Genomic DNA, 54766 nt, shown 5'->3' with positions numbered 1-54766 from the left:
GCTGTTGCGGGTGACTTCGGTGTTTGTCACGCCGATTGTCACGAGGGGGGATGCCGCAAAGCCTTGTACGAGTTGGGCTGCAGCAGCGGTAGGAGCGCCCGTCTCTTTCCGGGAGAAAGAGACGGGCGCAGGTTGGCGCACGGGAATGGCCAAGCGGATAGGTTGCTGCAGGGCAGCTATGAAAGAGGATGAGTTGCCGCAGTGGGCACACTGGTAAAAGTAGGCATCCATCACATCGCTGTGACCGTGCGAGCCGCCGGACGCTAATCGCACTTTGGGAGAACCACCACCGTATGGCGTAGCCTTAAAGGTTCTGGCTACCTGGGTTGCTGTCGGCGACAGCGCTTTGCCCGATCTTTTCTACGCCTGTGGATAATTCGGGTCAAGGCTCGAATTTTCGGGAGTTCTGCGGCTGTGGATGAAATTATCCACCGGTGGAAATCAGTGGTTTTCCACAGACAGTTGTGTGGGCTTTAGATTTTTTAAGTGAGGTCCATCCAAGCAGGGCGGCTTTGCAGCCCTGTTTGGATGGACCCGCGTGGACAAGCGGATCACTGAGATATAAAGACCGAGCGCTTACTCAGTTGCGCCACGTTTTGCTTTTAAGCGAGTGACGTTCGGTCCGGTCTGGTTCGCGAATTCGTGTGGAGTGACATGCTCCTGCCGGTTGGCCTCCAGGTACCGGCTCCACCAGTTCATGATCAGCCTGCGCTCCTCGATGAACTCGGCCTTGTGGATGTAAGCGGCGCGGACGTTGTTGCGCTCCTTGTGGCTCATCTGCCGTTCAATGGCTGTCTCCGACCACAATCCTGACTCGATCAGTGCGCTGCAGGCCATCGAACGAAATCCATGCCCGCAGATATCGGTTTTGGTGTCGTATCCCATCGTCCGAAGCGCGTTGTTTACGGTATTTTCGGACATGGGCTTCCAGGGTTTGGCATCCCCTGCGAAGACCAATGCGAATTTGCCTGTGAGTGCATGGATTTTTTCGAGTAGCGCCACTGCTTGCGGCGATAAGGGTACTAAATGGATATCCCCTGCCATCTTCGTACCCCTTGTGGAAAAGGGTACTCCCTCCAGCGCGGGTCGAGTGTCCGGTATCTCCCAGGTGCCGCGTTTGAGGTCGAACTCGCTCCAGCGTGCGAAACGCAGCTCGCTGGATCGTACAAACACATGCAGCGACAGTATCACCGTCAGACGGGTAAGTGCCCGGCCTTTATAGGTGTCGATCCGCTCCTGCAGTTCCGGCAGTCGCGATAAGGGTAGAGCGGGGCGATGTACCGCCCGCGGGGCTTTGATCGAGCCTTCGAGATCGTAAGCAGGGTTTATGGTGATAAGCCGGAGGCGCTTTGCCTCGCGCATGATGCTCTGCAGGTAGTTTTGTACCCTTAAAGCAACGTCGATCGTTCCGCGCTTCTTGATCGCTTCCAAGGGCTGCATAAGGTCATGGGTGTCGAGATCAACAATGGCGCGTGCGCCGATCAGCGGGAATACGTGGGTTTTGAGGCGGCTCATCACTGTCTTGGAATGGCCTGGTGCCCACTTGGCCGACATTTCCGTATGCCAGTCGAGCGCAACGCTTTCAAAGGTTCTGCCTTTGATTACGGCTTCCGCCTTGGCTTGGTGCTTGGTTTCTATAGGATCAAAGCCATCCGCCAGCATTCGCTTGACCTCCAAGCGCTTGCGGCGCGCATCGGCGAGACCAATGACGGGGTAGTTGCCGAACGAAGTCAGTCCTTCCCGTCCGTCAGGTTTGACGTAACGGAGCCGCCAGCCTTTGCGGCCATTGGGTTGGACTAGGAGATAGAGGCCATCACCGTCGAAAAGCTTGTAGGCGCGGTCTGTAGGTTTTGCCAAGCGGCAAGCTGCGTCGGAGAGCGGAGCTGTGGTGCGCGACATAAGGGTACTCCCTTTTATCGAAGTGACCTGTATCCCAAACTCTACCCTTAAAACGGTTGGAATCCACCAGTTTCTGACGGAAACCGATGGAACCCCAAAACGAAAAAACCCGCCAGAAGGCGGGTTTTTCGGGGGTTCCAGAGATTTTGAAAGCCTTCTCTGGAACCTTGTATGGTGCCGGCACCAGGAGTCGAACCCGGGACCTACTGATTACAAGTCAGTTGCTCTACCAACTGAGCTATACCGGCGTGTTGGGCGACGATTATAGCGATTGGCGAGGTTCTGTAAACCCCTGATTACTGACTATTTTTCAGCAGGCCTTTGGCAAGGCTCTCGCCTTGTGTGTGCTTGAGCGCTTCAGGGCTTGTCTTGATCAGTCTACGGTTGTCGCGCGGTCTAAACGTGTCGCCCGCAGGGATGCTTTTGTTGACGAATGACAGGGTTCCAATAAGACGTTTTCACGGTAGGCCCGCCGATGGTTCGGCGGGCCTGGTCTTGCGTATGAGGTCAGTCGGTTACACGCCGTTTTTAACCGCGTTGATCAAGGCCTGGCTCAGGACTTGGGCGGGAGCCACCTGCACGCTTTGGGTATAGAACGGCGGCAGGTTCTGGGCCAGTTGCGACAGCTCCTGGGCCGTGGTGTTGCCTGGCAGCAACACGTATTGCAGGTTCGACGGGTAGCTTTGCGGCACCGGGCCTTCCATGGTCGAGCCATACGCGCCGAAGGTCATCACCGCTTGAGGGGTGGCCGGGTCCGGCGCGTAGAGGAACACGAAGGTGCCGTATTTCGGGTGCGTCAGGTACTGCTCGGCCTGGGCGCGTACCGCCGGGTCCGGGTCGTTCATCAGGGTCCAGCGCATGACCGCATAGCTGCGGGTGGTTTCCATGAATGCCGTGCGAATCGGCGACTGGTTTTCCACGCCGCCCAGGCACACCAGCAGGTTGCCGAAGGGGTCCAGCAAGGCCACAGAGTTGAACACACTGGCTTGCTGGGCGGTTTTCAGCAGCGGCGGCGCCAGTTCCGCACCGGGGTCGCGCGGGTTGCTGGAGGTGACCGTCAAGGCGTACGGACTCACTTTGGTCAATGCCTGGCGTACCGGACTGTTCGCCGGCAGCGTGGCCGGGTTTTTCAGTTTCGAAGGCTCAAGACCGCTGTTGTTGCTCGCCTCGCGCACGGTGTTGACGCTGGCAGAGAAGATCGAGCTGGTGAGGTAGTACGCCGCCGAGTCGATGGTCTGGCCGCCAAACACCGGGCTCATTGAGCCTTGATAAGCGCGGCTGACAGGCGCGGCGACCGCGTAATAGCCCCAGGTTTTTTGCGCCTGCTGACGAATGTGCGGTGGCAATGACGGGAAGTTGAACTGGCTGTTGTAGTTAACCCCCGCGTAGTCATCGATCGCACTCACAGCGACGTTGAATCCAGCCGTGAGCAAAGCGCCGGCACACATGGCACAAGGGTCCAGCGTGGTCACGATAGTCAGTTTGTTGGGCGGCGGAAGCTTCAGCGATTCCGCATTTGTGTAGTACCAGTCCACCAGTTGTCGCTCGCCATGGGCGGTCGGGTCATGGGGGAGGAAGTAGGTGGTGCCTTTCCCCGGAAAAGGCATTAACACGTTGTTGTGAAGTGCTGCGATGACTTCGCCGGTGGCATTGTTGATGATCGCCCCGCCAACGGCGAAGGTTTGTTGAATGGCCGCGAGAATGGCCTGGTTGGCGACGGTATCGACGGCTTCCTGTGCACTTTTCAGTGTGGTCATTGTGTCCCAGCTCCTTGCTGTCCTGAGTGCCAGAGAGTTCTGGCGCCTGGCAACGATAGTTCAGATAGCGGAGGTTGGTTATGACCTTTCGGATTAATGCTTATGCACAGCGGGGGATGGATTCGCTGTGTTTACGGCGTATTTTGTGGAGTAGTTCTCAATAAATCGCAACTGGCTGTTTTTTCGCCTGTTTTTTAATGTGAACAAAAAATGACCAAGCGTTTTTTTGGCCTATAAGCCATGGATCCAAAGGCTTTTGTCAAGTTTCATCAACAGACTTATCCACAGGCTGTTGATCGAAATGAAGGGGTTGCCGACGCTCGGCGAGCAGCATCAGATTGCGCGGTGTCAGTGGGGTTTCGCAGAACAATCCCAGGTGCACCGAGTAACCCTGTTCCTCGAGAAACAGTGCTCGGTCGAGTACCAGCCACAGCTCCAGCGGGCGCCGGAACAGGCCGCGTAGCAGCTCAAGATTGCGCACCTGGGCCAGGCGTTCCCAACCAGCGGCTTCCAGCGCCGACCAATCCTGCGCCGGGACTGTGGATAAGTCTTTCAGCGCCGCCAGGTCGCGGCAGTAATCGGCGAAGGGTTTATCCAGCCAGGCGCTGGGTAGTGACGGTGTGGGCAGGTAGTCGTCACAACCGCGTAGTTGCCGTTGCAGCAGGTCGAAGGCCAAGCGGCGGGCCATGGACGTGTCGCGTTGACGTCGGACGCGGGCACCGGCGGTAACGGTTTCGCTCAGTGGTAGCGCCAGATCGTCGAGGGAAAGCTGTAGGCCGGAACCTTTAGCTGCGTCGGACAGCGGCTGATACTGGTGAGCGCTGATGCGGTTGTAACAGCAGGGCGCAATGGCCAGTTGTTTGCAGCCGGCCGCGCTGGCCAGTTGCATCAGCCGTACATGCAGATCGCCGCAGGCGTGCAGGGCGACCGGCGTGTGTTCGGCGCTCAGGCGCGCGGCCGCATCGGCGGCCATCACGTCTTGTTGAAGATGATTGACCGCAAGGTGATGGTGTTGGCTCAGCGCCTGACCGCTGGCGATCAGCGTCGGGTCATATTCCAGGCAGGTCAGTTGTTGGTCGGCTTGCAGCAGCCGTCGTCCCAAATGACCTTTGCCCGAGCACCAGTCCAGCCAGTGTCGAGGTTTTGCGGCAAATTGCAGGCAACCGGCGAAGGCTTCGATCTGCTGCCATTTGCGCCCGGGCACGTCGACGTTCAGTCGTCGGGTCGCAGGCTCGGTCGAATGAACGGGAAGGTTGCCTACAGCGCTGAGGGCAATGGCCTGCGCGGCAAGTCCTGGAAAAGGCGCGGGCGCCTGAAGGTCTTCAGGATGGTTATGACTGGTTTCCGCGTCTTCCAGCGAACGCTGGCGTAGCCAATCCGCCAACTCGGGATAGTCCGCTTCCCACGGCAGTTGTCGATGGGTAAACGGCCTCGGTCGCCAGAGCGCCTGGTGTTTGGTCAGGAATTCGTCCAGTGCCTTGAAGCGGGCGAGCAACTGCTCGCCCGCAAGCACTGGCCGATCAGCGTCCCTGGCAGGCATCGACGCGCAACCAGCGCTCCAGCAGCTTGAAGCCACGCACCAGGATGTAGGCCATCAACAGGTAGAACATGCCGGCCGCGAAGAAGATCTCCACGGGCAGGTAGGTCCGGGCAATGATGGTGCGGGCCATGCCGGTCAGTTCCAGCAAGGTCACGGTGCTGGCCAAAGCGCTGGCCTTGAGCATCAGGATCACTTCATTGCTGTAGGCCGGCAGGCCGATGCGCGCGGCACGCGGGAGCATGATGTAGAACAGCGCTTTGGGTCGCGACATGCCCAACGCCCGGGCGGCTTCGATCTCGCCTTTCGGGATGGCCTGGATCGCCCCGCGCAGGATCTCGGCGATGTAGGCCGCGGTATGCAGGGTCATGGTGGCGGTGGCGCACCAGAACGGATCGCGCAGGTACGGCCACATCGCGCTCGCGCGCACGGCATCGAACTGCGCCAGGCCGTAATAGACCAGGAACAGCTGCACCAGCAACGGCGTGCCACGGAAGAAGAAAATGTACGCGTAAGGCAGTGCGCGCACGTACCACAGGCGCGACGAGCGGGCGATGCCCAGCGGAATCGCCAGCAGCAAACCGAGGACGACGGCGATGGCCACCAATTCCAGGGTCAGGGTCGCGCCCTGTGCCAGTTTCGGCAGCCACTTGATGATGACTTCCCAGTTCATTGCGTGCTCCTTGCGAAGCCGCGAGCGGCGCGTTTTTCCAGCAGGTGCATGCCGGTCATGGCCAGAATCGTCAGGCCCAGGTACATGAAGGCCGCGACCATGTAGAAGGTGAACGGTTGTTTGGTCATGGTCACGCCGTTTTGCGCATGACGCATGATTTCTTCCAGGCCGATCACCGACACCAGCGCGGTGTCCTTCATCAGGATCATGAACAGGTTGCCCAGACCCGGCAGGGCGATGCGCCACATCTGCGGCATGATCAGCCTGGTAAAGATCCGGAATTTCGAAAGACCCAGCGCAACACCGGCTTCACGGTGACCCTTGGGGATCGCCAGAATCGCCCCGCGAAAGACTTCGGTGGCATAGGCGCCGAAGCACAGGCCGAGGGCGATCACGCCAGCGGCGAAGGCATTGAGCGCGAGATCGGGGTTGCCGAAAAACTCGCCCAAGGCACGCATCAGGTTGACCGTGCCAAAGTAGATCAACAGCACCCAGAGCAATTCCGGGATACCGCGAACCAGGGTCGAGTAAGTGCCGCCAAGCCATTGCAACGGCTTGTACGGGGAAGTCTTGGCCAAGGCACCGAGCAGGCCGAGCACCAGTCCCAGGCACAATGCCGAGAGGGCCAGTTTGACGGTCATCAGCGCGCCAGCGGCGAGCGCCGGGCCGAATCCGTAGAGGTCGATAGTCATGGATTTCTATTCAAGTTGCCGCAGGCATTGCCAAGGACCGGCCCCGTCAGAGTACGGCGCCGGTCAGGCCAGTCAGAATCAATAGATGCTGAACGGGAAGTACTTGTCGTTGATCTTTTTGTAGGTGCCGTCAGAGACGATTTCTTTCAATGCGGCATTCAGCTTGTTACGCAGCTCGTCCTGACCCTTGCGCACGGCAATGCCGATTTTGTCGCTGGATACAACCGGCTCGCCTTTGAACTCGTAGTCTTTGCCGGCGTCGCTTTTCAGCCAGTCGTAGTTGGCGTATTTGTCGGCGAGGATCGCATCGACGCGACCGGAGGTCAGGTCCAGGTAGGCGTTTTCCTGAGTGTCATACAGCTTGATGGTGACGTCGTTGCCGTAGTTGTCCTCAAGCCAGGTGCCGGCCAGGGTGGCGCGCTGGGTGCCGATGATCTTGCCTTTGAGCGAGTCCTTGTCGGTTTTGAGGTCGACGTTTTTTGGTGCGATGAACTGCAGTTTGTTCGAGTAGTACGGGTCGGTGAAATCAACGGCTTGCTTGCGATCGTCCGTGATCGACAGCGAGGAAATCAGGAAATCGAACTTCTTGGCGTTCAGTGCCGGAATGATGCCGTCCCAGTCAGAGGTAACGACTTCGCATTCGACCCGCATCTTGGCGCACAGGGCGTCGCCGATGTCTTTGTCGAAACCGACCACCTGGCCGCTGGCATCTTTATTGTTGAACGGTGGGTAAGCCGCTTCGATGCCCATTTTCAGTTTTTCGGCGGCCATTGCATTGGCCGAAAACACCAGTGTTGCGGCCGCGGCCAGGAGGAGTTTTTTGTAAGTCTGCATGTAGGTAGCTCCGTTAGCGGTTGCTGGACATGAATTGTTTGCAGCGCGCCGAAAGCGGGTTTTCGAACACCTGCTGGGGCGATCCTTGCTCTTCTATGAGCCCCTGGTGAAGGAACACCACTTCACTGGACACCTGACGGGCGAAGCCCATTTCGTGGGTGACCAACAACATGGTGCGACCTTCTTCGGCCAGGGCGCGGATCACATTTAGTACTTCCTGAACCATTTCCGGGTCAAGCGCGGAAGTCGGCTCATCAAACAGAATGACTTTGGGTTGCATCGCCAAGGTACGGGCGATGGCGGCACGTTGCTGCTGGCCACCGGAAAGTTCTGCAGGGTAGGCGTGACGTTTGTCGGCGATGCCGACCTTGGCCAGCAAGGCTTCCGCCACTTCGATGGCTTCGGCCTTGCTTTGCCCGAGGACGCGGCGCGGCGCTTCGATGATGTTGTCGAGCACGCTCATGTGCGGCCACAGGTTAAAGTTTTGAAATACAAAACCGATTTCGCTGCGCAGGCGATTGATCTGCTTGCCGTCGGCGGCGACCAGTTCGCCGTTTTTCGAAGGCTTGAGCTTGAGCTCTTCGCCGGCCACCAGAATCTGGCCCTGGTGCGGGTTTTCGAGCAGGTTGATGCAGCGCAGGAACGTGGACTTGCCGGAACCGGAGGAGCCCAGGATCGAGATCACATCGCCGTCGCGTGCGGTCAGCGAGACGCCCTTGAGCACCTCAAGCGTCCCGTAGCGTTTGTGCAAGTTGCGGATTTCAAGCGCGGGCGTGGCCTCAGCCATGTGCGGTCCTCATTGTGTCTGTTGTGCTCCTGCTGTTGGCCGGGCATTCCTGGCGAGGCGCCAAGCTAGCATGGCGGTCGAATGGCGGCCAACAGCCCCACGGGGCGTAGACGGGCAGTGCGTGACGGGTTGTCGCATCAGCGCAGCAGACTGTCGCGCCATCAACAACCGATGCCCCGTTTGAAGCCATGTCTGTGTGGGTGTCGCGTAAAAAAAGGCGCGATGGTGCCAGCTTTGGCCGGGTGTTGGAAGCGCTAACCGGACAAACGTTCCCGATCTGCACTTTTATTGTGCGTGAGCCGTTTTTCTGGTGTGTTTCTGGTGCGTGAATTCGTTTGTGAAGTGGGTGGCAGGGTAACGCTCTGGCTAAGTGCCATTAATTTCAATGGCTTGCGATGACTGCTCAGTCGCCGTACAGCCCGCGTAAACCGGCGGAGTGAAACATTTTGGCGCAATTATTGCGTGCAGAATAAGGAACGCCCCGTTGGATTCTTTTTACGAGAAGGACGCCAAGCGGGATGGAGGCAATCGCTTTTCCTTACAAAGGTAGTTTCAATGAGCAGCACCCAAAGCTCTAATGGCCTCGAACAGGGGCTCAAACCGCGCCATGTGACCATGCTGTCGATTGCCGGTGTTATCGGCGCCGGCCTGTTCGTTGGCTCGGGTCACGCCATCGCTGCCGCCGGCCCTGCCGTGCTGCTGGCCTACGCTGCTGCCGGTATGCTGGTCGTGCTGGTCATGCGCATGCTTGGCGAAATGGCCGTTGCTTCTCCGGACACGGGCTCTTTCTCGACCTACGCCGATCGCGCCATCGGTCACTGGGCCGGTTTCACCATCGGCTGGCTCTACTGGTGGTTCTGGGTTCTGGTAATCCCGCTGGAGGCCAACGCCGCCGCGACTATCCTGCATGCCTGGTTCCCTAACGTGGCCATCTGGGCATTTACCCTGATCATCACGTTGCTGCTGACAGTGACCAACCTGTTCAGCGTGAAGAACTACGGTGAGTTCGAATTCTGGTTCGCTCTGATCAAAGTCCTGGCGATCATCGGTTTCATTGTCCTCGGTGTCATGGCGATCTTCGGCTTCCTGCCAGGCAGCCAGGTCAGCGGCGTTTCGCACTTGTTCGACACCCAGGGCTTCTTGCCAAACGGCATGGGCGCGGTACTGGGCGCCATCCTGACCACCATGTTTTCCTTCATGGGCACCGAGATCGTGACCATCGCGGCCGCGGAGTCGAAGAACCCTGGCCAGCAAATCTCCAAGGCCACCAATTCGGTGATCTGGCGGATTGGCTTGTTCTACCTCGTATCGATCTTCATCGTTGTGGCGCTGGTGCCATGGAACGACCCGGTTCTGGCCAGCGTCGGTTCCTACCAGACCGTGCTTGAGCGCATGGGCATCCCGAATGCCAAGCTGATCGTCGACCTCGTGGTGCTGGTTGCTGTGACCAGTTGCCTGAACTCGGCGCTGTACACCGCATCCCGCATGATGTTCTCCCTGGGCAAGCGTGGTGATGCACCGGCCGTTTCCCAGCGCACCAACAAGAGCGGCACGCCGTACTGGGCCGTCATGTTGTCGACCTGCGCGGCGTTCCTCGCGGTGTTCGCCAACTACGTGGCCCCGGCTGCGGTGTTCGAATTCCTGCTGGCCAGCTCCGGCGCTATTGCGCTGTTGGTGTACCTGGTGATCGCGATTTCGCAACTGCGCATGCGCAAACAGCGCATGGCCCGCGGCGAAAAAATCGCCTTCAGCATGTGGCTGTTTCCGGGCCTGACCTACGCGGTGATCGTATTCATCGTGGCGGCCCTGACCATCATGCTGTTTCAGGATGCCCATCGCGTGGAAATCCTTGCCACGGGGCTGTTGAGCCTTTTGGTGGTGGCGGCCGGTTTGTTTGTGGCTCGCCGTCGCAAACTGGAACAGCGTGGCGCGGTCGTGTTGAGCTGATTCACGCTTCGTAATGAAAACGGCCGCTGTCAGGAATGACAGCGGCCGTTTTTGTTTCTGATGCCGAGTTCAATCGAGGTGTATCCAATCCTCTACGCGCAATCCGGGAACACGCTCAAATTCCCGAAGATTATTCGTCACCACAATGAACCCTTGTGAGCGCGCGTGACCCGCAATCATATGATCGTAAGGGCCTATCGGCGTCCCGGCTTTTGCAAGTTCCGAGCGAATCATTCCGGTGTGGGCAGCGGCTTCGTAGTCGAAGGGCAGGACTTCAAGACGAGCTGCAAAACCTTCGATGACGGCGAGGTTCTTTTCCGGCGCCGCCGATTTTTCAGCGCCGTAAATCAATTCCATCAACGTGACTGCGCTTATACACAGCTGGCCGTGATGGCGATTGAACGCTTCGCGTACGACCTGTGGTTTGTTCTTGATGGTAAAAATGCAGATGTTGGTATCGAGCATGTATTTGATCATCAGAACGACTCGCGCTCCTGATCGGCCGGCTGCTCGCGGTCGGCCATAAAATCGGCAGTGACGTTATCGCCATCGAACCAGCTATCCCAGGCTTCATCGGCCGGCGTGATGATGCGAGCGCGGCCAATGGCTACAACATTGACGCGCTTGACGTCTTCAGGCATTGCCACGGCTTTGGGCAAGCGGACGGCCTGGCTTCGATTGCTCATGAAAAGGGTGGTCTGTTCCATTGGGGTGTCCTCCGCTTTTGGTGCGCTTAGAGCCCAAGAATAGGTTGTGGCGGGGATATGTCAACGGGATATACGCTGGGGCTGATGAAGGGTAGCGCCAGCTCTTCGATAGGGTGATGAACGTTAAAAAGAAACGGCCGCTGTCAGGAATGACAGCGGCCGTTTTTGTTTTCGCAAGTTTCTTCAGGGGGGGTTATTCGGCTTTTGCCTCTGGCTCTTCCAGCGACTCGCGGTAGGTGTCCAGCGCATTGCCGAAGTCGGTGATGAACTGCGGGTCTGTCAGCCAGGCCTGGGCGGCTTCACGGTCCATGCCATCGGTCCACATGCGGTAGTCGATCAGCATGTCGGCGGCCAGGTGAGTGGCGGCCATGGCTTCGTTCTCGGCGTTTTCCATATCCAGCAATTCTGGATGGTCGTTGATGATTTCGCTGAGGTTTGACAGGAGGGTCAGCAGCATATCGTTGCGGCCAATGGCCTCGGCCTCACGCATTTTGCTGAACATCGCCAGGGTGTACTCAGGTATCTGCTCGGCTGGCGCGTTCGGGTCGTCATGCATGGCGATGGGCTTTCTGCCGCTGATGCGAATCTGCTTGGCTTTGATCTTGGCGCGTTTGGCGCGTTTCTGTTGCTTGTTCGTGGCGGCCATCTACTTCGTTCCGTATTCGTGTGGGAGAGCGCAGTCAGGTGGGTACGCTGCGTGGTACCAACCGTCCTGGCGTGTCGGGATGCAATTCGCCGTTCTGTAGCCAGGACAATGCAATGGGCCATAGTGTGGCTTGGTACGGGCTGCGAAAAAAGGCGAAATGTCCGACCTCCACTTCGCCGATGTCTTCTGGGGCGATTCGCAGGTGCGTGTTGCAACTGGCCTTGAAGTAGCCGAGCAAGCGCTCGATGGCAGAAATCGTCCCGTACGGATCGTCGCTAAGGCTGATAGCCAGGGTTTGTGCGGTGACGGCGGCGAAGGGCAGGGCTTGGGCTTTTGCGGCGATTACACGGCCACTGGGCCGCTCTTCGTAGCGAGCGGCCGGCGTGCTCCAGTCGTGAACGACGCCGGCGGGCGTATCTTCGAGCCAGCCGAGACGTTTGCCGGGAAAGTAACCGTAGAGCTTCGTCATCAGCGGCATGAACAGATGCCATTTGATGAACATCCGCCAGCGGCTGGCCGAGGCGTAGTCGCGCCAATAAGCGAACTGCGCGCCCACGGTGACCAGGCGCCGGATCACCTCTGCGGAAGCGGCCAACCCTGCCGCGCAGCCACCGAAGCTATGAGCGACTACGTCAATCGGTTGGCCTGGAAATTCCCGCGTCGCCCGTTGCAGCATGGCTTCGAAATCCAGCGCGCCCCAGTCCGACCAGGACGCCTTGAATCCGCGCAGCGAGTCAGGCCGGGATTCACCGATGCCGCGGTAATCGTAAACCATGACATCGAAACCGTTGGTAAACAGGTAATCGGCGAAACGAAAGTAATGCCGGCAGCGCACCGAAGTTGCCGCGTTGATGATCACCACCGGGCGATTGGGATTTTGAAGGGAATGGCGCCAGGCAAAACCGCCGAGGACAAAACCATCGGCGGCTGGCTCTTTGAATGATTCACTGGGGCCGGTGGTTGGCAGCGGCAATTCAATCCGGGCTGGCGACAACGGTGCCAGTGAGGGCGTGTTCGACAGAGTCATTGGATGCAGGCCTGGGCGCGGTTTGCTGCCAACGATAGACGTCATATTGCGGGGGAACAATCTGTTGGTATTTTTCGGTGATGGCGCGCCATAACAAAAAAACGGCCGCTGTCATCGCCGACAGCAGCCGTTCTTTCGGTTCGCAGAAATTACCGTGGCGACTTCACCAGCGCCTCGGAGGCGGCCACATAGTCCGCCTGGAACTGCGGGCTTTCGATCCATGCCAGGGCTTGGGCTTCGTCCGCTTCGGTCGACCACTGGCGATACTCGATCAGTGCCGCGAGGATGAAATCGGTGGCGCCTTCTTCGCCTTCCTGTTCAAACACGATTTCGAGCAGCGGGTCTTCCAGAAAAGCCGTGCACAGCGCTTGTTGGCTGGTCTTTTCGGCATCGCGCATTTTTATGAACAGCTCGGTCAGGTCTACTGACTCAAAGTCGATACGCTCATCGTTCGGGTCCAGTTCGACCGGAGCACTCGCGCGCTGCACGCGATTTTGTTTGGCCTTGGCTTTCGCGCGTTGGGTTCTTTTGTGCTGCTTGTTCGCCGATGCCATGGGCTTCGATCCTTAGTTCAGGAGCAAGGGGGAGGGTGCTATTGAAGCGCAGGTCGGTGAATTTCCCAAGGAGCGATTGCTCGGTGGTTCGCGATAGCGGCTTGGTGGGTGAATTGGCTGACAACTGGTAGTCGTATCGGCGCCGGCTTTCACAACCAATTGATCTAAACGAAGGATCCGAGCGGGAAGTCATAAAAGTGTAAGCAGTATTCTTACCGGTTTTCGGTTTGAGCTGTGATGTTGGGGATAGCACTGGGTGTCACCGTTTTATGGCATCGGCTTCATGGGTGGCATCGCATTCGTTGGACCCGTTACGGGTCCGGGAGTCGTCATCATGAGATCCTTGCGTTTACTCGCGCTATCAGGCGTTGCCCTGCTTGGGCTCGCTGGCTTGCCTATTTCCAGTGTTCAGGCGGAGGTCTGTCGTGACCCGATTGACCCGCAGGGCGTGCAGCTGGAACAGCAACAACAGAACGGCGTTAACTTCATGTCCGGTGGTATCGGTCAGGATGAGTCGTGCGCAATCCAGCGGATGGGTGGCTATAACTTGCACATGACTTTTTCCACTGGGCCGTCCAATGAGTACGTGCCTGACGTCAAGGTAGCCATTCAGGGGCCGAAAGGTCATGAAGTACTGTCGCTGGACCAGGCGGGCCCGATTGTTTTGACTCAGTTGCCCGCAGGTAAGTACGTCGTTGTGACGGAGCGTAATGGCCGCGAATTACGTTACGCGGTTGACCTCAGCGGTGGTGGAGTTCGTACGCYGAACATCCATTGGGCTGATGCAAGCTGACCCCAGGGATTGCAGGTCAATCAAAAAAACGCAGACAACAAAAAACCCGCACGAGGCGGGTTTTTTGTTGGGCTTTCACGTGATGCTGACACCACATGAAAGCTGAATGTGGTGCCAGAGACGGAATCGAACAGAAGGCTGTAGGTGGTGTTTTTAAAGGGTTTCATTGGTTCAGTCTCTTGGATCTACTCACAAATCTACTCTCTTTTTCAAATGAGGCTCCATTTCTGAGCTCACCCCACCGTGCCGATTTGGCCGGCCTCTCTGCGAATTTCTTCCGACGAAAGGTTCCTTAGTAATCTTCCGACATCTCAAAGCATGAGCACTGGATAAAAAAGAATTGGTATGGGCTTAAATCTATATTTTTGAAAGCGTTTCGGTGCCTAGCAGCCACTACCCCGTTTCAGTGCAGTGGGAGAAATAAAAAATTTCTTCATTGTTGTACTTGTAAACAACGGGAAATGGCACGAGGTGCCACCTCTTGAAGTGAGGTGTTTTCAACTTTGATTTGATATTTAGGCCGGGGTGATGGCGCTGTATGCTCAATATTTATCATAATCGCATAAGGGTGGAGTGGCAAATTCCATTGATGCAAGCTGCGACAATTTTTGTTTTGGAAAATTTTTGAGATGAGACGTTATGAGAATGGATGCAATTATATTCCGGTAGCCATCATCGAATTAGAGTGGTGATCTATAAGTGAGTATCGGACGTACTGTTTGAGATCCAGGAGGCTGACCTCTCCGATAGTCATTGCTTGGACGCCTTGCTTAATTATTCGTATATCAAAGCTGGCAGCAAGCTCAGCTCTTGTTGTCTCAATAGGCTTCCCGTTGTCGTCTTTTTTCCCACTGGCGATTTTGTCGTTGAATAGCTGCTTTTTAAAGCTGGATAATATCGAATCTAAGTCTGCCTCCATATAAGTGATCAGCAAAATGCTCAGCTGATAAGGTGGTGGCATGAGGCCGAGAATTCCGTTCCATGGTCCTTCAGAGTCAGGCAATAATGAAATATATATACCGTACAGATCATTTGCATGCTTGGTGAGTTTTTTCTCTATTACTTCCTTTACTCTGCAGTCATTCAGGGAAGTGTTGAAATCATCGGGTAGAGCTACTCTCGTATAGCTTCTACCTATCCAACCCGAGAAAAGATCCAGCCATTGCTTTTTTATCCAGTTGGGATCGTGCTCTGCAAATGCGTCACAAATCAAGTAATCAGGAGCCGTTAAATCTGCCATGGCTTCACGAGGCAGCCATGCCCGTGTCTGTATATCAATTTCAAGGTAAACAGTAGATTCCTCGCAAATCGCCTCTAAATGCAAAATTCTTGGGTTGTCGCCCTTAATAAACTGCGGGTTACACTCGCCAATGTTTTTCGCTGCGAGAACTTCGAAACTAGGTATTTTCTCAAAATTCTGATTGTACAAATTGCACGTCTGGGACGCGACGACCCAAAAATCCACCCCCTCTATTTTGTGGAGATGCTCGACTCGTGATGCGGCGATAACGGCGCCCTGCCACCAGGCGCCGTCTTTTATTGCTTGCACTACATCCGATTTAGACTGCATTTGTATCTCTATCTACATCAGAAGTGTGTGCATCGCCCAGATAAATAGCCGTTCCATTGGCAGCCGTAGGTGCCAGGCGTGGCCCAAGTTCGGCGAGTTTTTTTGAAGCTTCTTCCCGCAACTCGACTGGGTTTAAGTTTTCATCCTGTATTACGGAAAGAAACGACTTTCCAGAGATCGGCACATTCCACACTGTTTTCAGTCTGCCAATATCAAAATTCTTAGGTTTGGAATTTGTTATCTCTGACAAAATTTCCAGACGATTGGACGCAGCGCTACGAGGTGTGGTCTTTCCCTCGTACCAATCATAGACAGTCTTTCTTGTTACACCAAATAGCTCTGCTACTTGAGTTATAGAAAGTTTCATCTTCTCTTGCACAGCTTCGAGCTGGTCAGCAAAGAGAATTACATTGGTGTTATCTTTGTTCTTTTCCTTTTTTAAAGAGGTGGTCGTTGTGAGCGAAATCCTTATGTCGGCAGTTTCTTTGTTAACAAAAACTATCGAATTTTTTCTTGTTGGCTGCAACCCAGTCCAATTGCTTTCGTATTCGTTTTTAACTAGTATCGCACCAATCTGCTCAGATATCGGTGCAGACGCTTCTGATGTCCACAGCTGAACAGGTCGCCCATATAATGGGGATGAAGTATAGTCGACTGGTTGAGTTGCATATGCGTCAACGAACATTATAGATCTCCTTTCCATATGTCGAATGCATAGTCAGTAAAAACGTCAGGCTGTCTAAAGAAATTATTTGCGGTTGTGTGCAAATTGTCCAGTTCTTCTAGTATAGGCTCTGCCAACATCTTCGTCGGTTTTTCAAAAACCTTGATGGCGTCCATATCAAATACAAGTTCTTTGTCTGTCAGCGGCGTAAGTTGAATTGGCTTAGGATCGATCATCATCAGTATGCCAAGAATGTCTTGGGGTACAGGGATCAAGCCAGGCATGCTTACCGAACTTACGCGAAGTTTTGAGTTGTCTACGCTATATTCGCTTACTATGTTCGCGCCAACGCTTTTATGGCCTGCTGCTATAGGCGGCAGGAAACTACTTGAAATATAGTCTGAAAGATTTTCTTCGGACGATAGTTTTATATAGTCAATGTATCTAGCGCCCATGTTTATAACGTCAACATATCTCATATGCTTTATGAGTATATCTAACGCTTGCCTATAAATTTTAATGAAGTCGGCAAAGCGCGTATAACTTGTTGTAAATAGCAAAAGCTGGTCAGGCGACATCTGAATGCCAAAACTTTTGTCGGCACCCATAAACATCCAGGCTTCACGAGTCGTGCCGGATCTTTGTATCGTTTGGCCATTTGGTGATAGCTGCTCGATCTCGATGGTATGCATCAGGGGAGCGATATCACGAATGGCGTCTTGGATTTCAGCGATCTTGCTGCCCAGAAGGGGCCATGGGGCGAACCTTACGGACGCGACGACGTACTTTAGCGGCGAGCGCTTCAGAAGCCCTGTACGAATGGTCATTTTAAGCCTGTTCCGCATTGGAATAAGGGAAGGTCATGCGAAAACTATACACCAAACTAAACATTTTGCTTAGCGTTCAGTTGCGTTTTCGGTAGACGATTCAGCAGGCCTCACGCGAAAACATTGACTCAGTTTTGTATGGCGACCGACCTGCTCCATAGCCAAAATGCACGTGCGTTTACTGGGGGAGAATTTATGAGCAGCGCGTTCATATGCTTGTTTACAGACTTAAATTTTTGTTTTTAAAGCAATTTAATGCTGAGGGCTCGATGAGCCGTGACGCTGACAGTTTCCTACACAATAGAAGGTACCTTGACGGCCCATAAGTGTTTTGATCGGGTTGGTAGCCGCTGGCGTCGGTCGTCGCGCTCAAAGCTGGCGGCAATGCCTGCGCTCCCATTTCGGTAGGGCAGGTTAGGGCGCAGCATTTTCCTGGGCATGCCTCACATGCGGCCAACTGGCCTCGCGCTTAAGTTTCATGTATTCCCTAGTCACTACCGGGTGGAGGGCTTCAGTCAGAAGCTCCGCAAACCTTAACGCGACATCCTTCTCTAGCCCTTTGATCGTTCCAGTTCTAGGGGTTGCGCAACTGATGCATTTTTCAGCGATACGGAGAGCGGCGATCACGCCCCAGATGTACCCATTCAGGAGCTGGTTCTCAAGCAAGACACTACTCTCAGGAGCTTCCTGATAATCCCAGTCCACTCGGAAGTACTTCCCTTCCGCGAACACTTCGATTTTTGGCAATGCGGCCTCTGAACGAGGGCTTGGCTCTTGACTCATCTGACTGATCTCTCTGGGGGTACGGACCGCTCATTGTAAGGCACCATCCTGAAGGTAGGCTGTTTCCCTGCGGTGCCATAGTTGCCGTGGAAAAACCTCATGCGAGAGCAGTTCGTGCGTTACTGAGTCGATCGCCTGTTTCAACCTGCTGTCAGGTCTGCGGACGCCTGAATAAATCTTTGACGAGCATCATACCCCAGCACGCCGCCTTTCAAGCTGGAGACGTTATAGGACGTGGGCTGCGGCGGAATTGTATGGCGCCTTCTGACGAAAATCCGTCAAGGGTCTGTCTAGTATTGCTTGGCGCGCTAAGGATTTAGTCGACCCTGTATTTCACCACCCCATCCCGCTGGTGTGGACCTGGCGATTGATCAAGCAGTTACCTTGACGGCCAAGTCTGGAATTTTTGACGAGGCTGGTGCTGGCCAAACTGCGTGAATGCTCGCAAAGCGCTGCCCTGCGTGGCTTTCAGTGCGCCAACCAGTGGTGGCGCCGGAGCAAACCGTCTAAACCTGTCAAAAATTTCGTCAAGGCTCCGTCAAGGAGTTCGGGTTCGCTTTCCTTGATGTCTCCGTGGCTCACCATCCTCACAAATCACCGTCGTGGACCTTTCCCGTTTCTGGACGTTGGGGCTATCCGGCCTGCTGCCCGATCTGCCTCCGCCCAGGCTGGTTGCGGCTCTCTGGCGGAGTCGACCGACCTTGCCGCTGCGTAGACCGTCCAGAGCCTGTCCAGAATCCGTCTGGGGTCTGTCAGGGGTATGAGACGACCAAGCCTGCTTGTTTGACGGCCGCCGCATGGAGAAAAGCCTCAGACGTCGACCAGGCGCGGGATTCGTCTCATACCTGTCTCACATTCCGTCAAAGCGTGGTCAAAGTAATTGCCAGCGCCGGCGTGTTGGGATCTACACGGTGTGTAGAATTCAACACTCGTTGCTGGCGCAGTCTGAGCCTGTTGCATGAGGGGTTTCGCAAATGGGGCGGCAAGCCCGTCGCGCCGTGGCATTGATTCTTCCGCAACTGGGCAGGTTGCCAGTGGAAACCACTGCAATACCGTGGAAACCACAGTGGAAACCAGCGACTGGCAACCGCTGCATTGGTAACTTTCCATGGTATCCAGCGTGGTAACCACTGGCCGGGTTCGCACCAGCTTTGCGTAAGAGGGTGCGAACCAGAAGTGCGAACCTCGGTGCGAACTTCGCCGGCACGCACCCGCCAATGCGTACCAATCGTGCGTACCTGGCTGCTTACTGCGGTCATGAGCCTATGCTGACGCTCACCAATCGGTCAGGTGCCTGTCAGGTATTCACGCAGCTCTCAGTGCGTGAAATCACTGCGTGAAGGGCTGCGTGAGACTTTGACGGGGCAGAGCTTCGCGCAAGGACCAATGCGCGACGGACGTGCGCGAAATACAGCGCGAAAACACGCCGATACGCGCTTGACGCGGGTCTTCCGTGGGGTTGTTTTCGCAAAGGGGCATTTGATGCGTCCGTGACCAGGAGGAAGTGGCCACCGCACCTGGTCACCAGCTACCACAGGGAATGCCATATTTCTCGATGTAGCGCTTTGTTTTTTCGCCGATCTTATAAGCGTATTGACCTTCGGTTTTACCCTGGCTAGGCCCTAGAGGCTCAATCTCTGCTTGAGCGTGAGCAACCTTGATGGGATGGTGGCATGAGTCTCTGACCCATACTTGCACGATGCCTGAGTGGATACTGGTGGCTTTCGACCCAGGCTGTGTGAAAACGCATGCACCGTTTTGTAGTCTGCGTTTCTACGTAAAATCTGTCGGCTGTTGGTTAGTCAGCAGACCGAAAATTTACGTAGGAACGCGACTTTCGTTCCGATTCTGAATGTCAGACGCGCTCTAAAACGTTTTCACACAGCCTCGACCCATAGCGGACGATTATCCAGTATCAGCCTTGGAATCACTGTCAGTCTCGCGAATAACTTCAGCTAACATAACCCACCTTCTGGATTTGCGTTGTATACCCATAGATACAGGATAAGGACATTGCATGACTGATGAGTTGATGACGACAGCAGTATGCTGGGAGATGGATGCAAACGCGTCGGTGAGTTTTGCGTACACCGCTAGAGACCTTTTCTATTTCTGCCCCAATCCTCGATGCCTTGTCGAAGTGGTGCCAGCAAAAATCAACAACGTATTTTTTAGAGCTCCGGAATCCCATGTATCTGGTTGCATAAACGAAAAGAAAAAAACAACGGCGTCCTCAATCCCCGTCGTGCCTATGCAAAGACACTCGCCTCCGCCGCCGCAGATCATCCCAAGCCATCTGGGCGCAATTGCGAAAGGACACAAGGCTACCAAACCAACCCTGGCTCAAATGCGTTCGCTTGCTATGCAGATCCAGGCCGCCCCGGCGCTGCATCCTGGTACCTTGCGTGAGGTCGTTGATGCTTGGTGGTTAATGAGTAAGATCGATCGCCGGCAATGCCCGCTTCACATCGCGGCCCGGGCGCTGACTTACTTCGACGCCTTTGGTCAGTTTGGCGTCGCAAGCAGGGACATTGCATCGTTGGAGTGTGAACGCATCATCGCTTTCGGCCAGGCTTCGGTAACACTTTTCAAAAACACCTTTTCTGTCACGACATGGCGCAAGTTCAATGCTGGCGGCAAGTCCCTGCCGATCAAGGTCAGAGTAAGGTCTGGCGATCCTGATTTTGCGTATCTGGCGCCTGGTCAACACGTGACGCTGTTTCTGCACGGCGTCACCCCCGCCCCCGACAGCCAGCAAAAATATTTCGAAATGCAGACCTCCAACGCTTACAACGGGTTTGTTATTAAGCCCATGCTCACGTGACAGAACACGTGCCCCTCGTGATTCAGGCTGTCGGGTGCCGACAAGAGCGGTCTTGCATACCGATGTTCACCAGCGCAAACATCTTCCACGACGCAGGCGCCAACCTTTGGTGGCCTGCTACAAGTCATCAGCAAACTCAGGTCTGCACGCTCAGAAGCGTTCGCTTATTTCTGTTTTCTGCCGCTCACTTTTTCAACGTGTATTTCTCAAAGTGGGATGGTCGGTCACCAGGCAGGGTGGTTACAGGTCGATCTGGTCAGCGCCACCGGCTTAGCAAAACTTAACATCCGGTTGATGCGAAAACCTGACAAAACCTGACATTGGAAATGCGGTATTGGGGCTTGGCCCACCCGTCAGCCATCTAACTATTGTCAGGTTGGAGGGCTCTGGGCGATGCTATTTGGCGAGCAGGTTGCCGTGGAGTGTCAGCGGTAAATGACGTTAGATCGTTGGTCATATGGAATAGGCTTCACCAACGCCGGCCCGTTTTGGACCGAAGCGAACTATCATCAGTGCCGCATCGTTGCCCTTTCAGTCAGGATTGAGCGAGTTGGTTATGTTCTCAGTGTTCAAACGCGGACTGGGTTCGTCCGTTGTGCTTTTCAGCGTGCTGATATTTACGAGTCACACCTATGCTTCTGCGGATCTCAACACAATCGAGCGCGCTGCTTTGCTCGGTAATGCTGATGCGCAGTCTCGCTTGGGCGTGCGCTATGAAAAAGGTGATGGGGTTGCCCAAGACATGGCGCAAGCCGTGGCCTGGTATCGCAAGGGAGCGGAGCAAGGTAATGCTTATGCCCAGTCCAACCTGGGGCGGTTGTATCTGCAGGGTATAGGTCTGGAAAGAGACGCAACGCTAGCAGCCCTCTGGTCTCGTAAAGCCGCCGAGCAGAACGAGCCTGTAGCACAGTCCAATCTAGGGTTTCTATACGACCACGGCGAGGGGGTAGAGAAGAACATCCCGCAAGCAATAGCGTGGTATACAAAGGCTGCCGAGCAGGGGAATGCGGTTGCACAGTTCAACCTTGCCGTACATTACGATCAAGGCGATGGCGTGACGCAGGACCTGCAAAAGGCGTTCACCTATTACCGTAAGGCGGCTGAACAAGGCGCTGCCAATGCCCAGTGCCAACTGGGTGCGATTTATCAGTACGGTCGTGGCGTGCCGAAAAACATCAATGAGGCTGCCCATTGGTATGCGCTGTCAGCTGATCAGGATTACCCGGCGGCCCAATACAGACTCGGCATTCTGTACGGAATGGGTGAGGGCGTCCCTCAGAGCCATGTTGAGGCCGCTTCGTGGTACTTGAAAGCCGCCAAACAGGGAGACGCATCGGCGCAATTCAACCTGGCTGTACAGTACGCCAACGGTGAGGGTGTTACCCAGGATCAGGATAAGGCCGTGTATTGGTATCGGCAGGCCGCCGACAATGGAGTGGCCTTTGCCCAGCACAATATGGGCGTTTTCTATGAGCGCGGTACCGGCGTGGGGCGCGACTTAGTTGAAGCCGCCTCGTGGTATCGCAAGGCTGCTGAGCAAGGTAATGCAAGGTCCCAGTTCAACCTGGGGCTGCTGTATGTGAAAGGTGAAGGTGTCGCAAAGGATTATTCCGCCGCTGCTAAATGGTTTCGTCTGTCTGCCGAGCAGGGCGAGGATGGAGGACAGGCAAGTTTGGGAAATCTTTACTTCATGGGTGAGGGGGTACGTAAAGATCGAGCCCAAGCTCATTTCTGGTGGAAAAAGGCAGCGGATCAGGGGAACAAGGAGGCTCAGGCTGTTCTTGAAAGGTTTTGATGGGTAGGTTGATGCGCCAGGCGACTCCTTGACGCATATCCCTGTGATAAATGGTAACCGTGCTAGATGGTTACTTTTAGTGGTTACCCCGGTGGTTACCGCATCAGTCGGACGAGTGGCAAGCGGTGGATACCAGAGTGGATACCGCCCGATCTGGGCAGCGCCAGCAACCTAACAAAACCTAATATTCGGCTGACACGAAAACCTGACATTGGAAACGCGGTATTGGGGCTTGGCCCACCCGTCAACCTGTTAACTATTGTCAAGGTGGGGCCGCTGGATGACTCCGTAACGGAGATCCCTTTGATGGATGGTAACCAGGCGGGGTGGTTACTTTTGGTGGTTACCTGAGTGGTTACCACACTGGCTAGAGAGCTCCGTAGTTAGCGAGATAGGCGCATGGTCTAAGGGGCTGTCTACGGGTATGAAACGGCCGCCCGGAGAGCGGCCATAGTCAATCGCTCTACATCTGGTCCTCAGCATAAATCGCCGCGCTGATAATTGCCCCGCCCACCCGACGTTTGCCGAAGCAGAGCGGGACCGGGTTACCCGAGGCGGTGGTGTTCCTGGCACTACCAAAAGCATAGCCAGGGGTGTTTTCAGGGGCGGCGCTGGTCTTTAGGCCGCCGGCCTGGGGACTGAGCATTTGGATGACGCCGCCCGCGACCATTCCTACACCTGTTGCAAACAGAGCAGCAGATACCGGCGGCGCCCAAAGGGAGAGGAAGGAAGCGGCGATTAGCAGCGCGCCTACAACAGTCTGCAACACACCAGCCCGCTTGCTGCCGACGATCACCGGCGCAATCACAATGTCGCCTTCGCCATGCATTCTGAGCTCATTCTCCCCGACGTTCTTTTTCCCTAAGAACACCGCGAACTCAAGTCCCCTTGATTTCGCGTTCGATAGAAAGCGCTCGAAGCCTGGCAGCTGCACACAAAGCGCTTTGATGGCCTCGGCAGGGGTGCGCACGGCGAGCTGGTAAGACTTCCCAAATTGGCGCAACTGGCCATAGAGCTTGATGGTTCTGATCTGGTTGTACTGTGAGGCGTTCATACCTGGTCCTCTGCGTAGATTCCCGCGCTGATGATTGCACCACCCCAACGCCTATGACCGATGCAGAGAGGCACCGGATTACCGCTTGCTGTGGTGTTCTTGGCGGAGCCAAATGCATATCCCGGATGATTTTCTGGGGGAGCACTGGTTTTAAGGCCTTGGGCCTGGGGGCTGAGCATTTGAATAACGCCGCCGGCGACCATGGCAATACCTGGGGCGAGTGTCGCTCCATTGGTAAACGGACTGGCGATAATCAGCGCGACACCAATGATGGTCTGCAGAAGCCCGGCGCGCTTGCTGCCACAAACCACCGGCACAATGCGTATTTCCTTCGCGCCGCCCAGCGCCAGTTCCTTTTCGTCGACGTTCCTACGGTTCCGAAAAATCGCAAACTCAAGCCCCATCTGTTTCGCAGTTGCGAGATACCGTGCGAAGCCTGGATGGTTTACGTCGATCGCCTTTACCGCCTCGCGCACGTCGCCGGTCGACAACTCGTAAGTGTGTTCACGCCCGAACAACTTCGCGGCCGAACCGCTGAGCAAGATTCGAGTTTTGCTGCCGTAGTTGGTGGTCATTGCCATCGCTTTTACTCCGGTGCGCCCGTGGCGCTGTTGGTGGGCACGTCGACACGCAGTTGCATCGCCAGGATCATTCGGGATGCCATTGCGTCGTCACGAATAGCCTTCTCGCGTTGCGGATTTGGGTTCCAGGCTGAGCAATGAATGGCCTGATAAGCGCGAGCCCCGCGGAAAGTCCCACGCAACAGATCGGCCGAGATCCTGGCCTCGCTCTCGCTGAAGAAGGGCCCGTCTATGGTCACCTTCTGGCCGTCGCGGAGGTGCTGGACCTCCCAGACGACATACCCTCCGATCACTCGCGCATCGCTGGAAAAATCTAAGGTCTTGCACGCCTCTGCGAAGCGCTCTTGGTGTGTGGGCGGTTGGCTCGCTGTATTGCTGCCTTGGTCTGTCATGTACACCTCTGGCGTTGGTGATGGGCTGATGCCCGGTTGTGTTGCTCTGTGTGTCGCGACACGTTTTGCGAATTACGAAAACGTGTCGCGTACCGATGGGGTCATTTGCCGACGAGGCGCAGGTCGGGCGGCAGCCTTGGGCCGAATGGCGCACCAGGCGCGAACGGGTCGGGCAGAAGGTGCTCTGGGCATTCCCTGATGAAATTCATGGTTGCGAGTCGGCAGGCGTTGAACAGCGGTGCGTCGTTCCATTCCTGACCTCGGCGGGCGGCGCTGTCCTCCAGTGCGTAGGCGAACACCAGATCGGCCAGGCTGGCCAAGCCCTCCTTGCGCGCTGTCTCGCGCTCCACGGTATTGATCGCCAGCAGGTCGCACAGCCGATCGAAGCCAAGCCCGTTGGCCAGCCCCTCGGTATCCAGCACCAGCGAGCGCCCGAACCCGACGAGCACTGTGCGGAGGTCGTCCGACTCCACGCGACGGTGGTCGGCGGCCCGTTGCTCGAGCTCGGCGATGGTGCTGGCGGTGAATGGCAGGTATTGGCGCAACTTGCTGGCCTTGCGGCGGATGGCCCGGCGCTCGTCGCGGATCGAGTCAAGCCGCGCACCGAAAGCGCGGCAGATCCGCCGGGTGGTGATCAGGCTAGTGCTCATGCTGGCGCCGGGTTTCCTGGCGATGTCGACCAGGGCAATGACGAGGCTGGTGCTCATTGGGCTTTCTCCATGGGCGTTGAGTCGTAAGCGGCGCGCAGGTCAACGCCAGCCGAGCAGTGGCGGCCGGTGGGCGCGTAGCAGGAGCGGCAAACCATGATGTGGTTGAGGTACTGGTCACGGGCCTGTCGCCACTCAGGTGTGGCCGTGGCGGCACTGGCATGGGGGCCGGTAACGAACTGGGCAGGGTGCTCGACGCGGTTGGCCAGCACCAAATGCGGGCGAGACTGAGGGCGACTCCGCAATTTTGTGGAGTCGGTCCCGGCGATGGCCGGCGGCATGTGATCGAGCAGGGCGGACAGGAGGCTCATAGCGCCACCTCGGCCTGATTACTCGTAATCCAATGTTCCTGTGATTTCAAAAACGCCGGCAACAGCGGCAACAATGGCAACAGCCCCGTAAACCGTGGCCTCCAGGTGTTGCCAATGCTTCCAAATTGTTGCCACCGGATTTTTACCGGCAACAGTGATAACCAGGCTGACGGGTTGAGCTGGCCCCTTATATTGAAACTGAGGTGTGTGTTGCCAGTTGTTGCCACTCTTTTTATAGGGTGGCAACGGCTGCAAGCCACGTCCCACAAGGCCGTTGCCGGTGTTGCCACTGTTGCCAGTGATTCTAGGTTCCTGTGTATTTGGGCAATGCTGATTTGCCCGAGTGGAGGCGTCATACACCACCCCCTTCGCGGTCCATTGCCTCGGGATCGACCACGTACAGGCGTGCCTGGCCACCACCGGGGAGCCGGTAGTTTTTGGTTTTGCGTTCGTTGTCGCGGCGGGCCAGGACGTTCGCGCCTTCCAGCGCTTTGATGATGCGAGACAGGCCGTAGCCATGGGCAGCTTCGATCAGTGCCGGCTTGTTGAACAGGTACAGGCGGTTATTGCCCGTCAGCTCCCAATAGCCGGCGCGGTTGAATACCTTGGTGTCAGGCGTCACGTCATCGACATCGGAAAAGCGGCTACTGCCATGGCGATCGATGAAGTCGAGAATGCCGGCGAGGATCTGTCGGTCTTCAGCATTCCCGCTGCCTACCCGACTGAGCCATTCGCCATAGAGCAAGCGGCAGTCGGCGAGGGCGGTGCCCGGTTTCCATGGCAGCAGGCCGTAGGCGATGGCCATCTCGCCCGCCAGCGCGATGACGGCGAACCGATCGGCCACGCGCCCGGCCTGAGCGTTGTCCTCCACAAAGCTGGCGCGCACGCCGGCGAAGTCTTCGAGCAGTCCAGTACGGTCGTCACTGGCGAGCAGCTTCTCGACGAACGCTGGCCCGAGGTGGCCATGGTGGGCGCCGACGGCCACGGTGAGCTGCCGGTGGAAGTCCGCGCCCTCAAGCCCGTGCAATTCGTCAAAGGCCCGATGCGTGCGGGTGCCGGCGTTCACGTCGACCATGCGCAACTCGGCGCCAGCGTGAGCGGCATTGCCGGATATCGCGGCGTGTTCGGAGAGCGAGCGCTCGCCACTGGAGAGCGTCAGCAGGCGCCAGCTCAATTTGGCGCGACCTTCACGCTCACGGGTCATGGTGCCTTTGCCCTGGCCGTTGGCGAGCGAGTAGGCCATTTCCTGTACGCGCTTCGGGTCGGCGCGTTTGATCTCGTCCAACGGCAAGATGGTGTCGTTACGGCTCGACGCCTCGATCTCCAGGCCGCCCTTGGTCATGTCCCAACTGGCGGCGAATACGCCCGGGTCACCCCACACCGACGAGCCGATCAGTTGTGCCAAGGACTTGCCGCTCGAGCTGTCGCCCACCAGGTGAACACCACCCCCCAGCACGCCGACCAGACTCAACAACGGGCCGGCCAGCGAGCAGCCGATCGCCAGGGTCAGCACCGGGTTGCCGGCGCACTTCGCGGCCACTTCCGTCTGCCATAGCGCCAGCTCGCCGCGGCGGCTGAAAAGAACCTGAGCCTTGTTGCTGGCCTGGTACCGCACTTTGTCGCTGCCAATCGTCCGCCCGGGCAGCACGAACGCCCCCGACTCATGCCAACCCGGTCGGCTGGTGGTGGCGAACACCTCGGCAGGGTGTTGGTCAAGCAGGTACTCCATGAAGGTGCCGCGTTTCTTCAGGGCGATAATGACGCCCATGCCGAACAAGGCACGCCGGGCGTCCTCGCCGCTGCCGCCGAACACCTCCATGGCGATGATCCATTCCTTAATGCCACCCTCGGTGACCAGGCGCAGCAGACGCCCCTCGCTCCCATTGTCGCTGTTGGTGGTGCGGGCCACGACCGTGACGGGGCTGGCGATCCACTCATCAGTGATGGGACGGTCACCGGTATCGCCCTCAGCGTCGTCCTGGTCGGCGGCCGTGCGTTTGAAGCCGTGCCAGTAGACGCCCGGGCGCAGCTTGCGACCTTTCTCGTTGGTCACCCAATGCTCGTACACGGCCCAGCATGGCCTGTCGGGAGCAACTCTCACTGTCCCGTCTACGTCGAGTTCTGCGAGCTGATCATTGATCTCTCGCTCTCGTCCTACGGCAGTTTGTAACTGGTCCAGATCAATGGCGCTGAGCGCTTCCCCACGGTCTAGCTGAGCGGCGGCAATAGTCTGGATCAGCCTTGCCTGATTGCGGGCGCTCTCCAGGGACTTTCGCTGGTAGTCGAGTCGTGCCGTGTCGCTCAGATTCCCGGCAAACAAGTCCTTGAGCTCAAGGCCGATTGCGGCGAGAACATCAGAGGTAGCGCAGCCGCCGAAGCAATGAATCAGCACGCGACCGTCAATGCCGGACGCCACGCTTAACGATGGTGACTTGTCCTGGTGCGCAGGACATTTGGCCATGTAGTTATCCGTTGCGGACCGCCTCACTCCATCCAGCCTGGGGAGTACGAGGCTATGAAGCGGATCATCACCGACGATGGTTAGCTTTGGAGTGCCCCTCATGCGGCGCCCTCCGGTTCGTATCGCGCCAGCACGCGGCCGATCTGTTTAACGATTGCGTCGGCTTGCTTGCGGCTGTGCTCGTTCGCCGCGCTGTCACGCAGTTGCACCAGATCGCTGAATGCGCCGATCAACAAAATCCGGCCGTAGTCGTCCATATGCGGCGGCACGTCGTCGCGCACGGTGATGGCGCCCAGCTCGAAAGGAATCACGTTACCCATGGCTGGCGCTCCCAGCGAAGGCTCGACAAACCCGGCCGTTGTTCACCGCATGCCAATAGGTCAGCTCGTCGATTGAGTCGACCAGGCAGGTCGTCACCTGGGCATCAGCACTACGCATAACTACGCGCCCGCACTCCGCGTCGACCTCGGTCAGGAATGGCCCCAGCAATGCCTTTGGCACCTTCGGGTGACTGACGTAAAACAGCTCTTTGGCTTTCTTCGGGCAAGCCGATCCCGTCGACGCTAGTGCGCCGTTTTGAATTTTCATGGTTTAAATCTCTTCGGAGTCGGTCGGTTCGAACCGTGTTGCGCCGCCGCGAATAACACGAAGCCCAATTACCGCCGCCCGGGCCACGCGATCAATGAAGCCAATTTCAAGACAGGTGTAGCGGCCACCCATCCCGACAAGTGCGAACTGGATGGCGTAGAACGCTTCAGTTTCATCGTGCGCCGCCAGGTCGCGCACTTCACCTTCGAAGAAGTCGACACCCTTCTGCCAGTCAGCCGCTACACCGGGATTGTTCCGCGGCCAGTTGATCAATCGCCCTTCGGAATCACGCGTCGTGAAGCTCAGGTCGTCACGGATTTTGATTTGCGCGCTCATTTGGCCACCTCCGCGGCGTCCAGAACCTCTTGCATCTTCTCCACCTCAGAATCGACGTAGTTCGCCCAGTCGTAGCCGAGAAAGCCGCCGAGGTTCGCCAGCTCCTCGATGTCGTGCGACGTGCCGTGCTTCATGTCCTTGATGATGGAGTTGAACAGCACTCGCATGTGATTGATGCGTTCCTGGGTAGCGCGCAGCAGGTCAAGTGCGTCGTCGGCGATGTTGGCGGTGCTCTGGGTCATTGCGCACCGCCTTGAGCTTCCAGGGTGCGAACGATGGTCATGTGGGCGTTGTAGCGAGTGAGGCGAACGGAGAGGGACGAGTTTGCGCGGAGGGCGCTCAAAGCCATGCGGCGGTGAGCAAATGCGCGAAGAGCGGACGGATTGAGGGCGTGTTTCATTGGTACAGCTCCTAACGTTGAGGAGCCGCCACTACCTGCTGCAAAACAGAATTGGGTGGCGGCTGTGCGCAGGTTTGCAGACCGGGACGTTAGGAGCCCGGCGCGCTCGAAAGCGCCCCACGCACAGCCACCATAAAACGAAGTTGCAGGCATGAAAAAAGCGCCAACTTTCGAGACGGTGGCGCTTATGCGCCTAACGATATTCGGGCTGCAAAACCCGGTCGCTGAATTTGCAGCGACGGGCGGACGATAACTCCGATGGGCGAGCTTGGCAACAGTTGGGAATGATTGAGTGGGCGTCATGCGGCAATCCTCCGCCGGTGTTTGCTCTGTAGCCCATGGACGTAGCACAGCAGGTTAGCTTTACGCTCGGCGTAGGCCATGCCCGAGCCAATCAGTGCCGTGTCGCGCAGCTCGGCCAAGGTGACTAGCTCCAGCTCACCAGCGTTCAACTGGTCGCGGTTGCGTCCGACGAACGCCCCGGTAATCACCTCGTTGATGAGTCGAGCTTCGTTGATGAAGTGGTGTCGCTGAGGCGTCTTGCCTTGAGCCTCGCAGTTGAGCGCCAGCGCATCACACACGGCGCGGTAGCCTATGGCAGCCTCACGCCGGGCGCTGGCCCATGGCTTCGACTCGCCGCGCAGCAGGGCATCTACCTGCTCGTCACACCAGATCTCAAAGTCCACAGAGAGCCAGCGGGCGAACTTCACCGCTAGCTTGGGGTGGAGCCAGGTACCGCCGCCGCGGTCCTTCCTTGCGCGGCTGGTTTTTACATATGTGATTTCCCCATATGTACGCTGCAGACCTTCCAGATAGCGGATTGCATCGGGCAACCTGAGCCATTGTGCGGGCTCTTTGCCGAACTGCGCAGCGGCTTCAGTTGCATTGATCCAGCCGTCGGCATTGAAACGCACGGCCTGGCCCTCGTAGTCGAAGGGAATTATGCGGGCTGTCATGCCGCCACCTTCGCACCGGGCTCGGAGATCAGTGTGTAGACAGCAACACCACGGTGGATGCGGCCCCACTCGTCCGTCATCGTGATGCGGTTGGTAATGATCTTGTAACCGGCGTTCCTAAGATCGCAGATCCGCGCACCAGGACGGCAGATGTTCAGGTCGCGCATGATTGCGAAGGTGTCGGCAGGCCCCTGGCGTAGGCGCGGAACAAGCCGCGCTAGTTGGGCGTCGTTGCTGGTATTCTCTACGTGAGTATTTTCGTGGCTGGCCTTATTAGGTTGGCCATTTTTTTGGTCGGTCATCTAGGCCGCCTCTACTCGCAAAGCGACCAACGAGTCGCACCAGGCAATTACCTCGGCCTCAATCCAGACTGCAGACTTTGGCCCAAGCATCACCTGTTTAGGGAAGCGCCCTGCTGCAATGCGACGGTAAATCTCAGATGTAGAGAGCGTGGTCAGAGCCTTGACCTCGCCAAGCTTGATAAAGCGACGGGGATGATCCCCTGTGGTAGTCGGTTGTTCAGATTTGCGAATAGGGTGGGCTTGAGTTGCCATCGACTGCGCCTCCTGGGGCGGTGTTGGTTACGATGGCTGAATATTCGACGGAAGCCCTTTTTTTAAAAATCCTCTACAGTCACGACAAATTGGTTTTCCCTGATGAGAAACAGGTTAACCGTGACGATAGGGGTATTTATCTACCAGGCAGGCTTGCGTGTTCTGGCACTTCTTTCTCTTTGAGCCATTTCACCAATTGCTCAGATTTTCCTGGTAAAGCATCGTGAAAGCCTTCTTCAAGCAGTGCTTTGTATACTTTGTCAGCCATTTCAGAAACTCGAATCTTCTTGTCGATATCGGCGATCCACAGATCCTTTGCAATGACCCAAGCCCTTTCTTTAGCCATTGACTTCTTCTTTGGTGTGGCTCGGCTGCGCTCGGTCTCTGCTATTTCACAGGCTGTTGCGATTTTGTTGTTCAGTACAGCAAACACAAGTCCAGAAACCCCTTCTGTCAAACGGGGTGTAATTTCAGGAAGGATCATCATTAGCTTTTCAAATGTCGCGAAGGCATTGTCGAGGCAGTCTTTGACATTCTCTTCGCTAATTTTATTTTCGAGGGAAAGCTCCATCAGTCTTTTCAGTTGTTGGAAATTTAATGGATCGCTTTGGCTCTGTGCCTCTGCAAACTCTTCAATCAGGCGATCCAAAGGCTCCATGAACTCACGTTCGATCTTTGTGGGTTTTGTACTCATACGGCACTCCGAATAGAAACTACCTTCGCACCAGCACATAGCGCGTCAATGGAGTCAGCCCATTCCTGCATCATTCCCCGGCGTTGCTCGACATAGGCCGCATGGTTATAGGTGCCACGGATCTCGTCACTGTCACCGTGGGCAAGCTGGCGCTCGATCCAGTCCTTGTTGTACCCGCGCCCGTTCAGTTCGGTACTCAGCAGGTGGCGGAAGCCATGGCCTGTCTGCCGACCTTCGTAGCCCATCACTCGCAGTGCTTTGTTCACCGTGTTCTCGCTCATAGGGCGATCGGGATTGGCGCCAGCAAAAACCAATGCATAGCGCCCAGTGACCTCTTGGAGTTGGCGCAGGATGGCAACGGCCTGGCGGGGCAGGGGGACGATATGAGGCCGGCGGGCTTTCATGCGTTCGGCTGGAATCGTCCAGGCAGCGCCCTCTAGGTCGAACTCTGTCCAAGGGGCTTGGCGAAGTTCGCCAGGGCGAACGGCTGTCAACGCGAGCAGACGGATAGCGTGCCGGGTCAGGGTATGGATGTTCGCAGCTTCGCATTTGCCCAGAAGCTCGGGCAATTCGTTAAAGGTGATGTGCGGGTGATGGCGAGCGGCTTTTGTTGGCGCAGCTACCACGTTCAGATCGGTGGCCGGATTGACCTCTACGACGCCCTTGGCCAGCCCATACCGAAATATCTGGTGTAGCCATTGGCGGATCTTGCCGGCGGCATTCAGCGTGCCCCTGGCTTCCACTTTGCGCACCAACTCCACCAGATCGGGCCGGGTGATCGCTTTCACCGGGCGGGCGCCGATACCCGGAATCAGATCATTCTCCAGATACAGCTTGGCTTTGTAGGTAGTGCTCTCTGCCCAGCGAGGGGCGTTGTAAGCGAACCACTCACGTGCCAGCGTCTCGAAAGTCAGCCCCTCGACCCTCTGCGCCTGTTTGGCTGCTTTCTTTTGCTCGCCGGGGTCTGTGCCCTCAATCAGTAGCTGGCGCGCCCCATCGCGAAGCTGGCGGGCTTTTAGCAGGGTGATGGCAGGGTATGCACCGATCGCCAGCATCTTCGCGCTGCCGTTGAAGCGGTACCGATAGCGCCATAGCTTGGAGCCGGTCGGGGTTACTTCAAGGCATAAACCGTTGGCGTCGGTCAGCCGGTAAAGCTTGTCCTTCGGCTTGGCGGTACGGATGGTGGTATCTGAGAGTGGCACGCTGCCTCCTTGCAGGCCGCACCAGCCGGGCGTTTTGCCGCGCTGGTGTGAGTAGATTTCTAGACCGAACTGGATCTACTCACGAATCTACTCACATATGTTTGGGCTTACAAGGGAAGGGTTGGGAACCGTAGAAAGCAAAAAGCCCGCACTAGGCGGGCTTCTTGTGTGTTTTCAGGTGTGCTTGGCATCACCTGAAAACGAAAGGTGGTGCCCAGAGACGGAATCGAACCGCCGACACGGGGATTTTCAATCCCCTGCTCTACCGACTGAGCTATCTGGGCAACGGGGCGCATTAAACGGGTTTTTCAGGGGGTCGTCAAGCAAGTTTTCAAAAAATATTTAATTATTACCGTCGCTTACGATCCAACCCCCGTTTTTACGGGATTACTCGGCAGGTGGAACGTAGCCTTCGGCCTTGGCGTATTCCTCGCCGGAGAAGTACTTGTCCATCTCGCCCTGAAGATATTTGCGGTCTTCGGCGTTCATCATGTTCAGGCGTTTTTCGTTGATCAGCAGGGTCTGGTGTTTTTGCCAGTCGGCCCAGGCCTTGGCCGAGACGTGGTCAAAAATGTCCTGACCTTTGGCGCCCGGGAACGGGGCGCGCTCCAGGCCTGGCAATTGTTCTTTGTACTTGCGGCACATGATGGTGCGGGTCATGACGACTCTCCTGCGTTCAATACATCGGCCGCGCGCTTCAGCAGTTTTTTTACCGGGGCGGCAAGGCCCAGGCGCGGCGGGGTGGCGAGGTTATACCAGAGCCAGTCGGCCTCGGCCACGTGATGGCCGGCCTCCTGGACCTGGACCAGCCAGGGTTCGATAGCCAGTTGGAAATGGCTGAAGGTGTGCACCAGGCTCGGCAGTTCAACGTGTTTGCCCAGTTCCAGCGAGTGTTGCGATGCCAGGTGTTCCAGATCACCGAGGTCGTCGAGTTCCGGCAGGCTCCACAAACCGCCCCACAAGCCCGTGGAAGGGCGGCGGTAAAGCAGAATGGCGCCGTCGCTGTTGGCGAGCATCGGCATCAGCGTGCGCTTCTGTGGCACGGTTTTACGCGGTTTGGGGATCGGGTAGCGGGTTTCCAGGCCGAGCATGTGCGCCTCACAGCCCTTTTCCAGCGGACACAGCAGGCAACTTGGCTTGCTGCGGGTGCAGAGCGTAGCGCCCAGGTCCATCATCGCCTGGGTGTAGGCGTTGACCCGATCGTAAGGCGTGAAGCGCTCAGCGTTGGCCCACAGCTGCTTGGCAACCTTCGGTTCGCCGGGGTAGCCCTCTTGCGCGGTAAAGCGTGCCAGCACCCGTTTGACGTTGCCGTCGAGGATCGGCGCGCGCAAGCCCATGCTCAGGCTGGCGATGGCGCCCGCAGTGGACAGGCCGATGCCCGGCAAATCAGTGAGCTTTTCGACATCCCGGGGAAACTCGCCGCCGTACTCGGCAACGACGATCTTCGCGGTTTTTTGCAGGTTGCGGGCGCGGGTGTAGTAACCCAGTCCGGTCCACAGGTGCAGCACTTCATCTTCTGGCGCAGCGGCCAGGGCTTCGACTGTTGGCAACGACGCCATGAACCGGTCGAAGTAGTTCAGTACGGTGCTGACCTGAGTTTGCTGCAGCATGATTTCGGAGACCCACACCCGATACGGGGTGACGCCCTGTTGCCAGGGCAGGTCGTGGCGGCCGTGGCGGTCGTACCAGTCCAGCACTGCGGTTGAGAACTGCTCGGCTTTCATCGCTTGAACAACCCCTTGAGGGCGTTTTTCAGTTCCGGACTGACTTTGTCGCCGAGTTTCTCATCGATTTTTTCGCCGAGCCTGTCCCCCGCCAGTTTGCTCGCCATCTGACCAAGACGCTCGTTGTCCAGGCGGCAGGCCTTGGCGCCGAGTTCCAGCGGTCCGCGGCAGCGCAATGGCCACTCGATACTGGCATAGCGCTCGTTGACCTGGCAGGCCGGGTCCGGCATGTCGCTCTTGTCACCTTCGACGATGATGCCAATGCGGTAATCCATGCCCAGCACACGCAGGTCGACGTCACCGTTGCCGTTGACGGTCATGCCCGGGATACGGACTTTCAGGTCCGGATTGCTGGCCACACCATTGCGCAACGTCAGGTTGCCCTTGAGTTCCTGGAAGGGGGTGTCCTTGCCATGCGGTTCGCCACTGAGGGTTTTGTGGTTCAGGGTGGCGATGCCTTTGCACAGCTGTTGCTCGAGGTTGGCGTTGAGCAGCACGCCGTTATTGAGCACAAAACTGGCCGTGCCATTGAGGCTGTCGATCAGTGCTTTCTGGCTGTTGCCGCTGGCGGTCAGGTTGCTGTTGAGCGTGACCAGGCCTTTGACTGGCGGTTTTTTCCCCTGGCTTTCGAGAATGTTCTCCACCGGGACTTTGCTGATCTGCGTTTGCATGCTCAGCGATGGCACAGGTTGGCGTACATCCAGCGTGCCCTTGGCGGCGAAGTTGCCGTTGTAGAGATCGCCACGCAGGTTTTCCAGGGTCAGCAGGCCGCCTTGGCCGGTGGCTTTCAGTGCGGCATTCTGGATCGACAGCTTGTCGAGGGTCAGCTGGCCGAAGGTCAGGTCGGCGTCCAGATCCAGTTTGCTCAGGCGTTCCGCCGGAATCAGTTTGTCGTTGCTCCAGGCGCCTTTGGTGGGGGCGTTCGGCAGTGGTGTGCTGCCGGCGCCGGCCAGTGCGTTGGTCTCGGTGCTGCTGACTTCCGACTGACGAGCCACTGCAGCGCTGTTGGCTTCGGCGGATTTTGGCGGCAGGTAGCGATCAGCGTTGAAGGTGTCGCCCTTGAGCTGCACGCGCAACGATTGCTTGGCGAAATCCTCGACGGCGATACGCCCGCTGAAACTGCTGTCGTCGACTTTCAGGTTGAGATCGTCCAGCACCACGCTGCTCGGGGTACCGGCCAGGCGACTGACCAGTTCGACTTTGCTCAGGCTGCCCTCGGCCATGGCCGGGAGTTTCTGGCCGATGCTGTCGACAAACTTCGCCAGGTCAAATTGGGCAATCGACACCCCGCCGCTGATTTGCGGGGTTTTGTCCAGGTCGTTGACTTTCAGTTCACCGAGCGCGCGCAACTGGTTGGCAGAGATCTTGATGCCGGTCCATTCGGCGACATTCGCGGCTTTATCCAGCAACAGTTGGCCTTGAGCGGCATAGGTCACGATCTTGCCTTGCAGCGGTTCGCCGGAGATTTCGCCTGTCAGTTTCATGTCTTCGAACTGGTAGCGCTGGAGGGCGCGTTCAAAACGCAGCTCGCCGTTGAGTTCGGTGCGCACACGCACGTCCGGCTGGTTGCTGGCCAGGAATGCCGTCAGCTTGACCTGAATGTTGGTTGCGTCATGCACCGGGCCGGTGCTCAGCTGGATGCTTTCGGCGCTGAACTGCTTGCCGGTTCGCTCATCGTTGTATTCAACCCGGGCGTTGTTCACGGTCAGGCTGTCGATGTCGAGACGAATCGGTTGGGCCGGTTTTTCCGGGGTCGCGGGTATTTCGGCGACCGGCTCGCTGGTGCTGCCGGTCGCCGGCGCATCTGCCTTGGCGGCGACAGGCGGGACCTTGCCGATGTCTTCCCAGTTACCGTGGCCATTTTTGTCACGGTTGAGGCGCAGGTTCAGGCCCTCGACGCGGACATCGCTCATCTGCACTTCGCGGCGCAGCAACGGCAGCACCCGCACGGACAGGCCAAGCATTTGCAGGTCGGCAAACGGCTGGGTCGGATTGGCCAGGGTCGCGACGCCGGCATCGTGCAGCTCAAGGCCAAGCCAGGGGAACAGGCTCCAGCCGATATCGCCATTGAGCGTCAGCTCGATGTGGGCCTTGTCGCGGGCAATCTGGCGGATCTCGTCTTTGTAGTCGTTGGGATCGAAGAAGTGGGTCAGGGCAAAGCCCAGCGCCACAATGATCAGCAACAACCCGAGAAGCACCAATCCCAGGATTTTGCCGAACGCTTTCATGGGCGAGTCCTTGTAATGAGTCAATGTCGAAATTTAGCCACGGAGTATAGCGCCCCGAAACTGACGACTGGTCGGTGATCGCTCTAGAGCTGATCCAGCGGCAATTTGAGCTTGGCAGCCAGTGCCTGGGCTTCGAGGTGCCCGGCCGGGGCCTGCAAGTGCAATTTGGCCCCCGCGAGCTCGGCCATTTTTTGCGCTTCGCTGACCAGGCGTTCAGCCACGCCGCGGCGCCGGGTGATTTTTCGCACGCACAAATGGGATAGCTGCCAGATGTCCTGCTGCCGGTGCAGGCGTGCCGCGCCAAGCAGTCGGTCATTGAAGCGTCCGGCGATCAGCGAGCCGTCGCGCAGGCTGTGTTCAATCAGTTGCGCCTGATCGTTGAACGGAGCCAGCAGCCAATGTGGGGCGTCGTGGTAGATCTTCTGCAGATCCTGCTGATCCTGATAGCTGGGTTCGCTCAGCGATTCGACGACGATGGGCATAGGGTTTCCTGTGAAAGGGTTGTCCGGGTAATACCCGTCAATGGGTGAAACGTTTTTTAGTGCGTGATCGGAACAGATGTCACACAAAAGGTGATATCAGTTTGGTTTTTCTGTCACGGGCAAATGGTAATCTTTGCCGTTCGTCGGTCCTTCTGCGACCTGTCGTCGCGCCGAACGGAGCTCTACTCGATAAAACGGTCATGCCTGCGTGCAACAAGGCCGAGGGTAAAGAGTGTCTGGCGAACCATACTAATAATTGGGGGAAACACAAATGAGCACGAGTACCGAGGCGGGTATTATTCCCGCCCAGTCAGCGTTCCTGTCCAAGGAGCGGATCATCGCCAGGCCCGGTTTCAACCGTTGGCTGGTTCCACCGGCCGCGCTGGCCATCCACCTGTGCATCGGCATGGCCTATGGTTTTTCGGTGTTCTGGTTGCCGCTGTCCAAAGCCCTTGGCGTGACTGCGCCGCTGGCTTGCGCACCCGACATGAGCTTCATCGCGCAGATTTTCTCGTCCCAGTGTGACTGGCCGATTTCGATGCTCGGCTGGATCTACACCCTGTTCTTCATCTTCCTCGGCTGCTCGGCAGCGATCTGGGGTGGCTGGCTGGAACATGCCGGGCCACGCAAGGCCGGTGTCGTTTCGGCATTGTGCTGGTGCGGCGGTCTGCTGATTTCCGCGCTGGGGGTGTATACCCACCAGATCTGGCTGATGTGGATCGGCTCCGGCGTCATCGGGGGGATTGGCCTGGGGCTGGGTTACATCTCGCCGGTTTCGACCTTGATCAAGTGGTTCCCGGACAAGCGCGGCATGGCGACCGGCATGGCGATCATGGGCTTCGGCGGTGGTGCGATGGTCGGTGCTCCGCTGGCAGCAGCGCTGATGGGCCATTTCGCTTCGCCGGCTGGCGTCGGCGTGTGGCAGAGCTTCCTGGTGATGGCTGCGATCTACTTCGTGTTCATGATCGGCGGTGCGCTGTCGTACCGCGTTCCGCCAACCGGCTGGAAGCCCGAGGGCTGGACCGCCCCGGCGAAAAAAGCCGCGAACGCGATGATCACTCACCGTCACGTGCACGTTAACGTTGCGTGGAAAACCCCGCAGTTCCGTCTGGTGTGGCTGGTGCTGTGCCTGAACGTATCGGCGGGTATCGGCATCCTCGGCATGGCGTCGCCGCTGTTGCAGGAAGTGTTCGCCGGTAAATTGCTCGGTAACGACCTGACCTTCGGTCAGCTGGACGCCTCGCAATTGGCGTCGATCGCCGCAATCGCTGCCGGTTTCACTGGCTTGCTGAGTCTGTTCAACATCGGTGGACGGTTCTTCTGGGCGTCGTTCTCCGATTACCTGGGGCGTAAAAATACCTACTTCGTGTTCTTCGCCCTGGGTTTTGCCCTGTACGCGTTGATTCCGAACCTCGGCCATCTGGGCAACATCGCGCTGTTTGTGGCGGCGTTCTGCATCATTCTGTCGATGTACGGCGGTGGCTTTGCGACGGTTCCGGCGTACCTGGCGGACCTGTTCGGTACGCAGATGGTCGGTGCGATCCACGGTCGCCTGCTGACCGCCTGGGCCGCTGCCGGCGTGCTCGGCCCGGTGTTGGTGAACTACCTGCGTGAGTACCAGTTGAGCATCGGCGTCGAGCGAGCGGCTGCGTACGACATCACCCTGTACATCCTCGCGGGCCTGCTGGTGCTGGGTTTCCTCTGCAACCTGATGGTGCGCCCGGTGGCGGATAAATACTTCATGACCGATGCCGAACTGGCCGCCGAACAGGCGCTGGGTCATGACAAAGGTGCGAACAGCACGACCGTGCTGGAGTGGAAAGCTTCCTCGGGTAGCGTGCCATTGGCCCGCGATGAGGCCTCCACATTCAACATCTCTGTTGATTGTCAGGCCGCTATCGCGAGCAGGCTCGCTCCCACATTGGATCTGCGTATACACAGATTCTGGGTTTGCTGGCTTGTACTGACATGTATAGCCCCGGCGGCATTGGGTTCAGCCCGTCAGGGATATCACCTCGCGTGTTTCTGTTTGGCGTCCGCGCCCCTATAATGGTTGCCTTTTTCGCCCAATGATTTTGCGGAGCTGGTGATGGCCGAACGTAAGGCGTCAGTCGAGCGCGACACTCTGGAAACCCAGATCAAAGCCTCGATCAACCTGGATGGCACCGGAAAGGCCCGATTTGATATCGGTGTTCCCTTCCTTGAGCACATGCTGGACCAGATCGCCCGTCACGGGCTGATCGACCTGGATATCGAGTGCAAGGGTGACCTGCATATCGACGACCACCACACGGTGGAAGACGTCGGTATCACGCTGGGTCAGGCCTTCACCAAAGCCATCGGCGACAAAAAGGGCATCCGTCGTTACGGTCACGCCTACGTGCCGCTCGATGAAGCGCTGTCGCGCGTGGTGATCGACTTCTCCGGCCGTCCTGGCCTGCAGATGCACGTACCGTATACCCGCGCCACTGTCGGCGGCTTCGATGTCGACCTGTTCCAGGAATTTTTCCAAGGCTTCGTCAACCACGCCAACGTCAGCTTGCACATCGACAATCTGCGTGGGCACAACACCCACCACCAGATCGAAACCGTGTTCAAGGCCTTCGGTCGCGCATTGCGCATGGCCGTCGAGCTCGATGAGCGCATGGCCGGGCAAATGCCTTCGACCAAGGGCGTGCTGTAATGCAGACGGTCGCGGTTATCGATTACGGCATGGGCAACCTGCACTCGGTGGCCAAGGCACTCGAGCACGTCGGTGCCGGCAAGGTGCTGATCACCAGCGATGCCAGCGTGATTCGCGAAGCCGACCGGGTGGTTTTCCCCGGTGTGGGCGCGATTCGCGATTGCATGGCGGAGATCCGTCGCTTGGGCTTCGACTCGCTGGTGCGCGAAGTCAGCCAGGACCGTCCGTTCCTCGGCATCTGCGTGGGCATGCAAGCCTTGCTCGAACGCAGTGAAGAAAACGACGGCGTCGACTGCATCGGCCTGTTTCCCGGCCAGGTAAAGTTCTTCGGCAAAGGTCTGCATGAAGACGGCGAACACCTGAAAGTCCCGCACATGGGCTGGAACGAAGTGAAGCAGACGGTGAGTCATCCGCTGTGGCACAACATCCCGGACCTGGCGCGTTTCTACTTCGTGCACAGCTACTACATCGCCGCCGGCAATCCGCGGCAGGTCGTGGGTAGCGGTCACTACGGCGTCGACTTCGCCGCAGCACTGGCTGAAGGTTCGCGTTTCGCTGTGCAGTTCCACCCGGAGAAGAGCCATACCCATGGCCTGCAATTGCTGCAGAACTTCGCTGCGTGGGACGGTCGCTGGTAATGGCCGTCAAGAAAAAGCCACCGATTCTCACGCTCACACCCGAGCAAGAGAACGAGGCCAACAGCAAGATCAAGCGTTTCATGGAAGACCGCTTCGAACTTGACCTTGGCTCGTTCGAGGCGGCTGAAATTCTTGAGCTGTTTACCCGCGAAATTGCTCCGCACTATTACAACAGGGCGATTTTCGATGTGCAGGCGCACCTCAAGGAGAGGTTCGAAAGCATCGAAAGTGACCTGTGGGCGCTCGAGAAAAACTGATTTCCGAGCAACGCTGAAAAATCGAATTTAAAGGTTTGCCAGATGCTGATTATTCCCGCTATCGATCTTAAAGACGGTGCCTGCGTACGTCTGCGCCAGGGCCGCATGGAAGATTCCACAGTGTTCTCCGATGACCCGGTGAGCATGGCTGCCAAGTGGGTGGAGGGCGGTTGCCGTCGTCTGCATCTGGTCGACCTGAACGGCGCCTTCGAAGGCCAGCCAGTCAACGGCGAAGTGGTCACCGCGATCGCCAAGCGCTACCCGAACCTGCCGATTCAGATCGGTGGCGGTATCCGTTCTCTGGAAACCATTGAACACTACGTGAAAGCGGGCGTGAGCTACGTGATCATCGGCACCAAAGCCGTGAAAGATCCGGCCTTCGTCGCCGAAGCCTGCCGCGCTTTCCCGGGCAAAGTTATCGTGGGTCTGGATGCCAAAGACGGTTTTGTCGCCACCGACGGCTGGGCTGAAATCAGCACTGTGCAGGTCATCGACCTGGCGAAGCAGTTTGAAGCCGACGGCGTGTCTGCGATCGTTTATACCGACATCGCCAAAGACGGCATGATGCAGGGCTGCAACGTGTCGTACACCGCAGCACTGGCCGCCGCCACGCGGATTCCGGTGATTGCGTCCGGCGGTATTCACAACCTGGGTGACATCAAGTCGCTGCTCGACGCCAAGGCGCCGGGGATCATCGGCGCCATCACCGGCCGGGCGATTTACGAAGGCACCCTCGACGTTGCTGAAGCGCAAGCTTTCTGCGATTCGTACAAAGGCTGAGGACTTACCATGGCGCTGGCCAAACGCATCATTCCTTGCCTGGACGTGGATAACGGCCGGGTCGTCAAAGGTGTGAAGTTCGAGAACATCCGTGACGCCGGCGATCCGGTAGAAATCGCCCGTCGCTACGACGAGCAGGGTGCCGACGAGATTACCTTTCTCGACATCACCGCCAGCGTCGATGGCCGCGATACCACGTTGCATACCGTCGAGCGCATGGCCAGCCAGGTGTTCATCCCGCTGACCGTCGGCGGTGGCGTGCGCTCCGTGCAAGACATCCGCAACCTGCTCAATGCGGGTGCAGACAAGGTCTCGATCAACACCGCGGCGGTGTTCAACCCGGAGTTTGTCGGCGAGGCAGCACAGCATTTCGGCTCGCAATGCATCGTTGTCGCCATCGACGCCAAGAAGGTTTCACTGCCGGGCGAAACCCCGCGCTGGGAGATCTTCACCCACGGCGGTCGCAAACCTACCGGGCTGGACGCGGTGGAGTGGGCGAAGAAGATGGAAGGTCTGGGTGCCGGCGAAATCCTGCTGACCAGCATGGACCAGGACGGCATGAAAAACGGCTTCGACCTGGGCGTCACGCGTGCCATCAGCGATGCACTGGGGATTCCGGTGATCGCCTCGGGCGGCGTCGGCAATTTGCAGCATTTGGCTGACGGCATTCTCGAAGGTCATGCCAGCGCAGTGTTGGCAGCGAGTATTTTCCACTTCGGCGAATACACCGTGCCGGAAGCCAAGGCTTATATGGCGCAACGCGGTATCTGCGTCCGATAAAGGCCAGTGGACAGCATGGCGGGCTCAGGGCAAGCTTGGGCACGCCATGGATTCCGGTAAACCGTCATGCTCAAACGTCTTCTCCTGGTACTCGCCAGCGCCTCGTTACTACTGGCTGGCGCTGCACATGCTGCAGAAAAAGCCGACACCGATCTGGTGTTGCTGACGGAAAACTTCCCGCCTTACAACATGGCGAAGAACGGCAAGAACTTCGCTCAGGAAGACAACATCAATGGCATCGCCGTGGACATCGTCCGCGAGATGTTCAAGCGCGCCGATATCACCTACAGCCTGACACTGCGTTTTCCTTGGGAGCGAATCTACAAACTCGCCCTGGAGAACCCCGGGTATGGCGTGTTCGTCATGGCGCGACTGCCGGACCGCGAGAAACTCTTCAAATGGGTCGGCCCGATTGGTCCGGACGACTGGATCATGCTGGCCAAGGCTGACAGCAAGATCACCCTCGAGTCGCTGGCACAGGCGCGCAAGTACAAGATCGGCGCCTACAAGGGTGATGCGATTGCCGAGACACTGGCCAAGCAGGGTCTGAAGCCGATCGTGGTGCTGCGCGATCAGGACAACGCGAAGAAGCTGGTCAATGGCCAGATCGACCTTTGGGCGACGGGAGATCCTGCTGGCCGTTACCTCGCTCGGCAGGATGGCGTGACGGGCCTGAAGACCGTGCTGCGTTTCAACAGTGCCCAACTTTATCTGGCACTGAACAAAGACGTATCCGACGAAATCGTCGCCAGGCTTCAGGCCGCGCTGGATCAGTTGCGCCAGGAAGGCGTGGTGGACGACATCATGGCGCGGTATCTCTGATCGCGTTCAGTGCATTTCGAGCAACTGATGTGCGCTCAACAAGGTAGACCGCCCACGTGAATGCATTGCGTAACAATGCAGTGGTGATGGGTTGTTCTGCGCTATCGACTCCAATGATACACAGCACATGGACACCGGTTTGAGGCCCTATGGTCCGATTGATATAGGGCGTGACGGAGTCAAAGGCTGCACTGTAATGACTGGGTATACGGCAGTCTTTTGCATTGCGTGTTGTTTTGTATCGATAGAAGGGGGAGCTGATAGAGAACCTGTAGTTCCAGGTTGGCAAAATACTTTCCTGGCCAGTGCGCCGTTCCATGTAGACGTGGCTTCGGACGTTCCAGGGCTCTTCGATTGCGATGTCCACAGGTTGCAACTGGCAGTTTGTCGAGTTGCCGTCGAACACACCATTGATAAAACAGTAGTGCAGAAAGTTGGCGGCGTAGCTGTAGTTGTAGGTGCTCGCCTCGCAGGAGTCGCTGTAACTGCACTCTGATCGGTCTGTTCCCTCGGCAGCCAATGCGTACTTGCTGACGATGCTGGTGATATCACTGTTGCTACGATCCAGCATCGGACTTCCGGAGCTGCCGCCGCGGATTGCATCGCATCGATTTCTGAATGCCTGGGGAAATACGCCCGGATGCCCGACAAAGCTACCGGCCGATTGTTCCGAGCAAGCGCTCATGCGCAGGCCTTGTTCGGTGAACCCTGGTGGAGCTCCAATGTTCAGCACGTCGTGACTCTCGTCGCTCTGGTGGGCGGCAAGTTTGAGTGGTTTGATACCTGAATTGATGAGGCTCGCCAGTGAGCGCTCAACCTTTATTACGGCGAGATCGGTGCCGACAGTGCTGCTCCAAAGGGCGGTGCGTACCGGGTAGGTGGTCTGCCGCTCAGGTTCGTCATAAAAGTAGTTGAAGGTGATGTTCGCGACGATGGGCACGTTGGTGCGTGCGGTACCGTATTCGAAGAGCACGCAATGACCGCTGGTGATCAGATACGCAGGCCCTACGGCTTTGCCTTCGCTGTTTCGGGTGTCGAGCAGGGAGGCGGTGCATGAAGCGCCGGAGCTGAAGGTCAGGCGTCCGATACCGCTCCAGAGTGCGTAGCGCTTATCGCTGTTTTGCAGTGCCTTTGAGGCTGATTCGTTGGCGGCACCTTCTCCCAGGTCCCGCGCTTGCAGGCAGGTGCTGGTGATCAGCAGGCAGTAAAGGGTTAGATGATGGATATATTTCATGACCATTCCTTGGGGATGAAATTCGGAGCGAGCTCTATCCTGGCACGTGCCTGAGTACCTGAAGGCATAGATAGTTATTGCATCGCAGAAGGCCTGAGTCCAAGGCTCGGTGGTGCGTTTCAGCGGTTGCGGTAGTTCCCATCGGTGCCATGGGCCGCCGTCGCGCGATTGCTGCGCACGCTGATCATCAACTTGATATTGATCCAGTCGATGCCCTGGGCCTTGAGCTTGGGCAGTTCGCGCTCAAGCACTGCCAGGGTTTGTGGATAAGGGTGGCCGATCATTACCGCAGAGCCTTGCTTGTGGGCCAGGCTGATGGCGGTCTGTAGCTGAGTGAAGATTGCGCCCTCGGTGCGTTCGTCATCGAGAAACACATCGCGCGAAACACTCGCCAAACCGATCTTCTGCGCTTCGGCGGCGGCGACGGTCTGAGCACTGGTACGGCTGTCGACAAAGAACTTGTGCCGACGTTGCAGCTCGGCCATCAGCCAGGTCATGGCCGGTTGCTGGGCGGTCATGCGGCTGCCCATGTGGTTGTTGATGCCGCTGGTATAGGGCACGGCGTTGAACGCCGCATTCAGGCGTTTTTCCAGCTCTTCGATGGGGAGTTCGGGATGCCAGGCGAACGGGCCGGTGGCCGGGTCCATGGGCATGTGCAGTATGACGATCTTGCCGGCGCGGTGGGCCTCGCGGGCAAATTCGGCAGCGTGGGGCGTGTCGGGCATGATTGCCGTGGTCACCGGTCCGGGCAGCGCCAGCACACGGCGGTCGCGCGGCAGGTTTTGCCCGAGGTCATCGATGATCAGGCTCAGGTAGGCCTTGTGTGGCGCCGCCGTCTCGGCAGGCGCCGCATGAGCAGCACCCGCCAGACAACACAGCAGGCTGAGGATGACCCGCAAGCGCATCTCAGTGGCCGCGGGTGATGCTCAGGCCTTTGAGCAGGCTCAGGGCCTGGGCCAATTGGTAATCGTCGTCCTGTGGCATCGGTTTGGCTTTGCCGCTGGACTTGGTTGGCTTGTCGGCGCCGCCGTTGCCATTGCCCAGGTGACCTTGCAGATCGGCTTCCTTGAAGTATTCGCCGTCCTGCTCGTTGGTGATCTTGGCCTTGCGCACTTCGATGTCCGGAACGATGCCCTGGGCCTGGATCGAGCGCCCGTTCGGCGTGAAGTACAACGCGGTGGTGATCTTCAACGCACGGTCGTTGTTCAGTGGCAGCACAGTTTGCACCGAGCCTTTACCGAAACTGGTGGTGCCCATGACCACGGCGCGTTTTTGATCCTGCAAGGCACCGGCGACAATTTCCGAAGCCGAGGCGCTGCCGCCGTTGATCAGCACGACCATTGGCACCGCTTCGCTTTCGTCCTTGCCGGTGGCAGAGAAGCGCAGTTCGGAGTTGGCGATGCGGCCCTTGGTGTAAACGATCAGGCCTTTGGTGATGAAGTGGTCGACCACTTCGACCGCCGCTTGCAGCACGCCGCCCGGGTTGTTGCGCAGATCAAGCACGATGCCGCTGAGCTTCTTGCCGTTGTCCTTGCGCAACTTGGCCAGGGCCTTGGAGACCTCTTCGCCGGTCTTGACCTGGAACTGGGTGATGCGGATGTAGGCGTAGCCCGAATCCAGCAACTGGCTCTTCACGCTCTTGACCTGGATGGTCGCGCGGGTCAGCGTCACGTCGAACGGTGCACCACCGTCGCGCACAAGAGTCAGGGTGATCTTCTCGCCGATCTTGCCGCGCATCTTGTCCACGGCTTCGGTCATGCTCTGGCCGCGGGTTGGCTGGCCATTGATCTTGACGATGAAGTCGCCGGCCTGGATGCCGGCCTTGGAGGCTGGCGTGTCATCGATCGGCGAAACGACTTTGATGAAACCGTCTTCGGCGCCGACTTCGATGCCCAGGCCGCCGAATTCGCCGCTGGTGCTTTCCTGCAGCTCGGCAAAGTCTTCCGGGCCGAGGTAGGCAGAGTGCGGGTCGAGGTTGCTGAGCATGCCCTTGATGGCATTTTCCAGCAGGGTCTTGTCGTCAACCGGTTCGACATAGGCAGCCTTGATCCGGTCCATGACCTCGGCAAAGGTGCGCAGCTCTTCCAGCGGCAATGGCGCCTTGGTGGTCGCGGCAGTGCCCGCAGGCGCAACCGCCGGGGCAGGTTGAGCGGCAAACGCCAACGGCGCACCGATCACCAGAGCGATCGTCAGGGCCAGCGAATTGAGGCGGGACAAATGCAGCATGTCGAACGAACTCCTAATGTAGGTGACTCAACGCCTATCCTTGCGCGCGGCACCATTGTGCTGGATCACTCGGGTGACCCTGCTGACGAATAGCGAAATACAGTGCAGGTGTGTCCTGGCCACCACTGTTGCCGACAGTGGATATGGATTCACCGGCCTTGACCACGTCACCGGCCGCTTTAAGCAGCGTCTGGTTGTGGCCGTACAAACTCAAAAAACCATTGCCGTGGTCGAGGATCACCAGCAAACCGGCGCCGCGCAACCAGTCGGCGAACACCACGCGACCGCCGTGTACGGCATGCACCTGGCTGCCTGCAGAGGCGCTGATCATCACGCCGTCCCACTTGGTTCGGGCATCGTCACCACGGGTTTCACCGAAACGCGCAAGCAATCGACCATCGACAGGCCACGGAAGTTTTCCGCGGGCTGAAGCAAAGGGCCCGCCGAAGGACTCGCCTGCACTTGAAACCAGTGCGCCGGGTGTCGACTTGACGGGCTTGCGTGGGGCATCAGTAGGGGCTTCAGCCCGGGCCTGAGCCTCACGTAAACGCTTTTTTTCGGCTTCCTGCTGGGCGATCAGCGCTTTTTGTCGCGCTTCTTCTGCCTCACGGGCCTGGCGAGCCAGGGTTTCCTCGATGGTTTTGAGTACTTTAGACAGATCGGCCTGATCCTGCTCGCGGGCTTGCAGCTTCTGGTCGCGGGCTTTCACGTCATCGTTTAGCTTGGCCAGGACTTGCTGACGCTCCTTGCGGACTTTGTCGAGTTCGTCGCGCTGGCTGTCGAGGCTGCTTTTCTGCACCAGCAACTGGGCTTGTTGCAGGGCGATGTCCTTCTCGACATTGGCCAGCTGGCGCAGGGTTTCGTTGAAATTCTTCAACTGCTCCAGGCGTGCCTGGCTCAGGTAGTCGTAATAGGTGAGGGTGCGGGCGAATTTTTCCGGGTTTTGCTGGTTGAGCAGCAGCTTCAGGTACTCCTGGCGGCCGTTCTGGTAGGCCGCGCGGGCCTGAATGGCGATCAGTCGTTGCTGTTCAATGCGCGCGCTCTGGAGTTTTTTTTTCTCACCATCGAGTCGCTGTATCTCGGATTCGCTTTTCTTCAGCTCTTTTTGCAGGGCATCGACCTGCTTCTCGAGCTTGCCCATCTCGGTCTCGGTGCCTTTGAGGTCCTTTTGCACGCCGGACTTTTCTTCCTGCAACTTGCCCAGCAGCTTCTTCAGCTCGGCAATATCCTGACGCGTGGCGTCCAACTGTTGTTGGGTTTGCGCGCGTTCATCGGCAAACGCCGGATGGAGCAGGCAGGTCAGGGCAAGGGCAATCAGGGCGCGGAGCATAGAGGCGGGCGACACCAGGGGAAAAAAGACAGCCTAGTATGCCCGGCCAAGACTGTAAAAAAAACGTCCATTTCTGGCTGTGTGATAACTGGAGCAGGTTGGGGGGTGAAAACGCCGAAAAACCAATGTGGGCGCGAGCAAGCCCGCTCCCACAGTTGATTTGTGGTGTGTCAGGGGGATTTGAGCAATCCCCCTTTCGATCAGACCAGGATCGACGTACCCGTCATCTCGGCAGGCTTCGCCAGGCCCAGCAGCTTGAGCATGGTCGGTGCCACGTCTGCCAGTACGCCGCCTTCGCGAACCTTGAGGTCGCGTTTGCCGACGTAGATGAACGGTACTGGTTCAGTGGTGTGAGCGGTGTGCGCCTGACCGGTGGATTCGTCGGACATTTGCTCGACGTTGCCGTGGTCGGCGGTGATCAGTGCTTCGCCACCGACTTTTTCCAGGGCGTCGACGATGCGACCGACGCACAGGTCCAGGCACTCGACGGCTTTCACCGCGGCATCGAACACGCCGCTATGTCCGACCATGTCGCCGTTGGCGTAGTTGACCACGATCACGTCATAGCGCTGGTTTTCGATCGCGTCGACGATCCTGTCGGTGACTTCCGGTGCGCTCATTTCTGGCTGCAAGTCATAGGTTGCGACTTTCGGCGACGGGATCAGGATGCGTTCTTCGCCCGGGAACGGTTCTTCGCGACCACCGGAGAAGAAGAAGGTCACGTGAGCGTATTTTTCGGTTTCGGCGATGCGCAACTGGGTTTTGCCGTTTTTCGCCAAATAGTCGCCCAGCACGTTTTCCAGGCTGCCCGGCGCAAAGGCTGCCGGTGCAGGAATGCTGGCGGCGTATTGGGTCAGCATGACGAAACCGGCCAGTTTCGGCTGGCGCGCGCGCTCGAAATCCTTGAAATCGTCTTCGACGAATACCCGTGTCAGCTCACGGGCGCGGTCGGCGCGGAAGTTCATGAACACCACGGCGTCGCCGTCTTCGACCTTGACCGGCTCACCGATGGTGGTGGCTTTGACGAACTCGTCGCTCTCGCCACGCTCGTAGGCGGCTTGCAGGCCTTGTTGGGCGGTAGGGGCGTTGAATTCGCCGTTACCGTCAACGATCAGGTTGTAGGCCTGGGACACGCGATCCCAGCGGTTGTCGCGGTCCATGGCGAAGTAACGGCCAATGATGCTGGCGATCCGGCCTTTGCCCAGCGTCTTGAAGGCTTCATCCAGCAGTTCGATCGACGACTGTGCGCTTTTTGGCGGCGTGTCGCGGCCGTCGAGGAAGGCGTGCAGGTAGATTTTCTCGGCGCCGCGCTTGAAGGCCAGTTCGGCCATGGCGATCAGGTGATCCTGGTGGCTGTGCACGCCGCCTTCGGACAGCAGGCCCATGAAGTGCACGGCTTTGCCGGCAGCAACGGCTTTATCCACGGCGGCGCAGATGGTCGGGTTTTCGAAGAACTCGCCATCGCGGATCGCTTTGGTCACGCGGGTGAAGTCCTGATACACCACGCGGCCTGCGCCGAGGTTCATGTGGCCGACTTCCGAATTGCCCATTTGCCCGTCCGGCAGGCCGACGTCCATGCCCGAGCCCGAGATCAGGCCGTTCGGTACGGTGGCGTACAAACGGTCGAGGACCGGTTTTTTGGCCGCGAACACGGCGTTGGATTCCTGGCTTTCACTGTGACCGAAGCCGTCAAGAATAATCAGGACCAAAGGTTTAGGCGTGGTAGTCATGGATTCCACTCTGGCTTAAGTTAAAGGGGCGATGGAAAAAGGGAGTGGCAGTTTAAAGCGAAGTTCCGACCGCGTCACCGCCGGACGGGGTTTGGCCCACCATAGTGGCTGTGTATACTGGCCGACATTTTAACGCCCTGGAACCTCCTTGATGGTTGCTCACCTGATTGAATTTGCCACTAACCACTATCTGCTCGTCGGTATCTTCGTCGTACTGCTGGCGTTGTTGATCGCCCGCGAGATGAGCCGTGGCGGCCGCAGCCTCAGCACTGCCGAGCTGACCGCGCTGGTCAACAAGGACCAGGGCGTCGTTGTCGATATCCGTACCACCAAGGATTTCGCCGCCGGTCACATTGTTGGCGCGCTGAACATTCCGCAGGACAAACTGACCGCGCGCGTTGGCGAACTGGAAAAGCACAAGGCCAAGACCATCATTCTGGTCGATGCCCTGGGCCAGCACTCCGGGACTCACGCTCGCGAGTTGTTGAAGTCCGGTTTTACCGCAGCCAAGCTGTCCGGCGGGATCTCCAGCTGGAAAGCCGACAATCTGCCGCTGGTGAAGTGATATGAAAAACGTCGTCGTCTATTCCAGCGATTACTGCCCCTACTGCTCGCGAGCCAAGTACCTGCTCGAGAACAAGGGCGTAGCCTTCGAAGAGATCAAGGTCGATGGCAAGCCGCAGGTGCGTGCCGAGATGGCCCAGAAAGCCGGGCGTACGTCCGTGCCGCAGATCTGGATCGGCAGCACCCACGTTGGTGGTTGTGATGATTTGTTTGCCCTGGACCGCGCCGGCAAGCTCGACGCGCTGCTCACGGCCTGACTGACCCCTTAAGATCAGCAAACCCTACAAGACCCCAAGATCAGAAAGGATCTGAGATGACTGACCAACAGAACACTGCTGCTACTGAAGAAGAAACTGCACCGCAATTCTCCTTGCAGCGCATTTATGTGCGTGAMCTGTCCTTTGAAGCTCCGAAAAGCCCGGCGATCTTCCGCCAGCAGTGGGAGCCGAGCGTTGGTCTGGACCTGAACACCCGTCAGAAAGCGCTGGAAGCCGACTTCCACGAAGTGGTGCTGACCCTGTCGGTTACCGTGAAAAACGGTGACGAAGTGGCGTTCATCGCTGAAGTTCAACAGGCCGGTATCTTCCTGATCAAGAACCTCGACGAAGCCTCGATGAGCCACACCCTCGGTGCTTTCTGCCCGAACATCCTGTTCCCGTACGCTCGCGAAGCCCTGGACAGCCTGGTGACCCGTGGTTCGTTCCCGGCCCTGATGCTGGCTCCGGTGAACTTCGACGCCCTGTACGCGCAAGAAATGCAACGCATGCAGCAAGACGGCGCACAGACTGTTCAGTAAGCGTTCCTAAGCACCAGAGCAATTTCAATGTGGGAGCGAGCCTGCTCGCGAAGAGGGAGTGTCAGAGACATCAATGTCGCCTGACACGCCTCTTTCGCGAGCAGGCTCGCTCCCACATTTGTTTTGTGGTGTTACTTAAAACCGAGCTGGCGCCAGCCTTCGTACACGGCCACCGCCACGGTATTGGACAGGTTCAGGCTGCGGCAGCCCTCGCGCATCGGCAGGCGCAGACGCTGTTCGGCAGGCAGGGCGTCCAGCACCTCGGCTGGCAGGCCACGGCTTTCCGGGCCGAACAGGAAGGCATCACCCTCGGCGAAGCTGGCGTCGTGGAACAGCCGGGAGCCCTTGGTGGTGAAGGCGAACACGCGCGGATGGCCGAGTCTTTCCAGACAGCTTGGGAGATCAGAATGGCGCTGCAAGGTGGCATACTCATGGTAATCGAGGCCCGCCCGGCGCAGGCGCTTGTCGTCCATCTCGAAGCCCAGCGGTTCGATCAAGTGCAGGTGGCAGCCACTGTTGGCGCACAGCCTGATAACGTTGCCGGTATTCGGCGGAATTTCTGGTTGAAAAAGGATGACGTGAAACATGCACGGCTCCGAAGGTAAAGATGGACGGCATTCTACGCCTGAAGAGGACCCGAGACCGAAGCTATTCCCTCGGGTGATGGCCTCATTGGCGATTGTCGGTGTCATGGTCGGGATGATGATCGGTCGCCTGACCGAGCCGGACCCTACTGTATTGCAGCAGGTTGAGGTCGAGCCGGATGGCTTGGTGGTGTGGTTCAACAATGAGCCCAAGACCCACGGCGAGTTCATCGACGGCAGTGTCGCGTTGCTGTTCGAGGCTGAAGGCAAGGCGCAGAACGGCCAGTTGAAGCTCAACGACAAGGACGTGAACTGGCGGGTGCGATTGAGTGATAAGGGCTTGTTGCTGACGCTGGTGGCGGCCCGCCCCTTGAAGGGGGAGTGGGCCGGCAGTGAGGTCAATGACCGCTGGCGGTTGGAGATCCATCTCCAGGAGCAATAAAAGAGGGAATCCCCGGCCTGCCTGTACCAAGGTTCCCCAAAACGGGAGGGGGTTCGTCGCGGTCTGCGTGATGAACCCCGGATGTAAAGAGGGGAATCCCCGGCCTGCCTGTACCAAGGCCCCCGAAACTGGGTAGTGAATCGAATCACTGATTGGACTATTGCAGGGGGCGTGCCAGGTTTAGAGGTATTGCAGAAAGTAGCCTGCATGCAGCGCTGAAAGCCCCGTAATTCGGGGCTTTGGCTTTTTTGCACTATGGGTTTTTGTGTTGCCGGAGGCGGGGTTTTGCTTCCCGTGGAATGCGCGATTGCGGTTCACGGTGCATTGAGGCGGTGCACGGATTCTGAATCCATCCCCCTAACCCTCTCCCCTTTGGGGAGAGGGTTGGGGTGAGGGGGTGGTTCTTGAGGCTGACATCGCGTTCAAGCCTGTTGATGCCTAGCAGCGAACTCAGCCCTCATCCCCTTCATCATCATCGCCGCTATCAACCTTCATCCCCAGCTCCTTGATCTTGCGGGTCAAGGTGTTGCGGCCCCAGCCGAGTAATACGGCGGCGTCGCGGCGGCGGCCGGCGGTGTGTTTGAGGGCGGTTTCGATCATGATCCGCTCAAAGCTCGGTACGGCGCTGTCGAGCAGGCTCGACTGACCGCGCGCCAACGCCTGATCGGCCCACTGACGCAGCGCTTGCTCCCAGTTGGTCACCGGTGCCGAATCCTGCGGCAAGCTCAGCAGCTCTGGCGGCAGGTCACTGATGTGCACTTCGCGACCCGACGCCATCACCGTGATCCAGCGGCAGGTGTTTTCCAGCTGCCGTACGTTGCCTGGCCACGGCAGGTTCTTCAGGTATTCCTCGGTTTCGCTTTTCAGCAGCTTCGGTTCCACCGCCAGTTCTTGTGCGGCACGGGCGAGGAAGTGCTTGGCCAGGGTCGGAATGTCTTCACGACGGTCCGACAGGCGCGGAATGTGGATGCGGATCACGTTCAGGCGGTGGAACAGGTCTTCACGGAATTTCCCGGCGTGCACCAGAGTTTCCAGGTTCTGGTGAGTCGCAGCAATGATGCGCACATCGACCTTGACCGGCACATGACCGCCGACGCGATAGAACTCGCCATCGGCCAGTACCCGCAGCAAGCGCGTCTGGGTGTCGGCCGGCATGTCGCCGATTTCATCGAGGAACAGTGTGCCGCCGTCAGCCTGTTCAAAGCGTCCACGCCGCAGGTTGGCCGCGCCGGTGAACGCGCCTTTTTCGTGGCCGAACAGTTCGGACTCCATCAAATCCTTGGGGATCGCCGCCATGTTCAGTGCGATAAACGGCGAGGCCGCGCGCGGGCTGTGGCGGTGCAGGGCGTGGGCTACCAGTTCTTTACCGGTACCGGATTCGCCGTTGATCAGCACAGTAATGTTGGAGTGGCTCAAGCGCCCAATGGCGCGAAACACTTCCTGCATCGCCGGCGCTTCACCGATGATTTCCGGAGTGCGGGCCAGGATTGGCGCCACTTCCAGGCCTTGCTGTTCCTGAGCGTGCTGGTTGGCACGCTTGACCAGCGACACCGCTTCATCGACGTCGAACGGCTTGGGCAGGTACTCGAACGCACCACCCTGATAGGACGCGACAGCGCTGTCCAGGTCGGAGTGCGCGGTCATGATGATTACTGGCAGCCTCGGGTGTTGCTCGCGAATCCGTGCCAGCAGGTCCAGGCCGCTGGTGCCGGGCATACGGATGTCGGAGATGATCACGTCCGGTTGCTGGCGCGCCAAGCGGCTCATCACGCCATCGGCGCTGTCGAAGCTTTGCGTGGTCATGCCTTCCTGTTGCAGGGCTTTTTCCAGGACCCAACGGATAGAACGGTCGTCATCGACGATCCACACGGTTTCACTACGGCTCATGTCGATGTGGCTCCTTGTTCCAGTGGCAGAAAGATCGAGAACGTGGTGTGGCCTGGATGGCTGTCACATTCGATCAGGCCCTGGTGCTGGCTGATGATGTTCTGGGTAATGGCCAGGCCGAGCCCGGTACCGTCCGGGCGGCCGCTGACCATGGGGAAGAAGATGGTTTCCTGCAGGTCTGCCGGAATCCCCGGGCCGTTGTCGATGATCTCGAGCTTGGTCACCAGGCGATGGCGCACGTGGCCAATGGTGAACTGGCGCATGGCGCGCGAGCGCAGGGTGATGCGGCCCAGGCGCAACTCGTTCTGGGTGCTGATGGCCTGCATCGCATTGCGCACGATATTCAGCACGGCCTGAATCATTTGCTCGCGGTCGATCAACACGTCCGGAATGCTCGGGTCATAATCGCGCACCAAAGTGATGCAACCTTGGCTCTCGGCTTCCACCAGATGACAGACGCGCTCCAGCACTTCGTGGACGTTGCACAGGGCAAGCGACGGCAGTTTGTTCGAGCCGAGCATGCGATCGACCAGATTACGCAGGCGATCCGCTTCCTCGATGATGACGTTGGTGTAGTCCTTGAGGCTTTCTTCCGGCAGCTCGCGGGCCAGCAACTGAGCGGCGCCACGAATCCCTCCGAGCGGATTCTTGATCTCGTGAGCGAGGCCGCGCACCAGCATCTTGCTGGTTTCCTGTTTGGAGAGCTGCGCTTCTTCTTTGGTGATGCGCAACAAGCGATCCCGCGGGTGGACTTCGAGCAGCAGCAGCGTGTCGCCATTGCTCAGGATCGGCGTCACCGCATAGTCGACGGTCAGGGTCTGGCCGGTCAGGGCGGTGAGCATCGCTTCGCGCTTGGTAAACGGGTGCGCTTGTTCGACTGCCTGGCGCAGGGAGTTGAGGGCTTCGGTCGACTCGGTGAACAGCTCGCTGATGAATTGCCCATGGCTGCGCTGGCCGCTGATGGCCAGGAGCATTTCCGCCGCGGGGTTCATGTACTCAAGGCGCAGGTCGGCGTTGAGCAGAATGG

At 58.0% G+C, this 54766-nt stretch carries 59 protein-coding genes, 2 tRNA genes and 1 pseudogene (1 of these 62 cut by a window edge); 15 read left to right on the top strand and 47 right to left on the bottom strand.

All coding sequences use genetic code 11. The features are described 5' to 3' along the window. Window positions 1-576: 576 nt before the first annotated feature. The 8 genes from AC1DIH_RS02885 to AC1DIH_RS02850 form a co-directional block, all read right to left on the bottom strand. Window positions 577-1899 (bottom strand): tyrosine-type recombinase/integrase, encoded by a 1323-nt coding sequence (locus tag AC1DIH_RS02885; RefSeq protein WP_477770498.1) that lies wholly within the window; start codon window positions 1897-1899, stop codon window positions 577-579. Window positions 1900-2071: 172 nt separating this feature from the next. Next, window positions 2072-2147: transfer RNA gene (locus AC1DIH_RS02880), tRNA-Thr, on the bottom strand. A 267-nt stretch (window positions 2148-2414) separates the two neighbouring features. Then, window positions 2415-3656 carry a nucleoside deaminase gene (locus tag AC1DIH_RS02875; protein ID WP_477770497.1) on the bottom strand — a complete coding sequence of 414 codons (1242 nt, stop codon included), beginning with the start codon at window positions 3654-3656 and terminating at the stop codon, window positions 2415-2417. Window positions 3657-3915: 259 nt separating this feature from the next. Further along, window positions 3916-5196, bottom strand: a complete 1281-nt coding sequence (locus AC1DIH_RS02870) for a methyltransferase (RefSeq protein ID WP_477770496.1) — start codon at window positions 5194-5196, stop codon at window positions 3916-3918. Next, entirely contained in the window at window positions 5177-5866 is a 690-nt protein-coding gene (locus AC1DIH_RS02865) for an ABC transporter permease (protein ID WP_477767849.1), read from the bottom strand. The genes AC1DIH_RS02870 and AC1DIH_RS02865 overlap by 20 nt, the downstream gene beginning before the upstream one ends. Beyond that, window positions 5863-6558: an ABC transporter permease gene (locus AC1DIH_RS02860; protein ID WP_477770495.1), complete on the bottom strand. Its 696-nt coding sequence runs from the start codon at window positions 6556-6558 to the stop codon at window positions 5863-5865. The genes AC1DIH_RS02865 and AC1DIH_RS02860 overlap by 4 nt, the downstream gene beginning before the upstream one ends. Before the next feature lie 78 nt (window positions 6559-6636). Then, window positions 6637-7392: an ABC transporter substrate-binding protein gene (locus AC1DIH_RS02855; RefSeq protein WP_427544639.1), complete on the bottom strand. Its 756-nt coding sequence runs from the start codon at window positions 7390-7392 to the stop codon at window positions 6637-6639. A 13-nt stretch (window positions 7393-7405) separates the two neighbouring features. Next, window positions 7406-8179 (bottom strand): ABC transporter ATP-binding protein, encoded by a 774-nt coding sequence (locus AC1DIH_RS02850; protein ID WP_427544641.1) that lies wholly within the window; start codon window positions 8177-8179, stop codon window positions 7406-7408. Window positions 8180-8734: 555 nt separating this feature from the next. Between AC1DIH_RS02850 and gabP the strand changes: the two genes are divergently transcribed. Further along, a complete protein-coding gene (gene gabP, locus AC1DIH_RS02845) occupies window positions 8735-10126 on the top strand; it encodes a GABA permease (protein WP_347928635.1) in 1392 nt (463 codons plus the stop codon). 69 nt (window positions 10127-10195) lie between these two features. On the opposite strand, the gene vapC is transcribed toward gabP, so the two are convergent. The 5 genes from vapC to AC1DIH_RS02820 all read right to left on the bottom strand — a co-directional run bounded on the left by vapC (window position 10196) and on the right by AC1DIH_RS02820 (window position 13060). Continuing rightward, complete coding sequence (gene vapC / locus AC1DIH_RS02840) at window positions 10196-10603, bottom strand: type II toxin-antitoxin system tRNA(fMet)-specific endonuclease VapC (protein WP_477770494.1); 408 nt, start codon at window positions 10601-10603, stop codon at window positions 10196-10198. Further along, the gene (gene vapB / locus AC1DIH_RS02835) at window positions 10603-10833 is read right to left on the bottom strand and encodes a type II toxin-antitoxin system VapB family antitoxin (RefSeq protein ID WP_054595147.1); all 231 of its coding nucleotides are present in this window, start codon (window positions 10831-10833) and stop codon (window positions 10603-10605) included. The genes vapC and vapB overlap by 1 nt, the downstream gene beginning before the upstream one ends. 193 nt (window positions 10834-11026) lie before the next feature. Continuing rightward, window positions 11027-11479 (bottom strand): hypothetical protein, encoded by a 453-nt coding sequence (locus AC1DIH_RS02830; protein ID WP_477770493.1) that lies wholly within the window; start codon window positions 11477-11479, stop codon window positions 11027-11029. A gap of 34 nt (window positions 11480-11513) precedes the next feature. Beyond that, window positions 11514-12506, bottom strand: coding sequence for an alpha/beta hydrolase family protein (locus AC1DIH_RS02825; RefSeq protein ID WP_477770492.1), 993 nt, complete (start codon window positions 12504-12506; stop codon window positions 11514-11516). A gap of 149 nt (window positions 12507-12655) precedes the next feature. Next, entirely contained in the window at window positions 12656-13060 is a 405-nt protein-coding gene (locus AC1DIH_RS02820) for a hypothetical protein (RefSeq protein WP_103319692.1), read from the bottom strand. Window positions 13061-13394: 334 nt separating this feature from the next. Between AC1DIH_RS02820 and AC1DIH_RS02815 the strand changes: the two genes are divergently transcribed. Next, window positions 13395-13853, top strand: coding sequence for a hypothetical protein (locus AC1DIH_RS02815; protein ID WP_477770491.1), 459 nt, complete (start codon window positions 13395-13397; stop codon window positions 13851-13853). Between the two features lie 655 nt (window positions 13854-14508). On the opposite strand, the gene AC1DIH_RS02810 is transcribed toward AC1DIH_RS02815, so the two are convergent. The 5 genes and pseudogenes from AC1DIH_RS02810 to AC1DIH_RS02790 all read right to left on the bottom strand — a co-directional run. Beyond that, on the bottom strand, window positions 14509-15423 hold the full coding sequence (locus AC1DIH_RS02810; protein ID WP_442114526.1) for a hypothetical protein: 915 nt from the start codon (window positions 15421-15423) through the stop codon (window positions 14509-14511). Then, entirely contained in the window at window positions 15413-16108 is a 696-nt protein-coding gene (locus AC1DIH_RS02805) for a helix-turn-helix domain-containing protein (RefSeq protein ID WP_427544654.1), read from the bottom strand. Before AC1DIH_RS02805 ends, AC1DIH_RS02810 begins: the two co-directional genes overlap by 11 nt. Further along, window positions 16108-16914, bottom strand: a complete 807-nt coding sequence (locus AC1DIH_RS02800; RefSeq protein ID WP_427544655.1) for a TIGR04255 family protein — start codon at window positions 16912-16914, stop codon at window positions 16108-16110. The genes AC1DIH_RS02805 and AC1DIH_RS02800 overlap by 1 nt, the downstream gene beginning before the upstream one ends. 414 nt (window positions 16915-17328) lie before the next feature. Beyond that, a complete protein-coding gene (locus AC1DIH_RS02795) occupies window positions 17329-17697 on the bottom strand; it encodes a hypothetical protein (RefSeq protein ID WP_427544657.1) in 369 nt (122 codons plus the stop codon). 1521 nt (window positions 17698-19218) lie between these two features. Further along, window positions 19219-19401: pseudogene (locus AC1DIH_RS02790) on the bottom strand (DUF2931 family protein); the annotation flags it as partial. Between the two features lie 313 nt (window positions 19402-19714). On the opposite strand from AC1DIH_RS02790, the gene AC1DIH_RS02785 reads away from it, so the two are divergent. Continuing rightward, window positions 19715-20521 carry a hypothetical protein gene (locus AC1DIH_RS02785; protein ID WP_427544659.1) on the top strand — a complete coding sequence of 269 codons (807 nt, stop codon included), beginning with the start codon at window positions 19715-19717 and terminating at the stop codon, window positions 20519-20521. A gap of 556 nt (window positions 20522-21077) precedes the next feature. Next, complete coding sequence (locus AC1DIH_RS02780) at window positions 21078-22316, top strand: tetratricopeptide repeat protein (protein WP_427544661.1); 1239 nt, start codon at window positions 21078-21080, stop codon at window positions 22314-22316. Window positions 22317-22779: 463 nt separating this feature from the next. Here AC1DIH_RS02780 and AC1DIH_RS02775 read toward each other — a convergent pair whose 3' ends face one another. From AC1DIH_RS02775 to AC1DIH_RS02675, 21 genes are all read right to left on the bottom strand, one after another. After that, complete coding sequence (locus tag AC1DIH_RS02775; RefSeq protein WP_427544663.1) at window positions 22780-23370, bottom strand: tail assembly protein; 591 nt, start codon at window positions 23368-23370, stop codon at window positions 22780-22782. After that, window positions 23367-23951 carry a tail assembly protein gene (locus AC1DIH_RS02770; protein WP_427544665.1) on the bottom strand — a complete coding sequence of 195 codons (585 nt, stop codon included), beginning with the start codon at window positions 23949-23951 and terminating at the stop codon, window positions 23367-23369. Before AC1DIH_RS02770 ends, AC1DIH_RS02775 begins: the two co-directional genes overlap by 4 nt. 5 nt (window positions 23952-23956) lie before the next feature. Beyond that, a complete protein-coding gene (locus AC1DIH_RS02765) occupies window positions 23957-24343 on the bottom strand; it encodes a hypothetical protein (RefSeq protein ID WP_427544667.1) in 387 nt (128 codons plus the stop codon). Between the two features lie 101 nt (window positions 24344-24444). Beyond that, window positions 24445-25050: a hypothetical protein gene (locus tag AC1DIH_RS02760; RefSeq protein WP_427544669.1), complete on the bottom strand. Its 606-nt coding sequence runs from the start codon at window positions 25048-25050 to the stop codon at window positions 24445-24447. Next, the gene (locus AC1DIH_RS02755; protein WP_427544671.1) at window positions 25047-25361 is read right to left on the bottom strand and encodes a hypothetical protein; all 315 of its coding nucleotides are present in this window, start codon (window positions 25359-25361) and stop codon (window positions 25047-25049) included. Before AC1DIH_RS02755 ends, AC1DIH_RS02760 begins: the two co-directional genes overlap by 4 nt. An 18-nt stretch (window positions 25362-25379) precedes the next feature. Then, window positions 25380-25721 carry a hypothetical protein gene (locus tag AC1DIH_RS02750; protein ID WP_427544673.1) on the bottom strand — a complete coding sequence of 114 codons (342 nt, stop codon included), beginning with the start codon at window positions 25719-25721 and terminating at the stop codon, window positions 25380-25382. Next, a complete protein-coding gene (locus tag AC1DIH_RS02745; protein ID WP_427544675.1) occupies window positions 25714-27924 on the bottom strand; it encodes a DUF927 domain-containing protein in 2211 nt (736 codons plus the stop codon). Before AC1DIH_RS02745 ends, AC1DIH_RS02750 begins: the two co-directional genes overlap by 8 nt. Further along, entirely contained in the window at window positions 27921-28142 is a 222-nt protein-coding gene (locus AC1DIH_RS02740; RefSeq protein ID WP_427544677.1) for a hypothetical protein, read from the bottom strand. The genes AC1DIH_RS02745 and AC1DIH_RS02740 overlap by 4 nt, the downstream gene beginning before the upstream one ends. After that, window positions 28135-28410: a hypothetical protein gene (locus tag AC1DIH_RS02735; protein WP_427544679.1), complete on the bottom strand. Its 276-nt coding sequence runs from the start codon at window positions 28408-28410 to the stop codon at window positions 28135-28137. The genes AC1DIH_RS02740 and AC1DIH_RS02735 overlap by 8 nt, the downstream gene beginning before the upstream one ends. A 3-nt stretch (window positions 28411-28413) precedes the next feature. Further along, window positions 28414-28746, bottom strand: coding sequence for a hypothetical protein (locus AC1DIH_RS02730; RefSeq protein ID WP_427544681.1), 333 nt, complete (start codon window positions 28744-28746; stop codon window positions 28414-28416). Further along, a complete protein-coding gene (locus AC1DIH_RS02725; RefSeq protein WP_427544683.1) occupies window positions 28743-28988 on the bottom strand; it encodes a hypothetical protein in 246 nt (81 codons plus the stop codon). The genes AC1DIH_RS02730 and AC1DIH_RS02725 overlap by 4 nt, the downstream gene beginning before the upstream one ends. 457 nt (window positions 28989-29445) lie before the next feature. Next, window positions 29446-30102, bottom strand: coding sequence for a KilA-N domain-containing protein (locus AC1DIH_RS02720; protein ID WP_427544685.1), 657 nt, complete (start codon window positions 30100-30102; stop codon window positions 29446-29448). Next, window positions 30099-30404, bottom strand: coding sequence for a helix-turn-helix domain-containing protein (locus tag AC1DIH_RS02715; RefSeq protein WP_427544687.1), 306 nt, complete (start codon window positions 30402-30404; stop codon window positions 30099-30101). Before AC1DIH_RS02715 ends, AC1DIH_RS02720 begins: the two co-directional genes overlap by 4 nt. Beyond that, window positions 30405-30656, bottom strand: a complete 252-nt coding sequence (locus tag AC1DIH_RS02710; RefSeq protein ID WP_427544688.1) for a helix-turn-helix transcriptional regulator — start codon at window positions 30654-30656, stop codon at window positions 30405-30407. It abuts the gene before it with no gap. A gap of 136 nt (window positions 30657-30792) precedes the next feature. Beyond that, a complete protein-coding gene (locus AC1DIH_RS02705; RefSeq protein ID WP_427544690.1) occupies window positions 30793-31350 on the bottom strand; it encodes a hypothetical protein in 558 nt (185 codons plus the stop codon). Beyond that, window positions 31347-32552, bottom strand: a complete 1206-nt coding sequence (locus tag AC1DIH_RS02700) for a tyrosine-type recombinase/integrase (protein WP_427544692.1) — start codon at window positions 32550-32552, stop codon at window positions 31347-31349. Before AC1DIH_RS02700 ends, AC1DIH_RS02705 begins: the two co-directional genes overlap by 4 nt. A gap of 208 nt (window positions 32553-32760) precedes the next feature. After that, window positions 32761-32836 (bottom strand) — tRNA-Phe (locus AC1DIH_RS02695). A gap of 103 nt (window positions 32837-32939) precedes the next feature. Further along, window positions 32940-33212: an oxidative damage protection protein gene (locus tag AC1DIH_RS02690; protein WP_019691289.1), complete on the bottom strand. Its 273-nt coding sequence runs from the start codon at window positions 33210-33212 to the stop codon at window positions 32940-32942. Further along, window positions 33209-34276, bottom strand: coding sequence for an A/G-specific adenine glycosylase (mutY, locus tag AC1DIH_RS02685; protein ID WP_477770490.1), 1068 nt, complete (start codon window positions 34274-34276; stop codon window positions 33209-33211). The genes AC1DIH_RS02690 and mutY overlap by 4 nt, the downstream gene beginning before the upstream one ends. Continuing rightward, entirely contained in the window at window positions 34273-36504 is a 2232-nt protein-coding gene (locus AC1DIH_RS02680) for an AsmA family protein (RefSeq protein WP_477770489.1), read from the bottom strand. Before AC1DIH_RS02680 ends, mutY begins: the two co-directional genes overlap by 4 nt. 83 nt (window positions 36505-36587) lie before the next feature. Continuing rightward, window positions 36588-36986, bottom strand: a complete 399-nt coding sequence (locus AC1DIH_RS02675; protein ID WP_103319673.1) for an acetyl-CoA sensor PanZ family protein — start codon at window positions 36984-36986, stop codon at window positions 36588-36590. A gap of 271 nt (window positions 36987-37257) precedes the next feature. Between AC1DIH_RS02675 and AC1DIH_RS02670 the strand changes: the two genes are divergently transcribed. The 7 genes from AC1DIH_RS02670 to AC1DIH_RS02640 all read left to right on the top strand — a co-directional run bounded on the left by AC1DIH_RS02670 (window position 37258) and on the right by AC1DIH_RS02640 (window position 42946). Next, window positions 37258-39036, top strand: coding sequence for an OFA family MFS transporter (locus AC1DIH_RS02670; protein WP_477770488.1), 1779 nt, complete (start codon window positions 37258-37260; stop codon window positions 39034-39036). A gap of 39 nt (window positions 39037-39075) precedes the next feature. Continuing rightward, window positions 39076-39669, top strand: a complete 594-nt coding sequence (hisB, locus tag AC1DIH_RS02665; protein WP_071552374.1) for an imidazoleglycerol-phosphate dehydratase HisB — start codon at window positions 39076-39078, stop codon at window positions 39667-39669. Further along, the gene (hisH, locus tag AC1DIH_RS02660) at window positions 39669-40307 is read left to right on the top strand and encodes an imidazole glycerol phosphate synthase subunit HisH (protein ID WP_347928641.1); all 639 of its coding nucleotides are present in this window, start codon (window positions 39669-39671) and stop codon (window positions 40305-40307) included. Before hisB ends, hisH begins: the two co-directional genes overlap by 1 nt. Next, on the top strand, window positions 40307-40564 hold the full coding sequence (locus AC1DIH_RS02655; RefSeq protein ID WP_046815284.1) for a DUF2164 domain-containing protein: 258 nt from the start codon (window positions 40307-40309) through the stop codon (window positions 40562-40564). Before hisH ends, AC1DIH_RS02655 begins: the two co-directional genes overlap by 1 nt. Window positions 40565-40606: 42 nt before the next feature. Then, complete coding sequence (gene hisA, locus AC1DIH_RS02650) at window positions 40607-41344, top strand: 1-(5-phosphoribosyl)-5-[(5-phosphoribosylamino)methylideneamino]imidazole-4-carboxamide isomerase (RefSeq protein WP_054595157.1); 738 nt, start codon at window positions 40607-40609, stop codon at window positions 41342-41344. 9 nt (window positions 41345-41353) lie between these two features. Beyond that, on the top strand, window positions 41354-42124 hold the full coding sequence (hisF, locus tag AC1DIH_RS02645) for an imidazole glycerol phosphate synthase subunit HisF (RefSeq protein ID WP_145016691.1): 771 nt from the start codon (window positions 41354-41356) through the stop codon (window positions 42122-42124). Between the two features lie 66 nt (window positions 42125-42190). Beyond that, complete coding sequence (locus tag AC1DIH_RS02640) at window positions 42191-42946, top strand: substrate-binding periplasmic protein (protein WP_477770487.1); 756 nt, start codon at window positions 42191-42193, stop codon at window positions 42944-42946. Here AC1DIH_RS02640 and AC1DIH_RS02635 read toward each other — a convergent pair. From AC1DIH_RS02635 to gpmI, 5 genes are all read right to left on the bottom strand, one after another. After that, complete coding sequence (locus AC1DIH_RS02635; protein WP_477770486.1) at window positions 42927-44180, bottom strand: trypsin-like serine peptidase; 1254 nt, start codon at window positions 44178-44180, stop codon at window positions 42927-42929. The two genes, AC1DIH_RS02640 and AC1DIH_RS02635, sit on opposite strands and share 20 nt — an antisense overlap. Window positions 44181-44299: 119 nt before the next feature. After that, window positions 44300-45085, bottom strand: a complete 786-nt coding sequence (locus tag AC1DIH_RS02630) for a divergent polysaccharide deacetylase family protein (RefSeq protein ID WP_477770485.1) — start codon at window positions 45083-45085, stop codon at window positions 44300-44302. Between the two features lies 1 nt (window position 45086). Then, on the bottom strand, window positions 45087-46406 hold the full coding sequence (locus tag AC1DIH_RS02625; protein WP_123582053.1) for a S41 family peptidase: 1320 nt from the start codon (window positions 46404-46406) through the stop codon (window positions 45087-45089). 34 nt (window positions 46407-46440) lie between these two features. Further along, a complete protein-coding gene (locus AC1DIH_RS02620) occupies window positions 46441-47736 on the bottom strand; it encodes a murein hydrolase activator EnvC family protein (protein ID WP_477770484.1) in 1296 nt (431 codons plus the stop codon). Between the two features lie 200 nt (window positions 47737-47936). Next, the gene (gpmI, locus tag AC1DIH_RS02615; protein ID WP_477770483.1) at window positions 47937-49466 is read right to left on the bottom strand and encodes a 2,3-bisphosphoglycerate-independent phosphoglycerate mutase; all 1530 of its coding nucleotides are present in this window, start codon (window positions 49464-49466) and stop codon (window positions 47937-47939) included. A gap of 151 nt (window positions 49467-49617) precedes the next feature. Here gpmI and AC1DIH_RS02610 point away from each other — a divergent pair, with 151 nt between their 5' ends. From AC1DIH_RS02610 to secB, 3 genes are read left to right on the top strand one after another with little or no spacing between them, the layout of a single operon-like run. Continuing rightward, complete coding sequence (locus tag AC1DIH_RS02610; protein ID WP_054595164.1) at window positions 49618-50031, top strand: rhodanese-like domain-containing protein; 414 nt, start codon at window positions 49618-49620, stop codon at window positions 50029-50031. 1 nt (window position 50032) lies between these two features. After that, complete coding sequence (grxC, locus tag AC1DIH_RS02605; protein ID WP_019691307.1) at window positions 50033-50287, top strand: glutaredoxin 3; 255 nt, start codon at window positions 50033-50035, stop codon at window positions 50285-50287. Between the two features lie 56 nt (window positions 50288-50343). Further along, entirely contained in the window at window positions 50344-50826 is a 483-nt protein-coding gene (secB, locus tag AC1DIH_RS02600; protein WP_477770482.1) for a protein-export chaperone SecB, read from the top strand. A 131-nt stretch (window positions 50827-50957) separates the two neighbouring features. Here the strand turns inward: secB and AC1DIH_RS02595 are convergent, their stop codons facing one another. After that, window positions 50958-51413: a tRNA (cytidine(34)-2'-O)-methyltransferase gene (locus tag AC1DIH_RS02595; protein ID WP_477770481.1), complete on the bottom strand. Its 456-nt coding sequence runs from the start codon at window positions 51411-51413 to the stop codon at window positions 50958-50960. Between AC1DIH_RS02595 and AC1DIH_RS02590 the strand changes: the two genes are divergently transcribed. After that, window positions 51412-51852: a hypothetical protein gene (locus tag AC1DIH_RS02590; RefSeq protein WP_427530623.1), complete on the top strand. Its 441-nt coding sequence runs from the start codon at window positions 51412-51414 to the stop codon at window positions 51850-51852. The genes AC1DIH_RS02595 and AC1DIH_RS02590 overlap by 2 nt on opposite strands. Before the next feature lie 450 nt (window positions 51853-52302). On the opposite strand, the gene ntrC is transcribed toward AC1DIH_RS02590, so the two are convergent. After that, on the bottom strand, window positions 52303-53739 hold the full coding sequence (gene ntrC, locus AC1DIH_RS02585) for a nitrogen regulation protein NR(I) (protein WP_054595168.1): 1437 nt from the start codon (window positions 53737-53739) through the stop codon (window positions 52303-52305). Beyond that, window positions 53736-54766 carry the 3' portion of a nitrogen regulation protein NR(II) gene (gene glnL / locus AC1DIH_RS02580; RefSeq protein ID WP_054595169.1) on the bottom strand. It continues 55 nt past the right edge of the window, so 1031 of the gene's 1086 nt are visible here — the last part of the coding sequence; its start codon lies beyond the right edge, outside the window — the gene reads right to left on this strand; it ends in the stop codon at window positions 53736-53738. The genes ntrC and glnL overlap by 4 nt, the downstream gene beginning before the upstream one ends.

It is taken from the genome of Pseudomonas sp. 05N36 (assembly GCF_056397385.1).
The sequence above is the reverse complement of the archived record's forward strand: the minus strand, read 5'-3'. Positions and strand labels throughout refer to the sequence as shown.

Coding starts and splice junctions, on each gene's coding strand:
- AC1DIH_RS02730 (WP_427544681.1), bottom strand. CDS start 28,746: ATGAGCGCGCAAATCAAAATCCGTGACGACCTGAGCTTCACGACGCGT.
- ntrC (WP_054595168.1), bottom strand. CDS start 53,739: ATGAGCCGTAGTGAAACCGTGTGGATCGTCGATGACGACCGTTCTATC.
- AC1DIH_RS02800 (WP_427544655.1), bottom strand. CDS start 16,914: ATGACCATTCGTACAGGGCTTCTGAAGCGCTCGCCGCTAAAGTACGTC.
- AC1DIH_RS02720 (WP_427544685.1), bottom strand. CDS start 30,102: ATGACAGCCCGCATAATTCCCTTCGACTACGAGGGCCAGGCCGTGCGT.
- hisB (WP_071552374.1), top strand. CDS start 39,076: ATGGCCGAACGTAAGGCGTCAGTCGAGCGCGACACTCTGGAAACCCAG.
- gabP (WP_347928635.1), top strand. CDS start 8,735: ATGAGCAGCACCCAAAGCTCTAATGGCCTCGAACAGGGGCTCAAACCG.
- AC1DIH_RS02855 (WP_427544639.1), bottom strand. CDS start 7,392: ATGCAGACTTACAAAAAACTCCTCCTGGCCGCGGCCGCAACACTGGTG.
- hisH (WP_347928641.1), top strand. CDS start 39,669: ATGCAGACGGTCGCGGTTATCGATTACGGCATGGGCAACCTGCACTCG.
- AC1DIH_RS02640 (WP_477770487.1), top strand. CDS start 42,191: ATGCTCAAACGTCTTCTCCTGGTACTCGCCAGCGCCTCGTTACTACTG.
- AC1DIH_RS02805 (WP_427544654.1), bottom strand. CDS start 16,108: ATGTTCGTTGACGCATATGCAACTCAACCAGTCGACTATACTTCATCC.
- AC1DIH_RS02745 (WP_427544675.1), bottom strand. CDS start 27,924: ATGAGGGGCACTCCAAAGCTAACCATCGTCGGTGATGATCCGCTTCAT.
- AC1DIH_RS02810 (WP_442114526.1), bottom strand. CDS start 15,423: ATGCAGTCTAAATCGGATGTAGTGCAAGCAATAAAAGACGGCGCCTGG.
- mutY (WP_477770490.1), bottom strand. CDS start 34,276: ATGAAAGCCGAGCAGTTCTCAACCGCAGTGCTGGACTGGTACGACCGC.
- AC1DIH_RS02625 (WP_123582053.1), bottom strand. CDS start 46,406: ATGCTGCATTTGTCCCGCCTCAATTCGCTGGCCCTGACGATCGCTCTG.
- AC1DIH_RS02760 (WP_427544669.1), bottom strand. CDS start 25,050: ATGAGCACCAGCCTCGTCATTGCCCTGGTCGACATCGCCAGGAAACCC.
- AC1DIH_RS02715 (WP_427544687.1), bottom strand. CDS start 30,404: ATGACCGACCAAAAAAATGGCCAACCTAATAAGGCCAGCCACGAAAAT.
- AC1DIH_RS02655 (WP_046815284.1), top strand. CDS start 40,307: ATGGCCGTCAAGAAAAAGCCACCGATTCTCACGCTCACACCCGAGCAA.
- AC1DIH_RS02590 (WP_427530623.1), top strand. CDS start 51,412: ATGCACGGCTCCGAAGGTAAAGATGGACGGCATTCTACGCCTGAAGAG.
- AC1DIH_RS02735 (WP_427544679.1), bottom strand. CDS start 28,410: ATGAAAATTCAAAACGGCGCACTAGCGTCGACGGGATCGGCTTGCCCG.
- hisA (WP_054595157.1), top strand. CDS start 40,607: ATGCTGATTATTCCCGCTATCGATCTTAAAGACGGTGCCTGCGTACGT.
- AC1DIH_RS02795 (WP_427544657.1), bottom strand. CDS start 17,697: ATGAGTCAAGAGCCAAGCCCTCGTTCAGAGGCCGCATTGCCAAAAATC.
- AC1DIH_RS02780 (WP_427544661.1), top strand. CDS start 21,078: ATGTTCTCAGTGTTCAAACGCGGACTGGGTTCGTCCGTTGTGCTTTTC.
- vapC (WP_477770494.1), bottom strand. CDS start 10,603: ATGATCAAATACATGCTCGATACCAACATCTGCATTTTTACCATCAAG.
- AC1DIH_RS02740 (WP_427544677.1), bottom strand. CDS start 28,142: ATGGGTAACGTGATTCCTTTCGAGCTGGGCGCCATCACCGTGCGCGAC.
- AC1DIH_RS02875 (WP_477770497.1), bottom strand. CDS start 3,656: ATGACCACACTGAAAAGTGCACAGGAAGCCGTCGATACCGTCGCCAAC.
- AC1DIH_RS02755 (WP_427544671.1), bottom strand. CDS start 25,361: ATGAGCCTCCTGTCCGCCCTGCTCGATCACATGCCGCCGGCCATCGCC.
- AC1DIH_RS02825 (WP_477770492.1), bottom strand. CDS start 12,506: ATGACTCTGTCGAACACGCCCTCACTGGCACCGTTGTCGCCAGCCCGG.
- AC1DIH_RS02630 (WP_477770485.1), bottom strand. CDS start 45,085: ATGCGCTTGCGGGTCATCCTCAGCCTGCTGTGTTGTCTGGCGGGTGCT.
- AC1DIH_RS02705 (WP_427544690.1), bottom strand. CDS start 31,350: ATGAGTACAAAACCCACAAAGATCGAACGTGAGTTCATGGAGCCTTTG.
- hisF (WP_145016691.1), top strand. CDS start 41,354: ATGGCGCTGGCCAAACGCATCATTCCTTGCCTGGACGTGGATAACGGC.
- gpmI (WP_477770483.1), bottom strand. CDS start 49,466: ATGACTACCACGCCTAAACCTTTGGTCCTGATTATTCTTGACGGCTTC.
- AC1DIH_RS02830 (WP_477770493.1), bottom strand. CDS start 11,479: ATGGCCGCCACGAACAAGCAACAGAAACGCGCCAAACGCGCCAAGATC.
- AC1DIH_RS02850 (WP_427544641.1), bottom strand. CDS start 8,179: ATGGCTGAGGCCACGCCCGCGCTTGAAATCCGCAACTTGCACAAACGC.
- AC1DIH_RS02690 (WP_019691289.1), bottom strand. CDS start 33,212: ATGACCCGCACCATCATGTGCCGCAAGTACAAAGAACAATTGCCAGGC.
- AC1DIH_RS02595 (WP_477770481.1), bottom strand. CDS start 51,413: ATGTTTCACGTCATCCTTTTTCAACCAGAAATTCCGCCGAATACCGGC.
- AC1DIH_RS02865 (WP_477767849.1), bottom strand. CDS start 5,866: ATGAACTGGGAAGTCATCATCAAGTGGCTGCCGAAACTGGCACAGGGC.
- AC1DIH_RS02870 (WP_477770496.1), bottom strand. CDS start 5,196: ATGCCTGCCAGGGACGCTGATCGGCCAGTGCTTGCGGGCGAGCAGTTG.
- AC1DIH_RS02820 (WP_103319692.1), bottom strand. CDS start 13,060: ATGGCATCGGCGAACAAGCAGCACAAAAGAACCCAACGCGCGAAAGCC.
- AC1DIH_RS02775 (WP_427544663.1), bottom strand. CDS start 23,370: ATGAACGCCTCACAGTACAACCAGATCAGAACCATCAAGCTCTATGGC.
- AC1DIH_RS02860 (WP_477770495.1), bottom strand. CDS start 6,558: ATGACTATCGACCTCTACGGATTCGGCCCGGCGCTCGCCGCTGGCGCG.
- AC1DIH_RS02725 (WP_427544683.1), bottom strand. CDS start 28,988: ATGACCCAGAGCACCGCCAACATCGCCGACGACGCACTTGACCTGCTG.
- AC1DIH_RS02680 (WP_477770489.1), bottom strand. CDS start 36,504: ATGAAAGCGTTCGGCAAAATCCTGGGATTGGTGCTTCTCGGGTTGTTG.
- AC1DIH_RS02610 (WP_054595164.1), top strand. CDS start 49,618: ATGGTTGCTCACCTGATTGAATTTGCCACTAACCACTATCTGCTCGTC.
- vapB (WP_054595147.1), bottom strand. CDS start 10,833: ATGGAACAGACCACCCTTTTCATGAGCAATCGAAGCCAGGCCGTCCGC.
- AC1DIH_RS02785 (WP_427544659.1), top strand. CDS start 19,715: ATGACTGATGAGTTGATGACGACAGCAGTATGCTGGGAGATGGATGCA.
- AC1DIH_RS02635 (WP_477770486.1), bottom strand. CDS start 44,180: ATGAAATATATCCATCATCTAACCCTTTACTGCCTGCTGATCACCAGC.
- AC1DIH_RS02620 (WP_477770484.1), bottom strand. CDS start 47,736: ATGCTCCGCGCCCTGATTGCCCTTGCCCTGACCTGCCTGCTCCATCCG.
- AC1DIH_RS02675 (WP_103319673.1), bottom strand. CDS start 36,986: ATGCCCATCGTCGTCGAATCGCTGAGCGAACCCAGCTATCAGGATCAG.
- AC1DIH_RS02765 (WP_427544667.1), bottom strand. CDS start 24,343: ATGACAGACCAAGGCAGCAATACAGCGAGCCAACCGCCCACACACCAA.
- AC1DIH_RS02770 (WP_427544665.1), bottom strand. CDS start 23,951: ATGGCAATGACCACCAACTACGGCAGCAAAACTCGAATCTTGCTCAGC.
- grxC (WP_019691307.1), top strand. CDS start 50,033: ATGAAAAACGTCGTCGTCTATTCCAGCGATTACTGCCCCTACTGCTCG.
- AC1DIH_RS02670 (WP_477770488.1), top strand. CDS start 37,258: ATGAGCACGAGTACCGAGGCGGGTATTATTCCCGCCCAGTCAGCGTTC.
- AC1DIH_RS02710 (WP_427544688.1), bottom strand. CDS start 30,656: ATGGCAACTCAAGCCCACCCTATTCGCAAATCTGAACAACCGACTACC.
- AC1DIH_RS02885 (WP_477770498.1), bottom strand. CDS start 1,899: ATGTCGCGCACCACAGCTCCGCTCTCCGACGCAGCTTGCCGCTTGGCA.